General features: G+C 72.7%; 50 protein-coding genes and 1 tRNA gene (2 of these 51 only partly in view). 32 read left to right on the forward strand and 19 right to left on the reverse strand.

Translation table 11 applies throughout. The annotated features are described in order from the left end of the window. Positions 1-487: the 5' portion of a CE1 family esterase gene (locus DEI93_RS04135; protein WP_111119781.1), read on the reverse strand. Its footprint begins 419 nt before the window's first position; 487 of the gene's 906 nt are visible here — the first part of the coding sequence; its start codon is at positions 485-487; its stop codon lies beyond the left edge, outside the window. A gap of 97 nt (positions 488-584) precedes the next feature. On the opposite strand from DEI93_RS04135, the gene DEI93_RS04140 reads away from it, so the two are divergent. Next, the gene (locus tag DEI93_RS04140; RefSeq protein ID WP_111011037.1) at positions 585-929 is read left to right on the forward strand and encodes a MerR family transcriptional regulator; all 345 of its coding nucleotides are present in this window, start codon (positions 585-587) and stop codon (positions 927-929) included. A gap of 117 nt (positions 930-1,046) precedes the next feature. Here the strand turns inward: DEI93_RS04140 and DEI93_RS04145 are convergent, their stop codons facing one another. Genes DEI93_RS04145 through DEI93_RS04160 form a run of 4 tightly spaced genes read right to left on the reverse strand, consistent with a single transcriptional unit; the run spans position 1,047 to position 6,575 of the window. Beyond that, positions 1,047-2,837, reverse strand: coding sequence for an ATP-binding cassette domain-containing protein (locus tag DEI93_RS04145; RefSeq protein ID WP_111119863.1), 1,791 nt, complete (start codon positions 2,835-2,837; stop codon positions 1,047-1,049). Positions 2,838-2,872: 35 nt separating this feature from the next. Further along, on the reverse strand, positions 2,873-3,772 hold the full coding sequence (locus DEI93_RS04150) for an ABC transporter permease (protein ID WP_258372237.1): 900 nt from the start codon (positions 3,770-3,772) through the stop codon (positions 2,873-2,875). Further along, complete coding sequence (locus DEI93_RS04155; RefSeq protein ID WP_349815071.1) at positions 3,769-4,890, reverse strand: ABC transporter permease; 1,122 nt, start codon at positions 4,888-4,890, stop codon at positions 3,769-3,771. The genes DEI93_RS04150 and DEI93_RS04155 overlap by 4 nt, the downstream gene beginning before the upstream one ends. Next, the gene (locus tag DEI93_RS04160) at positions 4,875-6,575 is read right to left on the reverse strand and encodes an ABC transporter substrate-binding protein (RefSeq protein WP_111119780.1); all 1,701 of its coding nucleotides are present in this window, start codon (positions 6,573-6,575) and stop codon (positions 4,875-4,877) included. Before DEI93_RS04160 ends, DEI93_RS04155 begins: the two co-directional genes overlap by 16 nt. 31 nt (positions 6,576-6,606) lie before the next feature. Between DEI93_RS04160 and DEI93_RS04165 the strand changes: the two genes are divergently transcribed. Then, positions 6,607-7,227: a TetR/AcrR family transcriptional regulator gene (locus DEI93_RS04165; RefSeq protein WP_111119779.1), complete on the forward strand. Its 621-nt coding sequence runs from the start codon at positions 6,607-6,609 to the stop codon at positions 7,225-7,227. A gap of 67 nt (positions 7,228-7,294) precedes the next feature. Here the strand turns inward: DEI93_RS04165 and DEI93_RS04170 are convergent, their stop codons facing one another. Beyond that, positions 7,295-8,389, reverse strand: coding sequence for an acyltransferase family protein (locus DEI93_RS04170; protein ID WP_111119778.1), 1,095 nt, complete (start codon positions 8,387-8,389; stop codon positions 7,295-7,297). 84 nt (positions 8,390-8,473) lie between these two features. Beyond that, entirely contained in the window at positions 8,474-9,550 is a 1,077-nt protein-coding gene (locus tag DEI93_RS04175; protein ID WP_111011041.1) for a cation diffusion facilitator family transporter, read from the reverse strand. Positions 9,551-9,855: 305 nt separating this feature from the next. Here DEI93_RS04175 and ileS point away from each other — a divergent pair, with 305 nt between their 5' ends. From ileS to ndk, 4 genes are all read left to right on the forward strand, one after another. Continuing rightward, a complete protein-coding gene (gene ileS / locus DEI93_RS04180; RefSeq protein WP_111119777.1) occupies positions 9,856-13,122 on the forward strand; it encodes an isoleucine--tRNA ligase in 3,267 nt (1,088 codons plus the stop codon). 82 nt (positions 13,123-13,204) lie between these two features. Continuing rightward, positions 13,205-14,623, forward strand: coding sequence for a bifunctional folylpolyglutamate synthase/dihydrofolate synthase (locus tag DEI93_RS04185; protein ID WP_502868547.1), 1,419 nt, complete (start codon positions 13,205-13,207; stop codon positions 14,621-14,623). Then, a complete protein-coding gene (locus DEI93_RS04190; protein WP_111011043.1) occupies positions 14,620-15,063 on the forward strand; it encodes a DUF4233 domain-containing protein in 444 nt (147 codons plus the stop codon). The genes DEI93_RS04185 and DEI93_RS04190 overlap by 4 nt, the downstream gene beginning before the upstream one ends. A 52-nt stretch (positions 15,064-15,115) precedes the next feature. After that, positions 15,116-15,535: a nucleoside-diphosphate kinase gene (ndk, locus tag DEI93_RS04195; protein ID WP_111072347.1), complete on the forward strand. Its 420-nt coding sequence runs from the start codon at positions 15,116-15,118 to the stop codon at positions 15,533-15,535. 285 nt (positions 15,536-15,820) lie between these two features. On the opposite strand, the gene DEI93_RS04200 is transcribed toward ndk, so the two are convergent. Both DEI93_RS04200 and DEI93_RS04205 read right to left on the reverse strand, forming a co-directional pair. Next, on the reverse strand, positions 15,821-16,741 hold the full coding sequence (locus DEI93_RS04200) for a DsbA family protein (protein ID WP_111072346.1): 921 nt from the start codon (positions 16,739-16,741) through the stop codon (positions 15,821-15,823). 143 nt (positions 16,742-16,884) lie between these two features. Continuing rightward, on the reverse strand, positions 16,885-17,487 hold the full coding sequence (locus DEI93_RS04205; protein WP_258372236.1) for a vitamin K epoxide reductase family protein: 603 nt from the start codon (positions 17,485-17,487) through the stop codon (positions 16,885-16,887). 270 nt (positions 17,488-17,757) lie between these two features. On the opposite strand from DEI93_RS04205, the gene DEI93_RS04210 reads away from it, so the two are divergent. Together DEI93_RS04210 and DEI93_RS04215 are read left to right on the forward strand one after the other, a co-directional pair. Continuing rightward, on the forward strand, positions 17,758-20,748 hold the full coding sequence (locus DEI93_RS04210; RefSeq protein WP_111119776.1) for an Rne/Rng family ribonuclease: 2,991 nt from the start codon (positions 17,758-17,760) through the stop codon (positions 20,746-20,748). A 175-nt stretch (positions 20,749-20,923) separates the two neighbouring features. After that, on the forward strand, positions 20,924-21,988 hold the full coding sequence (locus DEI93_RS04215; protein ID WP_146244406.1) for a hypothetical protein: 1,065 nt from the start codon (positions 20,924-20,926) through the stop codon (positions 21,986-21,988). A gap of 17 nt (positions 21,989-22,005) precedes the next feature. On the opposite strand, the gene DEI93_RS04220 is transcribed toward DEI93_RS04215, so the two are convergent. After that, complete coding sequence (locus DEI93_RS04220; protein ID WP_111011048.1) at positions 22,006-22,281, reverse strand: DUF4031 domain-containing protein; 276 nt, start codon at positions 22,279-22,281, stop codon at positions 22,006-22,008. 153 nt (positions 22,282-22,434) lie between these two features. Between DEI93_RS04220 and rplU the strand changes: the two genes are divergently transcribed. The 15 genes from rplU to DEI93_RS04295 all read left to right on the forward strand — a co-directional run bounded on the left by rplU (position 22,435) and on the right by DEI93_RS04295 (position 37,408). Next, positions 22,435-22,743 (forward strand): 50S ribosomal protein L21, encoded by a 309-nt coding sequence (rplU, locus tag DEI93_RS04225; protein ID WP_111011049.1) that lies wholly within the window; start codon positions 22,435-22,437, stop codon positions 22,741-22,743. Positions 22,744-22,755: 12 nt separating this feature from the next. Further along, positions 22,756-23,007 carry a 50S ribosomal protein L27 gene (gene rpmA, locus DEI93_RS04230; protein ID WP_111011050.1) on the forward strand — a complete coding sequence of 84 codons (252 nt, stop codon included), beginning with the start codon at positions 22,756-22,758 and terminating at the stop codon, positions 23,005-23,007. Between the two features lie 116 nt (positions 23,008-23,123). Beyond that, positions 23,124-24,647, forward strand: coding sequence for a GTPase ObgE (gene obgE / locus DEI93_RS04235; RefSeq protein ID WP_111119775.1), 1,524 nt, complete (start codon positions 23,124-23,126; stop codon positions 24,645-24,647). Between the two features lie 64 nt (positions 24,648-24,711). Further along, complete coding sequence (gene proB / locus DEI93_RS04240) at positions 24,712-25,533, forward strand: glutamate 5-kinase (RefSeq protein ID WP_111011052.1); 822 nt, start codon at positions 24,712-24,714, stop codon at positions 25,531-25,533. Between the two features lie 51 nt (positions 25,534-25,584). Next, positions 25,585-26,850 carry a glutamate-5-semialdehyde dehydrogenase gene (locus DEI93_RS04245; protein WP_111119774.1) on the forward strand — a complete coding sequence of 422 codons (1,266 nt, stop codon included), beginning with the start codon at positions 25,585-25,587 and terminating at the stop codon, positions 26,848-26,850. Between the two features lie 48 nt (positions 26,851-26,898). After that, positions 26,899-27,105 (forward strand): hypothetical protein, encoded by a 207-nt coding sequence (locus DEI93_RS04250; protein WP_111011054.1) that lies wholly within the window; start codon positions 26,899-26,901, stop codon positions 27,103-27,105. Between the two features lie 11 nt (positions 27,106-27,116). Next, complete coding sequence (gene nadD / locus DEI93_RS04255; protein ID WP_111011055.1) at positions 27,117-27,716, forward strand: nicotinate-nucleotide adenylyltransferase; 600 nt, start codon at positions 27,117-27,119, stop codon at positions 27,714-27,716. After that, the gene (locus DEI93_RS04260) at positions 27,713-29,311 is read left to right on the forward strand and encodes a hypothetical protein (RefSeq protein ID WP_111119773.1); all 1,599 of its coding nucleotides are present in this window, start codon (positions 27,713-27,715) and stop codon (positions 29,309-29,311) included. Before nadD ends, DEI93_RS04260 begins: the two co-directional genes overlap by 4 nt. 129 nt (positions 29,312-29,440) lie before the next feature. Then, positions 29,441-29,809, forward strand: coding sequence for a ribosome silencing factor (rsfS, locus tag DEI93_RS04265; RefSeq protein ID WP_111011057.1), 369 nt, complete (start codon positions 29,441-29,443; stop codon positions 29,807-29,809). Positions 29,810-29,878: 69 nt separating this feature from the next. Then, a tRNA-Ala gene (locus DEI93_RS04270) sits at positions 29,879-29,954 on the forward strand. 104 nt (positions 29,955-30,058) lie between these two features. Beyond that, positions 30,059-31,018: an aldose 1-epimerase family protein gene (locus DEI93_RS04275; protein ID WP_181436037.1), complete on the forward strand. Its 960-nt coding sequence runs from the start codon at positions 30,059-30,061 to the stop codon at positions 31,016-31,018. A gap of 73 nt (positions 31,019-31,091) precedes the next feature. Then, positions 31,092-31,424 carry a hypothetical protein gene (locus DEI93_RS04280; RefSeq protein ID WP_111011059.1) on the forward strand — a complete coding sequence of 111 codons (333 nt, stop codon included), beginning with the start codon at positions 31,092-31,094 and terminating at the stop codon, positions 31,422-31,424. A 190-nt stretch (positions 31,425-31,614) separates the two neighbouring features. Beyond that, positions 31,615-32,361 (forward strand): DnaE2-dependent mutagenesis accessory factor ImuA', encoded by a 747-nt coding sequence (gene imuA' / locus DEI93_RS04285; RefSeq protein ID WP_181436036.1) that lies wholly within the window; start codon positions 31,615-31,617, stop codon positions 32,359-32,361. Then, positions 32,358-33,971: a DNA polymerase Y family protein gene (locus tag DEI93_RS04290; RefSeq protein ID WP_309146675.1), complete on the forward strand. Its 1,614-nt coding sequence runs from the start codon at positions 32,358-32,360 to the stop codon at positions 33,969-33,971. The genes imuA' and DEI93_RS04290 overlap by 4 nt, the downstream gene beginning before the upstream one ends. Beyond that, positions 33,971-37,408 carry an error-prone DNA polymerase gene (locus DEI93_RS04295; protein WP_111119858.1) on the forward strand — a complete coding sequence of 1,146 codons (3,438 nt, stop codon included), beginning with the start codon at positions 33,971-33,973 and terminating at the stop codon, positions 37,406-37,408. Before DEI93_RS04290 ends, DEI93_RS04295 begins: the two co-directional genes overlap by 1 nt. Before the next feature lie 38 nt (positions 37,409-37,446). Here DEI93_RS04295 and DEI93_RS04300 read toward each other — a convergent pair whose 3' ends face one another. Further along, complete coding sequence (locus DEI93_RS04300; RefSeq protein WP_111011060.1) at positions 37,447-38,874, reverse strand: sensor histidine kinase; 1,428 nt, start codon at positions 38,872-38,874, stop codon at positions 37,447-37,449. Positions 38,875-38,890: 16 nt separating this feature from the next. Continuing rightward, positions 38,891-39,568, reverse strand: coding sequence for a response regulator transcription factor (locus tag DEI93_RS04305; RefSeq protein ID WP_111011061.1), 678 nt, complete (start codon positions 39,566-39,568; stop codon positions 38,891-38,893). 323 nt (positions 39,569-39,891) lie between these two features. On the opposite strand from DEI93_RS04305, the gene DEI93_RS04310 reads away from it, so the two are divergent. Further along, positions 39,892-40,290 carry a hypothetical protein gene (locus DEI93_RS04310; RefSeq protein WP_146244485.1) on the forward strand — a complete coding sequence of 133 codons (399 nt, stop codon included), beginning with the start codon at positions 39,892-39,894 and terminating at the stop codon, positions 40,288-40,290. 21 nt (positions 40,291-40,311) lie between these two features. Here the strand turns inward: DEI93_RS04310 and DEI93_RS04315 are convergent, their stop codons facing one another. After that, on the reverse strand, positions 40,312-41,343 hold the full coding sequence (locus tag DEI93_RS04315; protein WP_111120671.1) for an FUSC family protein: 1,032 nt from the start codon (positions 41,341-41,343) through the stop codon (positions 40,312-40,314). A gap of 82 nt (positions 41,344-41,425) precedes the next feature. Here DEI93_RS04315 and DEI93_RS04320 point away from each other — a divergent pair, with 82 nt between their 5' ends. Next, positions 41,426-42,658, forward strand: coding sequence for a phosphotransferase enzyme family protein (locus DEI93_RS04320; protein ID WP_111120672.1), 1,233 nt, complete (start codon positions 41,426-41,428; stop codon positions 42,656-42,658). Between the two features lie 386 nt (positions 42,659-43,044). Then, a complete protein-coding gene (locus DEI93_RS04325) occupies positions 43,045-45,174 on the forward strand; it encodes a DEAD/DEAH box helicase (RefSeq protein ID WP_111120673.1) in 2,130 nt (709 codons plus the stop codon). Between the two features lie 149 nt (positions 45,175-45,323). Here the strand turns inward: DEI93_RS04325 and DEI93_RS04330 are convergent, their stop codons facing one another. Further along, positions 45,324-45,596: a mycoredoxin gene (locus tag DEI93_RS04330; protein WP_111011066.1), complete on the reverse strand. Its 273-nt coding sequence runs from the start codon at positions 45,594-45,596 to the stop codon at positions 45,324-45,326. Positions 45,597-45,720: 124 nt separating this feature from the next. Here DEI93_RS04330 and DEI93_RS04335 point away from each other — a divergent pair, with 124 nt between their 5' ends. Genes DEI93_RS04335 through DEI93_RS04345 form a run of 3 tightly spaced genes read left to right on the forward strand, consistent with a single transcriptional unit; the run spans position 45,721 to position 48,439 of the window. Continuing rightward, a complete protein-coding gene (locus DEI93_RS04335; RefSeq protein WP_111120674.1) occupies positions 45,721-46,059 on the forward strand; it encodes a PadR family transcriptional regulator in 339 nt (112 codons plus the stop codon). Next, the gene (locus DEI93_RS04340; protein WP_181436140.1) at positions 46,056-46,928 is read left to right on the forward strand and encodes a hypothetical protein; all 873 of its coding nucleotides are present in this window, start codon (positions 46,056-46,058) and stop codon (positions 46,926-46,928) included. Before DEI93_RS04335 ends, DEI93_RS04340 begins: the two co-directional genes overlap by 4 nt. Beyond that, positions 46,925-48,439 (forward strand): CYTH domain-containing protein, encoded by a 1,515-nt coding sequence (locus tag DEI93_RS04345; RefSeq protein WP_146242919.1) that lies wholly within the window; start codon positions 46,925-46,927, stop codon positions 48,437-48,439. The genes DEI93_RS04340 and DEI93_RS04345 overlap by 4 nt, the downstream gene beginning before the upstream one ends. A gap of 99 nt (positions 48,440-48,538) precedes the next feature. Here DEI93_RS04345 and DEI93_RS04350 read toward each other — a convergent pair whose 3' ends face one another. After that, positions 48,539-50,677: a S9 family peptidase gene (locus DEI93_RS04350; protein WP_111120678.1), complete on the reverse strand. Its 2,139-nt coding sequence runs from the start codon at positions 50,675-50,677 to the stop codon at positions 48,539-48,541. A gap of 100 nt (positions 50,678-50,777) precedes the next feature. Here DEI93_RS04350 and DEI93_RS04355 point away from each other — a divergent pair, with 100 nt between their 5' ends. Beyond that, positions 50,778-51,986, forward strand: a complete 1,209-nt coding sequence (locus tag DEI93_RS04355) for an amidohydrolase (RefSeq protein ID WP_111011070.1) — start codon at positions 50,778-50,780, stop codon at positions 51,984-51,986. A gap of 106 nt (positions 51,987-52,092) precedes the next feature. On the opposite strand, the gene DEI93_RS04360 is transcribed toward DEI93_RS04355, so the two are convergent. Further along, positions 52,093-52,983, reverse strand: coding sequence for an aminodeoxychorismate lyase (locus DEI93_RS04360; RefSeq protein WP_111049606.1), 891 nt, complete (start codon positions 52,981-52,983; stop codon positions 52,093-52,095). 73 nt (positions 52,984-53,056) lie between these two features. Further along, positions 53,057-53,407 (reverse strand): tryptophan synthase subunit alpha, encoded by a 351-nt coding sequence (locus DEI93_RS04365; RefSeq protein ID WP_111037288.1) that lies wholly within the window; start codon positions 53,405-53,407, stop codon positions 53,057-53,059. Between the two features lie 97 nt (positions 53,408-53,504). Here DEI93_RS04365 and DEI93_RS04370 point away from each other — a divergent pair, with 97 nt between their 5' ends. Further along, positions 53,505-54,023, forward strand: coding sequence for an 8-oxo-dGTP diphosphatase (locus DEI93_RS04370; protein ID WP_181434915.1), 519 nt, complete (start codon positions 53,505-53,507; stop codon positions 54,021-54,023). Here DEI93_RS04370 and DEI93_RS04375 read toward each other — a convergent pair. Both DEI93_RS04375 and DEI93_RS04380 read right to left on the reverse strand, forming a co-directional pair. After that, complete coding sequence (locus DEI93_RS04375; RefSeq protein WP_146244486.1) at positions 53,989-55,296, reverse strand: ABC transporter permease; 1,308 nt, start codon at positions 55,294-55,296, stop codon at positions 53,989-53,991. The genes DEI93_RS04370 and DEI93_RS04375 overlap by 35 nt on opposite strands. Positions 55,297-55,530: 234 nt before the next feature. Beyond that, on the reverse strand, positions 55,531-57,219 hold the full coding sequence (locus DEI93_RS04380) for a cation:proton antiporter (RefSeq protein WP_111120684.1): 1,689 nt from the start codon (positions 57,217-57,219) through the stop codon (positions 55,531-55,533). A 177-nt stretch (positions 57,220-57,396) separates the two neighbouring features. On the opposite strand from DEI93_RS04380, the gene DEI93_RS04385 reads away from it, so the two are divergent. After that, on the forward strand, positions 57,397-57,671 hold the 5' end (the start) of the coding sequence (locus DEI93_RS04385) for an inorganic phosphate transporter (RefSeq protein ID WP_111011075.1). It continues 982 nt past the right edge of the window; only the first 275 of its 1,257 coding nucleotides appear in the window; it begins with the start codon at positions 57,397-57,399; the stop codon falls past the right edge of the window.

Raw genomic sequence — 57,671 nt, forward strand, 5'->3', positions numbered from 1 at the left:
GGAGCGGCGTCGTGGCAGGTGTCTCGGTGGGGAGCAGGAAATCGTCGCGCGTGGGCATCGTCGCGGCGACGACCGTGACGCCGGCCAGCAGTTCCGGTACCTCGTGCACCAGGCGCATGGCCATTTGGCCGCCGTTCGAGTAGCCGATGACGAACACCCGGTCCGGGTCGATGCCGTGGGTCGCCCCGAGGTCCCGGATCACGGCGCGGACGAACCCGACGTCGTCGATCCCCTCGAGTCGCGCCGGGAACCCGCTCTGCCGTCGGGCGTCGTTCCAGTTCCCGCGGTACCCGTCGAGGTACACGACCACGGCCGTGCCGCTCGCCGCGAACGCGTCGTACATGCCGCCCGTGAAGGCGCGGTGCTTCGCGCCGGTCTGCTTCGACCCGTGCAGGACGAGGACGAGGTCTCGGGCCTGCTGGGCCTCCAGATCGCCCACGATCGTCATCGTCCGCTGCCTGCCGTCCACGTCGATGGTGCTGCGCATGCCCGTCCTCCTCGTGCTCGTGTGCCCTGCTGTGTGCGGTCGGGAACGACGCTAGAGTCTGACATCGTGTCAAGGTCAAGCGAGGTGGGGGCGGCGGATGAACATCGGTGAGCTGAGTGCACGGTCCGGCGTCAGCGCCCGCTCGTTGCGGTACTACGAGCAGCAGGGACTCCTCAGCGCTCGCCGCAGCCCGAACGGCTACCGGACGTACACCGACGACGCCGTCGAGAAGGCGCGGGTCATCCGGACGATGTTCGAGATCGGGTTCTCGCGCGAGGACGTCCGGGCGGTCATCCCCTGCGCGACCGGGCGGCACGACACGGTCGACCGCCGCGCCGTCCGGGGCACGGTCGAGCGGATGCGCGACGACATGTCCGAGCGGATCGACGAGCTCGTCCGGACGCGTGCGGCGTTGACGGAGTTCCTCGAGCGCGGGGTGTGACCGCGCGGCGTGCGACCGCGGGAAGCGACTGCGGGGAGCGACAGCGCGGGGCGCGACAGGGGGGGAGCGACAGCGCGGGCGCGAGATGCGCGCCGGTCCTGACCGCTGACGCCCGACCTACCCCGCCGCCAGCCGCTCCGCCGCCGCCAGGAGCCGCGCCGTGACCGGGTGCGCCGGCCGCCCGAACACCCGATCGGCCGGCCCGGCCTCGACCACCCGCCCGGCGTCGAGCACCAGCACGTCGTCGCTCATCCGCCGCACCGCCGCCAGGTCGTGCGAGACGAAGAGCATCGCCGTCCCGCTCTCGCGCTGCAGCCGCTCGAGCAGCGCGAGCACCGCGTCCTGCACGGTGGCGTCGAGCGCGGTGACGGGTTCGTCGAGGAGCAGCAGGTCCGGTCCGGTCGCCAGGGCCCGGGCGATCGCGAGCCGCTGCCGTTGCCCGCCGGACAGGGTGCGGGGACCGCGGGGCCGGAGCGCGGGGTCGAGGTCGACCCGGCGGAGGGCGGCGTCCACGGCGTCGGCGACGGCACCGGCGGCACGTCGAGCGCGTCCCGCGGTGAGTGCGTCGACGAGCACCCGCTCGACGCTCCATCGCTCGTCGAACGTCGACCCGGGGTCCTGCACGACGGCGGCGATCCGGTGACGACGTGCCCGCCGCGCGGCTTCCGGGAGGGGCGCCCAGGCCGCGCCGTCGAGTCGCACCCGTCCGGTGGCCGGGTCCGTCAGCCCGAGGAGCACCCGGGCGAGTGTCGTCTTGCCCGACCCGGATGCGCCGACGACCCCGAGCGTCCGGCCCCGAGCCAGCGCCAGATCGACGTGCTCGAGCACGCTCCATCCGTCGTACCGAGCGCCGAGGTCCTCACCGACGAGCACCGGCTCACGGGCGGCTGACGGGGCCGGAGGCATGGCGTGCCTGGCAGGACCGGCGCCGACCGCGGGACCGGCGCCGACCGCGGGACCGGCGCCGACCGCGGGACCGGCGCCGACCGCGGGACCGGCGCCGACCGCAGGATCGGCAGGCACCGCGGGATCGGCCGTCGCTGCGGGCGGGGCCGCCATCGCGGAACCGGCGGTCCCACCGACCGGATCGGCAACCTCGGAACCGCAGCGCACCGCGACCCGCGCGTGCTCGGCCGCGGCGACGAGCGCCCGTGTCACGGGATGGCGGGGCGTCCGCAGGACGGAGGCGGTGCGCCCGCTCTCCACGATCCTCCCGTCCGTCATGACGGCGACGCGGTCGGCCCAGCCCGCGACGAGGCCCATGTCGTGCGTGATGAGGAGGAGTCCGGCGCCGGTGTCCCGGACCTGCCGCAGGGTCTCCATGACCGTCACGGCGATCCCCGCGTCGAGTGCGGTGGTGGGCTCGTCGGCGATCACGAGTGTGGGATCACCGACGATCGCGGCGGCGATGAGCGCCCGCTGCCGCATCCCGCCGGACAGGGTGTCGGCGCGCCGTCCGTCGCCGGCGAGCGCGGGGTCGAGACCGACCCGGTCGAGCGTGGCAGCGACCCGGTCCAGCCGCTCGCGCGCAGTGAGTCCGGTGTGGAGGCGGAGGGCGTCGGCGACCTCGCGGCCGACGGGGCGGAGCGGGTCGAGCGCGCCGAGGGCCTCCTGGCCGACGTACCCGACGCGATGGCCGCGGATCCGGCGCCACCGTCGCTCCGACGCGGTCCGCAGGTCCGCGCCGTCGAGTTCGAGCCGTCCCGCGGTGACGCGGGCGCCGGGTGTCGAGAGCCCGAGGAGGGCCCGCGCCGTCACCGACTTGCCCGACCCGGACGGGCCGACGAGCGCGACGCACTCGCCGGGCGCGATGCGGAGGTCCACGCCGCTGACGACGGTCCGGCCGTCGATCGCCACGGCGAGGTCGGTGACGTCGAGGACCGCGAGGACCGCGTCTGGCGTGTCCACGGACGCGCCGCCGGCGACGGGTGACCCGCCCGCGGTCACCGCGGTACCCCGAGTCGGCGGAGGCGACGCCCGAGGACGGTGACCGCGGCCGCGGTGACGACGATCGCGAGCCCCGGGAAGGCGCTCGTCCACGGGGCGGTGTCGAGGTAGGTCCGGCCGTCGGCGAGCATCGCGCCCCACTCCGGCGCCGGCGGCGGGGTCCCGAGGCCGAGGTAGCTCAGGGCCGACGCCCACACGACCGCCTGCCCGACGCCGAGGGTGCCGACGGCGACGATCGGCCACAGCGCGGTCGGCAGCACGTGGTGCACGACGATCCACGTCGGGCGACGACCGAGCAGCACGGCGGTCTCGGCCACGGAGGACGCCCGCGCGGTGCGGACGAGCCCCCGGACGATGCGCCCGTACCCGGGGGCGGTGGCGAACCCGACGGCGATCGTCGCGGGGACCGCACCCGGCCCGGTCACGGTGATGACGACGAGCGCGACGAGCAGGATCGGCAGGGCGAACCCGACCTCGAGCACCCGTCCGACCACGGCGTCGGCGATCCGGCCGCCGAGCCCCGCGACGAGCCCGAGGAGGACCCCGGCGACGCCGCCGACGAGTGTCGCGACGACGCCGACGGTCAGCGAGGCGCGGGTTCCGGCGACCACGCGCGCGAGGACGTCGCGGCCCGACTCATCGGTGCCGAACGGATGGAGCGGGGACGGCGCGAGCAACGCCTGCGCAGGGTGCACCGCCAGCGGGTGGGCGCCGCCGAGTGCGGCCGGCCAGACGGCGGCGAGGACGGCGAGGAGCACCACGACGGCGGCGACGCTCCCGGACGGTCCGAGGGCGCGGACCGTGCGTCGCCATGCGGTACCCGGCGCGCCGACGGTCGCGGGGACGGCATCGTCCACGTCGGCCGCCGGGAGGCCCGGGCCGACGATCCCGGTCACGGAGCGGCCCGCCCCGTGGTCGGCCGGGGAGCACCCGGGCGGGGCCGGCGGGTGCGTCGGACGGACGAGCCGGTCGGTGCCGTGCGGGTCGCCCGCGGGTCGACGACGCGTTCGACGAGGTCCGCGACCGCGAGCACCACGACGTACGCGAGGGCGGACACGAGCGCGATCCCGGCGACCAGGGGCATGTCCCGCTCGGTCACGGCGCCGACGAGACTCCGTCCGATGCCGGGGAGTGCGAACACGGACTCGACGACGACCGCGCCGGACACGAGCGACCCGAAGGCCCAGGCGCTCAGGGCGATCCCCGGCAACGCCGCGTGCCGCAGCAGGTGCCGGGAGAACAGGCCGACGGGGGACTCGCCTCGCGCTCGCGCCGCGAGGGCGAACGCGGACCGCTCGGCGTCGAGCACACCGTCGCGGATCGTCTGCGCCAGGTAGCCGGCCACGGGGACCGCGACCGTGACGGCCGGGAGCACCCATCCACCGACCGTGCCGTCGCTCACCGCGGGGGCCCATCCGAGCCCGGTCGCGAACACGACGATGAGCACGCTGCCGAGCCAGAAGTGCGGCGTCACGCTCGCCGCGACCGCGATCCCCGACGTCAGGGCGGCGGCGATCCGCCCACGACGGGTCGACCACCACGCGGCGACGACGGCCAACGCCCACGCGACGACGAGTCCGGCGAGCGCGAGCGTCAGGGTGACCGGGAGCTCCTGGGCGAGCAGGGCGGCGACCGGTGTGTGGAAGGTGTACGAGTCGCCGAGCCGCCCGGTGGCCAGCCGTCCGAGGAACACCGCGTACTGCACGACGACGGGGCGGTCGAGCCCGTACTCGGCGCGGACGTGCGCGACCGCGGCGGCCGAGGCCTGCGATCCGGGCCCGCCGAGGATCGCCTGCGCGGGGTCGCCGGGGATTGCACGGATCGCGACGAACACGATCGTCGCCACGGCCCAGAGGACGACGACCGCCCCGACGACCCGGCGCGCCAGCCAGGCCGCGGCGGTGCCGAGCCGGACCCGGGGAACGGGGTCGGGCCTCCCGGCCGGAGCGGCCGGACCGGCCGGAGCGGCCGGAGCGGCCGGACCGGTCGCGCCGTCCGTCAGTGGTCGATCCACGCGGTCCCGAAGTCCGGGGTGCTCACCGACGTGGTCGTGATGCCGTGGACGCTCGACCGGTACAGGAACTGGTTCTGCTGGTCGTACAGCGGCAGCACGGTGCGGCTCGTGAGGATCCGGTGCTGCGCCTCGGCGTAGAGCGTGGACCGCGTGGTCGGGTCCGTCGTGCGGGCGGCCTGTTCGAGCTCGGCGTCGAGCTGGGGCTCGGACAGCTGCGCGAGGTTCGCGAAGTACCCGGACGGCGCGGGCGTGATGCTCGCGCTGTCGTACAGGATCCGGAGCACGTCCGGGCCGACCTTCGTGTACGGGGCACTGACCACGTCGTAGTGGTTCGCGGCGAGTGCGGCGTACCAGCTGGACAGGTCGAGCTGTTCGATGCGGACGTCGAAGCCGACGGCCTTCTCGGACGCCTGGATCTGCTGGAAGAGGCTGCGCTCGGCCGGGATCGACTGGTTCGTCGACACCGGGAACGTGACGGTGAGCCGCTGGCCGTCCTTCGTGCGGACGCCGTCCGACCCGACCTTCCAGCCGTCCGCGTCGAGCAGGCGCTTCGCGGTTGCGGGCGAGGAACCGAACAGCCGCTTGTCGCTCACGGCGAGCGGCTCGACGCTCGACAGGACGGAGTACGACCGCTTCGCCGTGCCGAGGAACAGGGAGCGGATGCCCGGATCGATCTGCGCGCCGGCGATGAACGCCTTGCGCACCTGCTCGTCGCGGAACACCCCGTGGCCGGAGTTGAGCTCGAGCCGGTTCGAGGCGCCGGGCCGCGGGGCGTCGAGGTCACGGATGCTCCCCGTCGAGCTCGCCGCGTGCAGCTGGTCGGGCTGGGCGTTGTCGATGACGTCGACCTGGCCGGACTTCAGCGCCGCGTAGCGCGAGGTCGAGTCGGGCAGGAACCGCCAGGTGATCCCGGACAGCCGGGGCTTCGTGCTCGAGTTCCCGAGCGGCGTGAAGTGCGTGTTCCGGGTGAGGCTGACGTGGTCGCCGTGCACCCACTTCGTCACCATGAACGGACCCGTCCCCACCGGGCTGGCGCAGTTGGTCGCCTGCGAGCGGGCCAGCGCCTTCGGCGACTCGATCCCCACCCACGGCTGCGACAGCGACTCGAGCAGGGCGCTGTCCGGGCGGCTGAGGCGCAGCGTCACCGTGTGGGCGTCGGTCGCGGTCGCCGTCGCGATCGCGCCGAGGGCCAGGTACCCGGTGCTCGACGCCGTCGCCGGGTCCTGCACGTGCTCGATGTTCCGGACGACGGCGGCCGCGTCGAACGGCGTCCCGTCGCTGAACGTGACGCCCTCGCGCAGGTGGAAGGTCCAGGTGCGGCCGTCGCTGCTCGTGGTCCAGCTCGTCGCGAGGGCGGGCTGCGCCTTCCGGTCGCTGCCCATGGTGACGAGCTCCTCGATGTACTGCGACGCGAGGAGCGCCTGCGGGTAGTTGCCACCGACGTGCGGATCGAGGCAGGTCGGTTCGGCGTCGCCGGACGCGTACACGAGCGTCCCGCCGTGCGTGGGCGTGCTGCTGGCGCTCGGGCTCCCGCCGGAACACGCGGCGACGGCCAGGAGGACCGCGGTCGCGCCCGCCACGGTCGTCGCGGTGCGCGCGACGCGCTTCGAGCGGGTGCGGATCAGCGGGGGAGCGACCGCGGCGCGAACGGCGGAGGCGATTTTGTGTACCGGGTCCAAGAACATGTCCGGGTGAGTCTAGCGGTTGAATGGGGGCATGGCCGATCCGGAGGACCCACAGGCGGAGCGTGTGCGCCGAGCCGGCCGCCCGCGGCGCTCCTCGGCAGTGGTGCTCGCCGACGCCGCCGCCGAGCTCTTCCTCGAGCAGGGGTACGCCGGCACGACGGTCGACCACATCGCACAGCGTGCCGGGGTGAGCCGCGCCACGTTCTTCAACTACTTCGCCGCGAAGTCCGACGTCATGTGGCTGGAGCTCGACGAGGCCGTGGGCGAGATCCCCGCGCTCCTCCGCGTGTCCGAGGAGCGCTCGCCGGTCCGGGCCGTCGAGGACGCCCTGCTCGCCGCGGCCCGGCGGCACGACCCCCAGCGGGTGCCGTGGTCGATCGCCCAGGCCGAGGTCATGCGGATCGGCCCCGAGCTGGTGCAGAGCGCCGCGGCCCGGATCATGGGGCAGCACAGTGCGGTCGCCGCATTCGTCGCCGACCGCACGGGCGAGCGTCCGAGCGGGTTGTGGCCCCAGACGGTCAGCGGCGCGATGCTCGGCGCGGCGGCCGCGGCGTTCGGGGTGTGGGTCGCCGACGGGGTCGGGCGTGGACCCCTCGTCGAGTACGTGGCCGCGGCGCTGACCCCCGTCGCCGCGGGACTCGACGCGCGGTAGCACGCCCGCTGGACCCGTCCGGCGTCCGCTCGGGATCGTCCGGTGCTCCCTCGCCCCAGGTCGGCGCTCAGACGGCCACGGCGACCGGTCGTCGGTGCCGACGCGCGAGCCCCGCGCCCGCCCAGCGGTCCCCGGCGACCGCGAGCGCGAGGAGCGTCACGGCGGCCACCGCGAACGGTACCGGTCCGGTGTGCGGGAACCCCCACTGCACGAGCAACGGCCAGTGGAACACGTACAGCCCGTACGAGATCGACGCCAGGAACGCGGACGGCGCCGCGACGCGGGCCAGGCCCCGGCCGAGCGCAGCGGCGAGGGCGGGCCGTGCCCGCAGCGTCGGCGCCACGACCGCGACGAGCGTCACCAGGGCCGTGGCCACACCGAAGTGCCGGACCATGAGCAGCGGGTAGGCAGCGAACCCGCCGCCGGTGCCCAGACGGAGTGTCGTGCCCACGGCGAGCGCCGTGAGCGCCGTGAGCCAGAGCAGCTCCGGAGCGAGCGCGCGCGGACCGACCCGGTCCTGGAGGAACGCACGCGCCATCGCCGCGCCGGCCCACCACACGAGCAGGTACGCGAGCACGAGCACGGCGTGCCCGGGGTGCACCCTGTAGGCCGCGAACGCCGCGAGCGACACCGCGCCGACGAGGTGGGGGGTCAGTCGCGGCCACCGGTGCAGTGCCGACGCGAGGAGCGGGAACACCAGGTAGAACGCGATCTCGTACGACAGCGACCACAGGGCGAGGTTGTGGAACGGCGGGTCGACGATGACCCCCGGCTTCAGCGCCCCGTTGTCCTGCAGCGCCACGAGGGTGCCGAGGACCTGCCCGGGGTGGAACTCGGCCACGAGGTCGCGGTCCGCCGCCGCGACCCCGATCGACAGCACCAGTGCGAGCACGAGCGGCGGGTAGATCCGACGGAGACGCCGGAACAGGTACGCGCCGACCCCGCCGCGCCGGTCGAACTCGTTGGCGTACACGACGAATCCGCTGAGCAGGAAGAAGACCATGACGGCCTCCTGCCCGAACGCGAACACGTCGCGCAGGACCACGGGTCCGCCGTAGGCGTTGACCGACACGAGGTGGTGGGCGACGACCTCGAGCGCCGCGAGTCCGCGCACCGCGTCGAGGAACACCCGCAGGCCGCGGGGGAGTGCCGGTCGCGCCATCGGGACCTCCCGTCCGTCGACGCTGATGGTCCTCGGGGGCCGGTGGGGCGGTTCCCAGCCCCTGGGACGGTCGTGGAGGCCCGGTCAGGCGCGGAGGGTGCGCCCGTCGCCCGTGGCGACCTCCTCGAGGGTGCCGTCCTCGACGATCTCCGGCACGTCGCCGTCGTTGTCCGGCACCAGGCTCGCGTCGCCCGGCTGCGAGAGCGTGAGCACGGCCTCCTCGATGTAGGGGCTCGACTCGAGCTGTTCCTCGACCGCACGCAGCCGGAGCGCGACCTGCTCCTCGCGCTCGTTGCCCGCCATGTCGATCGCCGCGACGAGGTACACCCGGCTCGGCCCGACGAACTCGAGGTGCAGGTACGTCACACGCTCCACCTCGGGCTTGCGGAGGATCTCCGCGAGCACCGCGTCCTCGAGCTCGGGCGACGTCGACTCCCCGATGAGGAACCGCCGGTTCCGGTCGATGAGCACCACCGCGACCACGCCGAGCAGCACCCCGACGGCGATCGAGCCGAGCGCGTCCCACACGGCCGACCCGGTCAGCTGGTGCAGGAGCAGGCCGAGGAACGCGAGGACGAGACCGACGAGTGCCGCCGAGTCCTCGGCGAACACCGCGCGGAGCGTCGGGTTCGAGGACTGGAGCACGTGCCGGAGGATCGGCACCCGGCGTCGGGTCGCCGCGCCGTGGGCCTGCCGGAACGCCTGCAGGAAGCTCGTGCCCTCGAGGCACGCGGAGACCGCGAGCACGATGTAGCCGATGAGGACGTCGCGCGGCGGTTCGTCCGAGGTCAGCTCGCTGATCCCGTGGTAGATCGACACGATCGCGCCGGCCGTGAACAGCCCGAACGCCGCGAACATCGACCAGATGTAGGTCTCGCGGCCGTAGCCGAGCGGGTGGTCGGCGTCGCGCTGCTTGGCGCCCCGGCGCTCGGCGATGAGCAGGAAGATCTCGTTGCCGGTGTCCGCCCACGAGTGCGCCGCCTCGGCGACCATCGACGCCGAACCGGTCAACAACGACGCGAACGTCTTGGCGAGGGCCACGAGCAGGTTCGCGGCGAAGGCGATGACGACCGTGAGCAGGCTCTCGGGCTTCGGGGCGCCCGAGGCCGCCGCGTCCGGGTGGTTCGTGCTCTTGCGGTCCTCGGTCGCGTCGCTCACCATGCCCCCAGTCTGCTCCGCGGGCGGTACGATCGTCCCAGCGGCGTCGATCCGGCCATCACCGGGGAGCCTTCGGAAGAACACCATCCGTCCTCCGCGAGCGTCCCCGGGCGCGAGCGGGAGTCGGGCGGCCACTAGAACCGAACGGGTCGGGTCCGTCACAGCCTGAGCAACGAGCGGTGGTCCGCGCGACGGGAGCAGTGCCTCCCGGCCGTGGCCGCAAGCGAGGTGGTACCGCGCCGCCGGGTCGAGTCGACCGGGTGGCGTCCTCGTCGACAGCACGCACACGACCACTCGCCGAGGACCAGATGCGCTACCCCTTGAACGACCCGGACGCCGCCGGCGTCACCCCGTCCCCCTCGTTCCCCGAGGTCGAGCGCGGCGTCCTCGCCTTCTGGCAGCGCGACGACACGTTCCGGGCGTCGGTCGAGCAGCGGCAGGGCTGCGACGAGTGGGTGTTCTACGACGGCCCGCCGTTCGCGAACGGACTCCCGCACTACGGGCACCTGCTCACCGGCTACGCCAAGGACGTCTTCCCGCGGTTCCAGACGATGCGCGGCAAGCAGGTGCACCGCCGCTTCGGGTGGGACACCCACGGGCTGCCGGCCGAACTCGAGGCCATGCGCCAGCTCGGCATCACCGAGAAGCACGAGATCGACGACATGGGCATCGACGTGTTCAACGCGGCGGCGCGTCGGTCCGTGCTCCAGTACACCGACGAATGGCGCGACTACGTCACCCGCCAGGCACGCTGGGTCGACTTCGACGACGACTACAAGACGCTCGACGTCACGTTCATGGAGAGCGTGCTGTGGGCGTTCAGGTCCCTCTGGGACAAGGGCCTGGCGTACGAGGGCTTCCGCGTGCTGCCCTACTGCTGGAACGACCAGACGCCGCTGTCGAACCACGAGCTCCGCATGGACGACGACGTCTACCAGCAGCGCCAGGACCAGTCGGTGACCGTCGCGTTCCCGTTCACCGGCGCCCGCGCCGAGGAGCTGGGGCTCTCGGGCGTCCGCGCGCTCGCGTGGACGACGACGCCGTGGACCCTGCCGACGAACGCGGCGCTCGCCGTGGGACCCGCCATCGAGTACGTGGTCGTGCCGGCCGGTCCGGACGGCGCGGCCGACGGGACCGCGGCAGGCACCGCGTTGTTCCTGCTCGCCGGCGACACGCTCGCCGCGTACGCCAAGGACCTCGGCTACGGCTCCGCCGAGGAGGCCCGTGCCGCGGTCACCCGCACCGTCACCGGTGCCGAGCTCGACGGCGTCGCGTACGAGCGGCTGTGGGACTTCTACGTCGACGTCGAGGGCATGGAGAACGCCTGGCAGGTGCTCGTCGCCGAGTACGTCGCCACGGGCGAGGGCACGGGCATCGTGCACCAGGCACCGGCCTACGGCGAGGACGACCAGGCCGTCTGCTCGGCGGCGGGCATCCCGACGATCCTCTCCCTCGACGACGGCGGGCTGTTCCTGCCGCAGGTGGACCTCGTCGCGGGCCAGCTGTGGTCCGACGCGAACAAGCCGCTGACGCAGGAGCTCCGCGCGATGGGTCGCCTGCTCCGGGTCGCCTCGTACGAGCACAGCTACCCGCACTGCTGGCGCTGCCGGAACCCGCTCATCTACAAGGCCGTGTCGAGCTGGTTCATCCGGGTCACGGATTTCCGGGAGCGCATGGGCGAGCTCAACGAGCAGATCACCTGGGTGCCCGAGAACGTCAAGGACGGCCAGTTCGGCAAGTGGGTCGAGGGCGCTCGTGACTGGTCGATCTCGCGCAACCGGTACTGGGGTTCGCCGATCCCGGTGTGGAAGAGCGACGACCCCGCGTACCCGCGCGTCGACGTGTACGGATCCCTCGCCGACCTCGAACGCGACTTCGGGCGCCTGCCCCTGAACGACGCCGGCGAGCCGGACCTGCACCGCCCGTTCATCGACGAGCTGACGAGGCCGAACCCCGACGACCCGACCGGCCGCTCCACGATGCGCCGGATCACCGACGTGTTCGACGTCTGGTTCGACTCCGGGTCGATGCCGTACGCCCAGGTGCACTACCCCTTCGAGAACCGCGAGTGGTTCGACACCCACAACCCGGCCGACTTCATCGTCGAGTACATCGGACAGACGCGCGGCTGGTTCTACGTCATGCACGCGCTGGCGACGGCCCTGTTCGACCGTCCGGCGTTCTCGAACGTCATCAGCCACGGCATCGTGCTCGGGTCCGACGGCCAGAAGATGTCGAAGAGCCGGCGGAACTACCCCGATGTCAACGAGGTCTTCGACCGCGACGGCGCCGACGCCATGCGGTGGTTCCTCATGTCGTCCTCGGTGATCCGCGGTGGGAACCTCGTCGTCACCGAAGAGGGGATCCGCCAGGGCGTCCGCGAGTTCCTGCTGCCCCTCTGGTCGACGTACTACTTCTTCACCCTCTACGCGAACGCGTCGGGGGACGGCGGGTACCACGCCACCTGGCGCACCGACTCGACGGACGTGCTCGACCGGTACCTGCTCGCGCGCACCCGGCAGCTCGTGCTCGACGTCACGGCGCACCTCGAGGCCCTCGACACCCCGCTGGCCACCCTCGCGGTCCGCGACTTCGCCGACGTCCTCACGAACTGGTACGTCCGGCGGTCCCGTGACAAGTTCTGGGCGGGTGCCGGGTCCTCGGACGCTGCCCGCGATGCCTTCGACACGCTGTACACGGTCCTCGAGACCCTGACGCGCGTCGCTGCGCCGCTCGCGCCGCTCGTCGCGGACGAGGTCTGGAGGGGCCTCACCGGTGGGCGCAGCGTCCACCTCGAGGACTGGCCGGACGCCGAGGCGTTCCCCGCCGACGACGCCCTCGTCGCCGCGATGGACCGCGTCCGCGACGTCGCGTCGAAGGGCCTCGCGCTCCGCAAGGCGACCGGCAAGCGGGTCCGTCTGCCGCTCGCGACCCTGACCGTCGTCACCGCGGATCCCGCCGGGCTCGAGCCGTTCGCCGACATCCTCCGCGACGAGCTGAACGTCAAGCGCGTCGTGCTCGAGCAGCAAGCCGAGCAGTCGCTGGCGCAGTACGGCATCGAGCGGAAGCTCACGGTGAACGCCCGTGCCGCGGGTCCCCGCATCGGCAAGCTCGTGCAGCAGGTGATCCCGGCGGCCAAGCGCGGTGACTGGTCCGCCACCGCCGACGGCGTCACGGTCGGCGGCGTCGACCTGGTCGAGGGGGAGTACACGCTCGACCTCACCGTGGCCGACCCGACGAGCGCGGTGGCGTTCCTCGAGGGCAGTGGCTTCGTCGTGCTCGACACCGTGACGACCCCGGAGCTGGAGGCCGAGGGCCTGGCCCGCGACGTCGTGCGTGCGGTGCAGCAGGCGCGTCGGGACGCCGGGCTCGACGTCAGCGACCGCATCGTCCTGCGCCTCGAGGCCGATGAGGCTGCGAGCAGCGCGATCGAGGCGCACCATGGACTCATCGCGCAGGAGACCTTGAGCAGCCGGCTCGAGCAGGTCGTCTCCGCGCTGGACGACGACGACCCCGGCGTCGAGCACGTCGGCGACGGCGCGCTCGTCCGGGTGGAGGTGACCCGCGTTGGCTGAGATCGGCAACGGTACGAACCCCTACGGCGACGACGACGCGTACGACGAGGACGGCGAGCCCGTCGCCGGGACTCCACGTCCGGTGACGGCGGGCGTCCCCGTGCCGCACGGGCCCGAGGACGACGGCGTCGCCCAGGTCGAGTCGGAGCTGTACGCCCGCATCGGGGAACAAGCCCCCGAGCGTCGGCTGGCCGCGACCCGGCGTGCCGTCGAGCTGCTCGGCGACCCGCAGCACGCGTTCCCGGTCATCCACATCACCGGCACGAACGGCAAGACGTCGACCGCCCGGATGATCGAGAGCATCGTGCGCGCGCACGGGCTCCGCACCGGACTCATGACGAGCCCGCACCTCGTGTCCATCCGAGAGCGCATCGTCATCGACGGCGAGCCCATCCGGCCCGAGTCGTTCGTCGAGAACTGGCGCGACATCCAGCCGTACCTGACCATGACCGACGACGAGCTCCGCGCCGCCGGACAGCAGCCGCTCACGTTCTTCGAGGCGCTCACGGTCCTCGCGATCGCGTGCTTCGCGGACGCGCCGGTCGACGTCGCCGTGATCGAGGTCGGCATGGGCGGGGAATGGGACTCCACGAACGTGGTCGACGGCCAGGTGGCGGTGTTCACCCCGATCGCGATCGACCACGCCAAGCAGCTCGGCAACACCGTGGCCGAGATCGCCCGGACCAAGGCCGGGATCATCAAGCCCTCGGCGGCGGTCGTCAGCGCGCGGCAGACGCCGGAGGCCCTGGGAGAGCTCGAGCGTGCGGCGGCCCTGAGCGAGGCGACGCTCGCCGTCGAGGCGACCTCCGGTCCGAACGGCGGCTTCCGCGTGCTGTCGGACACCCCGGCCGTCGGCGGTCAGCTCGTCAGCGTCCAGGGCGTCGCCGGACGGTACGACGACCTGTTCGTGCCGCTCTTCGGTGCCCACCAGGCCGAGAACGCCGCGGTGGCGATCGCCGCCGTCGAGTCGTTCCTCGGTCGCGGATCGCAGCCCCTCGACGAGGACGTCCTCAGCGAGGGCCTCGCGGCAGCGACGTCGCCCGGCCGTCTCCAGCCGATCGCCCAGCAGCCGACCGTGGTCGTCGACGCCGCACACAACCCGCACGGCGCCCGGGCCCTGGCCGAGGCCCTGCCCGTCGCGTTCCCGTCCGACCACGTGGTCGGCGTGCTCGGCGTCCTCGCCGACAAGGACGCCCGCGGCATCGTTCGCGCGCTCAAGGACGTCGTGGCCACGTTCGTCGTCACGCAACCGCCCGGTCCCAGGGCCCTCGACGCCGACGCGTTCGCCGCGATCGTCGTCGACGAGGTCGGCCCGGATCGGCTGGTCGTCGAGCCCGACGTCGAGGCCGCCCTGGCCGAGGCACGGACCCTCGCCGAGGACGCCGACGCCGAGGCGGACCTGGCCGAGGGGGAGCCGGGCGCCATGGTCCTCGTCGCGGGCTCCATCGTGCTGATCGGCCGGGTCATGGACCTGGTCCACGGCGAAGGCGAGTCGGCATGACGGACGCTCCCCGCACCTCCCCGCCGGCCCGCGGCACACGGATGCGGCGTCCCCGCCCCCCGCGCGGCGCCCGCGAGAGCCTGCTGTCGATCGTCCTCGTGCTCGAGGCCGTCGTGTTCTTCTTCCCGATGCTCGTCGTGTTCGGCAAACACGAGCTCCCGCCGGCCGCGGCGTTCGGCGGCGGTCTCGGCTTCATGGTCGTGCTCGCCATCGCCTCCCGGCTGACCGGTCGCCCCGCCGGTGTAGGGTTCGGATGGCTGCTGCAGGCGGCCATCATCGCCACCGGCTTCGTGGAACCGTTCATGTTCGTCGTGGGCGCCATGTTCCTGGCGTTCTGGATCTACTGCTTCGTCAAGGGTGGTCAGCTCGACCGGACGAATGCGGCCCGCGCGGCGGCCCTCGGCGAGGACCCCGCACCGGGCACCGACGCCGGCGCCTGACCGTCGCCGCCGCACACCGACCACATCCACCCCCGAACCCAGGGAGCAATGCGTGTCCGACCTCGAAGAGACCCTCGTCCTCGTCAAGCCCGACGGCGTCGCCCGACAGCTGACCGGGGAGATCCTCCGCCGCATCGAGGCGAAGGGCTACGAGATCGTCGACCTGAAGATGCTGACGGCGTCCCGTGACCTGCTCAGCGCCCACTACGAGGAGCACCAGGGCAAGCCGTTCTTCGAGCCCCTCGTCGAGTTCATGGAGTCCGGGCCGATCGTCGCCGTCCGCGTCACGGGCAACGGCGTGATCGCCGGCTTCCGCTCGCTCGCGGGCACCACCGATCCGACCTCGGCCGCGCCGGGCACGATCCGCGGCGACCTCGGGCGCGACTGGGGTCTCAAGGTGCAGCAGAACCTCGTGCACGGCAGCGACTCGCCCGAGTCCGCCGCGCGCGAGCTCGGTCTCTGGTTCGCCTGACCCGCTGTTCCGCGTCTTCCCGACAGGCCCGTCGTCGTCCGACAACGGGCCTGTCGCCGTCTCCGCACGCACACGATGCGCGGGCATCTGACGACGTCACCCCTGTCGTCCGACACCCGCGCCGTCGAGACGAGCACCCGCACCGCGCGTGACCGGGAGGCCCGACACCACCCCGGGGAGCGAGCGGACACCCGAGGCGGAACGACGACGGGCCGCCCCCATCGGGACGGCCCGTCGTCGCACGGCTGACGGTCGCCGCGGGGCTGGCCCGCGGCGACCGTGCGATCAGCCCGCCGAGGGCGTGGCGGTCGGCGTCGCGGTCGAGCTGCCCGACGAACCCACGGCCTGTTCGGCGACCTGCTCCACGAACGACGAGAACGCCGACGTGTCGGTCAGCGACCCGGTGTACTGCTGCCCGTTGACGAGGACGAGCGGGGTGCCGGTGAGCTTCTTGACGTCGGAGTTCGGGATCTTGTCGTTGAGCGTCCGGTTCGTGACGTCGGCGACCCACCCCTTGAACGTGCCGTTGTGGATGCAGCTCGGGATGTTCTCGTTCGTCGCGCCAGCGGCCTTGACGAGGCGGACGATCTGGTCGTCGGTCAGGCCCTTGGTCTGCTCGCTCGGTTGCTTCTTGTAGAAGCGCTGGTTCACGGCGAGGAACTTGTTCGGCTCGTAGTTCGCGACACAGGCGGCGGCGTTGGTGGCGCGGGTCGAGTACTTGGTGCCGAGGGAGCTCGCGTCGAGCAGCGCGAACGGATGGAGCTCGAGCGTGGCGTACCCGGCGGTGACCCACTGCTTGATCTGGGTCATGTTCGTCGTCTCGAACTGGTTGCAGTACGGGCACATGTAGTCCTCGTAGATCACGACGTTGATCGTGTCCTTGTGGGCTGCCGTCTTGGTGGCCGTCGGCTCGGCGCCGGCCTTCGTCGCACCCGTGGTGACCGCGGTGATCGACTTGCCGTTGCCGTGCAGGAGGATGCCGTCGCTCGCCATGTTCTTGGGGCCGGGGCCCGCGGGCTGGATCGAGTTCACGACGACGAGCACGACGATCGCGGCGACGGCCAGCACGGCGAGGCCGATGCCGCCCTGCAGGAACAGCCGGTTGCGGCGTCTGCGCTGTTGTTCTCGCTCGCGCATCGCCCGCGCGTGCTCGCGGGCTGCTTCGCGCCGTGCCTTCTTGGAGGAGTTGTCGCCTGCGGTGCTCATCGGCAACAACCGTAACGGGTGCTGGAGGGGGTCGAGCGCGGCTCGGCTGACAAACCTCCCAGAAGTGCGTGACGCGTCATCGACGCCGGTGCGCGGGGCGTCGACATCAGGCCGGCGTCGCGGTGCGGACCGGTCGTACGCGATCAGAAGAGGATGGCCCGCAGCGTCGGGAACATGATGAGGATCACGAGGACGATCACGACGTAGTTGACGAGCACGATGAGCCAGGAGAACGGGAGGACCGCCTGGCCGATCCGATGTCCGCGTTCGCCGAGGTTCCCCCGCGCCAGGTTCCAGCACGTGAACACCCAGAACATCGGGATCGTCATGGACCAGACGAGCATGCACCAGGGGCAGAGCGCACCGATCGACCACACCGTCTGCGTGAAGAGCCACGTCACGAACACCCAGGCCAGGAACACCCCGGCGTTGAACGCCACCCAGAACCAGCGGGCCGCGACGACGCCGGCCAACAGCATCACCGCGACGGCGATCGGTGCCACGAACCCCGAGACGCCGAGGATCGGGTTCGGGAACCCGAACAGATGTGCCTGGTGGCTCGCCATGACGTTCGAGCAGCTGATGAAGGGGTTGACGTCGCATCCCAGTGCCTGCTTGGGGTGTTCCAGCAGTTGGTACTCGTCGACGACGAGCCGGAAGGCGCCGTACAACCCGCCCGCCCCGGTGACGAGGAGGAACACGGCCATGGCCACGGGTGGACGACGGAGGGCTTCGCGGGACGTCACGAGCGCCATCATCGCATGCACGTTCGGCGTTCCCATGGGCGGGCGTGCGATAATCGATGGGTCGACGGTCCCGTACCGCCGATGACGAAGAGCTTTCCGGGCCCGGTGCCCGGACAACGAAGCGCCGTGAGAGGGCGCGCGCGACCGTGGTGCTGCCCCGTACGGAGCGGCACCGGCCGCTTGGAGCGAGCGCGGGGGCGTAGTCGCCGCCCGCCGAGGATTCCCGCCGGTCACATGCTGACCAGGCCGGGCTGAGGAGTGCACCAGTCGATGGTGGAGCAGAACGACAACAACAACGAAGACGGTACGAAGCGCCGCGGGCGCCTGTTCGGCAGCCGCCGGGCACGGTCCCACGGACCGGACGACCACGTCGCCGACCGGGAGGCCCGGGCGACGCCCGTCACGCCGCCCGCGTCCGACGCGGAGGACCCCGGCGAGCTCTCGGCACCGGTGGCGTCGATCGACGCCCCGGACGCCGCGCGCGTCGTCGTCGACGAGGGCGACTCGGTGACCTCCGCGGTCGACGAGGCCGCGCAGGTGACGACGGTGATCGACGAGGCCGCGCAGGTGACGACGGTGGTCGACGAGGCCGTGTCGGTGACGACGATGGTCGACGCGGTCGCGACGGCGACGGAGGCGGTGCCCCTCGGCCTCGCTGAGGACACGGCAGCCGACCTCGCCCCGGAGGCGACGGGGTCGGTTGTCACCGATCTGCCGGATGCGGAGCCCACCGGCGCCGGGCAGCCGGAGGCCGAGCCGTCGACGGCTGAGGAGTCCGCGGGCGAACCCGCCCCGACGTACCCGGTCGCGACGAGCACGACGAGCCTCATCTTCCATGCGCCCGTGCTGCCGGACCTGCCCGAGCGGTTCCAGCCGGACGACGAGCCGGACCGCGACCGCGACCGCGACCGTGACCGCGACCGTGACCGCGACCTCGTCGAGTCGCCGAGCACCCGCCGTCGATCGCGTCGTCGCGGGGCCGCCGCGCAGGACGACCAGCAGGCCGACGACTCGGGCGTGCAGCAGCAGCGGCAGCCCAAGCAGAAGCGCGAGCCGGAGCTCATCACCGAGCCGCAGCGCATCAAGGGGTCGACCCGGCTCGAGGCGAAGAAGCAGCGTCGCCGTGACGGCCGTGACGCCGGTCGCCGCCGTCAGGTCATCACCGAGGACGAGTTCCTCGCCCGCCGCGAGAGCGTCGACCGCCAGATGATCGTCCGCTCGCAGGCGGACCGCATCGAGATCGGCGTGCTCGAGGACGGCGTCCTCGCGGAGCACTACGTCACGAAGAACCACAACGTCTCGCTCATCGGGAACGTCTACCTCGGCAAGGTGCAGAACGTGTTGCCGAGCATGGAGGCCGCGTTCGTGGACATCGGCCGCGGGCGGAACGCGGTGCTGTACTCGGGCGAGGTCGACTGGGACTCCGTCGAGACGGGCAACCAGCCCCGCCGCATCGAGCTCGCGCTCAAGCCCGGCGACAAGGTCCTCGTGCAGGTGACGAAGGACCCGGTCGGCCACAAGGGCGCCCGCCTGACGAGCCAGATCTCGCTCCCGGGGCGCTACCTGGTCTACGTGCCGAACGGCTCGATGAACGGGATCTCGCGCAAGCTGCCCGACACCGAGCGCGCGCGCCTCAAGAAGATCCTCAAGGAGGTCCTGCCGGAGCACGCGGGTGTCATCGTGCGCACCGCGGCCGAGGGAGCGACCGAGGAGCAGCTCACGCGCGACGTCACCCGGCTCACGAGCCAGTGGGAGGTGATCCAGAACAAGGTGCAGAACGGCCAGGCGCCGGTGCTGCTCCACAGCGAGCCCGACCTCCTCGTCAAGATCGTGCGCGACGTCTTCAACGAGGACTTCTCGAAGCTGATCATCGACGGTGATGCCGCCCGCGCCGTCATCGACGAGTACCTCTCCGCGGTGGCGCCGGACCTCAAGGACCGCGTCGAGCTCTACGAGGGCCCCGACTCGTTCGAGGAGCACCGGCTCAACGAGCAGATCGAGAAGGCTCTGGACCGCAAGGTCTGGCTGCCGTCCGGCGGCTCACTGGTGATCGACCGTACCGAGGCGATGACCGTGGTCGACGTCAACACGGGCAAGTTCGTCGGGTCCGGGGGCAACCTCGAGGAGACCGTCACGAAGAACAACCTCGAGGCGGCCGAGGAGATCGTGCGTCAGCTCCGACTGCGCGACATCGGCGGCATCATTGTGGTCGACTTCATCGACATGGTGCTCGAGTCCAACCGCGATCTCGTGCTCCGCCGTCTCGTCGAGTGCCTGAGCCGTGACCGGACGAAGCACCAGGTCGCCGAGGTCACCTCGCTCGGCCTCGTGCAGATGACCCGCAAGAAGATCGGCGTCGGCCTGCAGGAGTCGTTCGCCGAGGTGAACGCCAAGGTCAACGACAACACGAACGAGTCCTCGCCGAAGGGTGGCCGGAGCGGTCGCAAGGGCCGGGGCAACGGCGGTGGCCAGGGCAACGGCAACGGCAGCGGCAACGGCAGCGGCAACGGCCAGCAGTCGTCGCAGCAGGCGCACCAGATCACCGAGGACGTCAAGAACGCACTCTCGCGGATCGCCGCATCGACCATCCCGCACGACGACGCCGCTGCCACGGCCGCGAGCGGCACCGCGCCGACGAGCGCGAGCCAGCTCGAGGAGGCTCTGGACAGCGCCAGCGGAGCCACACCGGGTGAGGCCGACGCCGGTACGGGGACGACGCGATCGCAGCGCCGCTCCCGTCGCGGGGACCGGAACGAGCGCGGCGATCGGAACGAGCGTGCCGACCGGAACGAGCGTGCCGACCGGGAGGAGCGCACCGAGCGCACCGAGCACGCTCCGTCCGCCGACGCGACCGTGGAGCAGCCGACCGAGGTGACACGGCAGCAGCCCGCAGCGCCGCACGAACCGGCGACGCCCGAACCGGTGTCGGCGACCCGTGAGCCGGCGTCGACGGGGTCTCGTCGGGTGAGCACGACGGCGACCGTGTCCCCGACCGAGTCCGTCGCGATCCTCGACATCCCGCTCTCCGCGGCGCCGGTCCGGCAGCCCCGGCCGGTGAGCACCGAGGCGGCCGAGTCCCTCCTGGACTCCGTCCTCCAGGCGCTCCCCGAGCCGAAGCAGCCCGGCCAGGGGCGCAACCGGTCCCGCAGGGTGACGTCGGGGAGCATCAGCGCACCCGCGACGACCAGCGGCGCAACCGACGCCGGCGGTGCTGACGACGCGGGCGACCCCGACGGCGGGCCGGTCATCCTCGGGCGGTGACCGCAGCGCGGGACTGAGCCCGGGCCTCCCGGCAGACGGCCGACGCGGCCGATGACGAACGCGACCTCCCCCCGACGGGGCGGGGTCGCGTTCGTCGTTCCGCGGTAGCGTTTCCTGACCGTCGACCGGTGCCGCGTGCCGCGGCCGCCCACCGCCACCGCAGAGGAGAGCCCGCGTGTCCGATCCGACCGACGACCACCAGCAGCCGGTCGGGGGAGCGCCCGGGTTCCCGAGAGACGGCCGTGCCGCGTCCCAGGGTGACCACCACCGGATGCCGGGCGCGGCCGGCCCCGCGCCGTCGTGGGCGTCCGTACCGGGTCCGTCGGTTCCGGGTCCGTCGGTTCCGCGAGTACCCGGCCCCGGCATCGGGCTCCCGGGCGCCGTTCCCGCATGGCGGAGGAGCAGCCCCACGAGTGTGTTCGCTCGGGAGCGCTCGGGAGCTGGAGTCGCCGCCGCGGCGCTCGCCATCGCGGTGGTCGCGGCGGTCCTGCTCGTGTCGTCCCTGTCCGAGTTCCTCGGCACCCTGTCCTACGCGGGCGCGATGGACTTCGGCGACGAGGGCTTCACCGGCACGCCGCTCGGGTACTTCCTCGTCACGTGGCTGCTCGACCCACTGGCGTTCTACGTCGTCGCGTTCGTCGTCCTCGCGTTCCTGACCCCGGTGACGCGACGGAGTCCACTGCCGACGATCGTGCTCCGGGCGATCGTCGCCGGGGCGGCGGGGACCGTGGGCATCATGGTCGTCGGCGTGTTCGAGGGCTTCGTCCACGCGGTGAGCGAGCTCGACTGGACCTACCTGCTCACCGACATCCTGACGGACCCCGTGTCCCGCGGCGTCGAGTACACGGCGCTCACCGTCACGGCCTGCACGCTCGTCTGGTTGTGGTCCGGACGTCCAGGGCGACGAGGCCGCACCGGCCGTCCGGGGATGCCGGGCATGGTCCCGCCGGCCGACGCCGTGCCGGTGGCCACGATCCCGCCGCAGGCGCCAGCCTGGCATGCGGCTGCTCCGCGCCCGGGTGCGTCGCAGCCGGGAGGCGCGTGGCCGACGGGTGCGTCGCAGCCGGGGAGCGCGTGGCCGACGGGTGCGTCGCAGCCGGGAGGCGCGTGGCCGACGGGCGCAGCGCAGCCGGGAGGCGCGTGGACGGCCGATGCGTCCCGGTCGGGAGGCCCGTGGCCGACGGGGACGTCGGTTCCCGAGGAGTGGCGTGCGACCGACGAGGTCGACCGGGACCGCTGAGGCGCCCGGGCAGCGGGTCAGTGCCCGGAGCGCTTGTCGCGCTGCGGGACCCGGAGTCCGCTCGCGATGAGCCGGAGGACGAGTTCCCGGCCGGACACGGCGAGGGCCCCCAGCGCGACGAGTTCGTCGTGCCGGGCCGCGGGGACGTCGTAGTGGTCGTGGTCGAACGCGCGGCGGGGCAGGCCGGCGCGGGCCGCGAAGGCGTGGAGCTCGTCGTAGGACTCGTCGCTCACCAGGTGCGACCAGACCGTGTCGTGCGCGGGCCAGACGGGAGGGTCGATGAGCACGGTCACCCGGAGGAGCCTACGGCGTGGCGCGCGTTTGACCGGACCGGGAGCCATCGAGTACCCTTGGTTGTTGGTGTCCGCGAGGCCTCATGCCCGCGTCGACCGCGTCGGCGACGGCACCGCAGACTTCCCTCCAGCAGAGTACGTAAGGAATTCCACGTGGTTTACGCAGTTGTGCGCGCCGGCGGCCGTCAGGAAAAGGTCGAGGTCGGCACCGTCCTGAACATCGACCGCATCAAGGGCGACGAGAACGGCACCATCCAGCTCGCGCCGGTGCTCCTCGTGGACGGCGACAAGGTCACCTCCGCGGCGAGTGACCTCGCCGGCGTGACGGTCACCGCCGAGGTCCTGAACGACCTCCGCGGCCCGAAGATCGTCATCCAGAAGTTCAAGAACAAGACCGGGTACAAGAAGCGTCAGGGCCACCGCTCGGAGCTCACCCGCGTCAAGATCACCAAGATCGCGTAAGGCGGAAGAACAATGGCACACAAGAAGGGTGCGAGCTCCACTCGCAACGGTCGTGACTCGAACGCGCAGCGCCTCGGCGTGAAGCGCTTCGGCGGACAGGTCGTCAACGCGGGCGAGATCATCCTCCGCCAGCGTGGCACCCACTTCCACCCGGGCGCCAACGTCGGCCGTGGCGGCGACGACACGCTCTTCGCGCTCACCGCGGGCGCCGTCGAGTTCGGCACCAAGGGCGGCCGCAAGGTCGTCAACATCGTCAACGCCTGATCGCACGACGACACACCCCACGAGAAGGGCGGGCCGAGTGCCCGCCCTTCTTCGCTTTCCCGCCGGGTGCGGCGCCCTCGGTCCGGCGCCCCTGGCACCAGCTCCGTGAGGACACCATGGCCACCTTCGTCGACCACGTCACCCTGCACCTGACCGCGGGCAACGGCGGCAACGGCTGCGTCTCGGTCCGCCGCGAGAAGTTCAAGCCCCTCGCCGGGCCCGACGGCGGCAACGGCGGGAACGGCGGGGACATCGTCCTCGTCAGCGACCCCCAGGTCACGACCCTGCTCGGGTACCACCGGTCGCCCCACCGCTCCAGCCGGAACGGACAGCCCGGCATGGGTGACATGCGCAGCGGCACGAGCGGCGAGGAGCTCGACCTCCCGGTGCCCGTCGGCACCGTCGTGTACGACGAGCGCGGCGAGCAGATCGCCGACATGGACCGCCCGGGGATGCGCGTCGTCGTCGCGCAGGGCGGTCAGGGTGGCCTCGGCAACGCCGCCCTCGCCACACCGAAGCGCAAGGCCCCCGGGTTCGCGCTCCTCGGCACGCTCGGCGAGACCGGGGACGTCCGGCTCGAACTCAAGACCGTGGCCGACGTCGCCCTGGTCGGGTTCCCGTCCGCGGGCAAGTCGAGCCTGATCGCCGCGATCTCCGCCGCCAAGCCGAAGATCGCCGACTACCCCTTCACGACGCTCACCCCGAACCTCGGCGTCGTCGAGTCGGGATCGGTCCGGTTCACCGTCGCCGACGTCCCCGGCCTCATCGAGGGGGCGTCGGAGGGTCGCGGACTCGGCCTCGAGTTCCTCCGGCACGTCGAGCGGTGCAGCGCCCTGCTGCACGTGATCGACTGCGCGACGCTCGACCCCGGCCGTGACCCGATCAGCGACCTCGACGTCATCCTCCGCGAACTCGAGCGGTACCCCGTGCCGGCCGGTCAGACACCGCTGCTCGAGCGTCCCCAGCTCGTCGCCCTCAACAAGATCGACGTCCCCGACGCCCGCGAGCTCGCCGAGTTCGTGCGGCCGGAGCTCGAGTCGCGGGGCTACCGCGTGTTCGAGATCTCGACCGCGTCGCACGCTGGACTCCGTGAGCTGACCTTCGCCCTCGCGGACATCGTCGAACAGGCCCGGGTCACGCAGGCCACCCAGCCCGAGCCTGAGCGGATCGTGCTCCGTCCCCGGGCGGTCGACCAGACCGAGTACACCGTCCGCGCCGAGGGTGGCGAGGAGCACCGGTTCTACCGGATCCGCGGGGCGAAGCCCGAGCGCTGGGTGCAGCAGACGGACTTCGACAACGAGGAAGCCATCGGCTACCTGGCGGACCGACTCGCCAAGCTCGGCGTCGAGGACGACCTCTTCAAGGCCGGCGCGGTGGCCGGTTCGACCGTCGTGATCGGCGGGGACGGCGGCATGGTCTTCGACTGGGAGCCGACACTCACCTCGACCGCCGAGCTCATCACGAGCGCACGCGGCACGGACTCCCGCCTCGACCTCAACCCCCGCCCGACCCGCGGTCAGCGCCGTGCGGAGTACTTCGAGCGCATGGACGCCAAGGCCGAGGCGCGCGCCGAGCTCGAGCGCGAGCGCGTCGCCGGACTCTGGGCGGGCGACGACGACACCGAGCCGGACGCCGACTGACCGACCACGCCCGCCCCGAGCACCCGGCAGGACCACGAACCGACACGACAGGAGTGCCGCAGCGATGACCGACAGCACGACCACGCGCGCGGAGCCGACGCCCGTCCGGACCCGTGCCGACGTCCCGACCGCGCGCCGGATCGTCGTCAAGGTCGGCTCGTCCTCGATCAGCGGGGAGAACGCCGGGCAGATCGAACCCCTCGTCGACGCCCTCGCCGCCGCGCACGGCCGGGGCACCGAGGTCGTGCTCGTGTCGTCCGGGGCGATCGCGACCGGGTTCCCGTACCTGGCGCTCGACGCCCGCCCCGACGACCTCGCGACGCAGCAGGCCGCCGCGGCCGTCGGGCAGAACGTCCTGGTGTACCGGTACCAGCGGAGCCTGCGCCGGTACGAGATCGTCGCCGGTCAGGTGCTCCTGACCGCCGGGGACCTGCAGAACCCCACGCACCGGGTCAACGCGCAGCGGGCGATGGACCGCCTGCTCGCGCTCCGGATCCTGCCGATCGTCAACGAGAACGACACCGTCGCCACGCACGAGATCCGGTTCGGGGACAACGACCGGTTGGCCGCCCTCGTCGCGCGGTTGCTCCGTGCCGACGTCCTCGTCCTCCTCTCGGACGTCGACGCGCTCTACACGAAGCCGCCGGAGCAGCCCGGCGCCGAGCGGATCGCGGAGGTCCCGTTCGGTGACGACCTCGCGGGCGTCACGTTCGGTTCGGTCGGCGTCGCAGGCGTGGGGACGGGGGGCGCGGGGACGAAGGTCGCGGCCGCCCGCCTCGCGGCCGAGGCCGGCACGAGCGTCCTCGTCACCGCGACCGCGCTCGTCGACCGCGCGCTCACGGGTGACGCGATCGGGACCTGGTTCGCCGCCGGACCACAGGCGTAGCGCGGGTCGGTGGCACCGCCTCCCGTCGGCCGCTCCGTCTACAATCCGGGTATGGCAACCACCGCCGTCCGCCCCACGCTCGTCGACAAGCTCGTCGCTGCGCGCGCGGCCTCACCGGCCCTCGTGACGGCGACCGCCGACGTCAAGAACGCCGCGCTCGGCGCGATCGCGGCGGCCGTGCGGTCGGCCACCGACGAGATCGTCGCGGCCAACGCCCACGACCTCGAAGCGGGGGAGCAGGGCGGGCTCGCGCCGGGCCTCCTGGACCGCCTGCGGCTGGACCCCACGCGGATCGAGGCGCTGGCGTCCGCCGTCGAGCACGTCGCCACGCTGACCGACCCCGTCGGGCAGACCGTGCGCGGCTCGACCCTGCCGAACGGACTCCAGCTGACCGAGGTCCGCGTGCCGTTCGGGGTCGTCGGGGCGATCTACGAGGCACGGCCGAACGTCACCGTGGACATCGCCAGCCTCGCGCTCAAGAGCGGCAACGCGGTCGTGCTCCGCGGCGGCTCGGCGGCCGCCCGGACGAACGCCGTGCTCGTCGAGCGCATCCAGGACGCCGTGGCCACGGTGGGGCTGCCCGGCGCGCTCGTGCAGACCATCGACGAGTTCGGCCGCGACGGCGCGACGGAGCTCATGCGGGCGCGGGGGCTGGTCGACGTCCTCGTGCCTCGCGGCAGCGCCGGCCTCATCCAGACCGTCGTCACGGAGTCGCAGGTCCCGGTGATCGAGACCGGTGCGGGCGTCGTCCACGTGTTCCTGGACGCGTCGGCGCCCGAGGACTGGTCGGTCGACATCGTGCTCAACAGCAAGGTGCAGCGTCCGAGCGTCTGCAACGCCCTCGAGACGCTGCTCGTGCACCAGGACGCCGCACCGCGCCTCCTGCCCGTGGTGGCGGCGCGCCTCCTGGAGGCGGGGGTCACCCTGCGCGGTGACGACGCGACCCGCGCGCTCGTCCCGCAGGCGGTCCCCGTGACCGAGGAGGACTGGGGCACCGAATCGATGGCGCTCGACCTGTCCGTCCGGGTCGTGCCCGACCTCGACGCCGCGATCGCGCACATCGCCCGGTGGTCCACCCAGCACACGGAGTCGATCGTCACGAACGACCTCCGCAACGCGGACCGGTTCCTCGCCGAGGTCGATTCCGCAGTCGTCATGGTGAACGCCTCCACGCGGTTCACCGACGGCGGTGAGTTCGGGTTCGGGGCCGAGGTCGGGATCTCGACGCAGAAGCTGCACGCGCGAGGGCCGATGGGGCTGCCGGAGCTCACGAGCACGAAGTGGATCGTGCGCGGACACGGTCAGGTGCGCGGCTAGACTGGGGCGCGGCCACCGCCACACCCCATCGGAATGATCGGAGCGCCCATGATCCACCTGCTGCTCGCTGCCGGAGAACCCACCACGGCCGAGGTGCCCCGGTTCATCTTCCCGCTCGGTGCGGCCGCGGTGTTCACGTTCCTCGGGTTCGTGACCTGGAGCTTCCGCGACGTCGCCTACCGGCACAGCCACAAGTTCGACGCCACCCGGACCGACGAGACCGGCGTCGACGAGTTCGGCCACACGAAGATCTGACCCGCCGCCCGATGCTCGAGAGCACCGGTCGGCCGCGCATCGGTGTGATGGGCGGCACGTTCGACCCGATCCACCATGGTCACCTCGTGGCAGCGAGCGAGGTCGCGTCCTCGTTCGGCCTCGACGAGGTCGTGTTCGTCCCGACCGGCCAGCCGTACATGAAGTCCGACGTGTCGGACGCGGAGCACCGGTACCTCATGACGGTGATCGCCACCGCGTCCAACCCGATGTTCACGGTGAGCCGTGTCGACATCGACCGCCCCGGCCCCACGTACACGATCGACACCCTCCGTGACCTCCGCGACCAACGACCGGACGCCCAGTTCGTGTTCATCTCGGGCGCCGACGCCGTGGCCCAGATCCTCGACTGGAAGGACCACTCCGAACTCTGGGACCTCGCCCACTTCGTTGCTGTGACTCGGCCGGGACATGACCTGACCGTCACCGGATTGCCGGAGCGGGACGTAAGCTTGCTCGAGGTACCGGCACTGGCGATCTCGTCGACCGACTGCCGAAGCCGCGTGGGCCGAGGACATCCCGTGTGGTACTTGGTCCCGGACGGCGTCGTCCAGTACATCACCAAGCACCATCTGTATCGGAGCGTCGCATGAGTTCGTCCGACTCGCAGCCGCCCCTCACGCGGCGTCAGGCCCGAGAGCGCGAGCGTGCCGCCGAGACCGGTGCTCAGCCCGTGACGCCGGAGGCCGCCGTGGCCGCCGGCGTTCCCGCATCCGTCGCGTCTGCGGCCGATGGCCCGCGCAGCGTCGCGGTACCCTCGGCACCGCCCGCCGCCCCGACCGACCTGCCGCGCCGGCGTCCGGGTTCGCACGTCGCTCCCGCCGCGTCGGCACCAGCACAGGCCGCCGCGGTGCCGGTGCGGGGTGGTGTCGCCGATCAGGGCGCCGCGGAGCCCACGCAGCGCGCAGCCGTCCAACCGTCCCGCGCCGCTGACGCCGCCCCGCCCGCATCGGCCCCCGAGATCGTCCCCGGCACCGGCATGACGCGGCGTCAGCTCCGCGCCCTGCGTGAGGCCGAGCAGCACCGTGACCAGGCACCCGTCCCGCTCCGGACGCCGTCACCCCAGTCGTCCGACCGCACCGTGGCGGACGTCCTCGGCGACGTCGCCGCGCTCGAGGGCCAGCGCATCGCCGCGGAGCACGACGAATCCGCGCCGGACGCCGCGATCCTCCACCAGGCGACCGAGGCGGACGGTTCGCCCGACGCCATCGAGCCGCTCTCGGACGCCGTCGCCCACAGCGACGAGCCGCGGGTGCGCCGGTCGACCTGGGCGCCGCCGGCACCGGAGCCCGACGCCCCGCTCCCCGAGGCCGAGCCGATCGTCGACATCGTCCCGGCCGGGGACGCCGGTGCGGTGCATGACGACGAGGCTGCGGGTGGTGACGACGCTGCCCGTGGCGACCGCGCTGAGCGTGGTGCCGGTGACGTCCCGGATGCCCGTGACGCCGGGGCAACGCGCCCGCGGTCCGCGTCCGGGGCCGCCGAGGGCATCGACGCGAGCACCGACGACGTGCTCGACCCGGCCCTCCCGGCGGCCTCGACGCCGAACGTCTTCCCCCTCGACCTCTCGGACGCGGCCGGATCGCCCGCCGCGGCCGACGCTCGTACGGAAGAACGGCGTCCGGCGTCACCCGCTTCGGCGAGTCGGGCCCGTCCCGCTGCCGCGCGTGGAGGAGCGACCCCGGAGCCGCCGGCCACGACCGGCACCATCGCGACGCCGACGGGCCACTGGTCCCGCCAGGCCGAGGCCGCGGACGAGCACCTGCACGATCCCCAGACCGGGCAGTCGCGGGCGACGCAGACGCAGACGAACGCGCTGATCCTGCCGAACTCGGCGCTCAGCGACGTCACGGGTGCCCTCAACGCCACGGGCGAGGTCATCATCACCGGGTCGATCGACCTGCCGAAGACCCTCGCCGCCACCGGGGCGCACACCCCGCACATTGACGGCGTCGAGGTCGATCGACTGCTCGAGCAGCACGACGCCGAGACCGCGACGAACGACGCGGTCCCCGTCCGGGCGAGCCGCGCGGTGTCGAGCCACACGTCGACCCGTGCGGTCGTGCTCGCCGCGGCGAAGCCGAAGCAGTCGCGGATGCCGACCGTGCTCGCGTACTCCGCGGCGAGCGTCGGGGTGGCCGGGGTCATCGCCGTCGTCGTGGCGATGTTCTCGCTCGGCGTCTTCTGAGCCGGGCCACCGGCGGGCGTTCGCTCTCCGCGGGAGCCGAGTCGGGCCTCCAGGCTGGTCCGTGTCGGAGGTGTCGCTTATGATCGACGGCATCGACGCCCACCCGGCGTCGAACGACCGAAGGAATCCGTGACCGCTTCCCCCCGAGCCCTCGAACTCACCCAGATCGCTGCCGCCGCGGCGGACGACAAGCAGGCCGAGGACCTCGTCGCCCTCGACGTGACGGGTCCGCTCCCACTGACCGACGTGTTCCTCCTGGCGAGTGGCCGGAACGAGCGCAACGTCCTCGCCATCGCGGACGAGGTCGAGGACCGCATGCTCCAGGCCGGTGCCAAGCCGCTCCGGCGCGAGGGGCGGAGCGAGGGTCGATGGGTCCTCCTGGACTTCGGCGACGTCGTCGTGCACGTCTTCCACGACGAGGACCGCCAGTACTACTCGCTCGAGCGCCTGTGGTCCGACTGCCCGAGCATCCCGCTCGAGGTCCCCGTCACCCACTGACCGTGGTCTGGCGGCCCTCGCAGATGGTGTAGGCTTGACTGGTTGCTTCCGCACGGGGGCAACCGACCTGGGTCTGTGGCGCAGCTGGTAGCGCACCTGCATGGCATGCAGGGGGTCAGGGGTTCGAGTCCCCTCAGATCCACCATCACGACGAAGGCCCCGCTCCGGTGGGGCCTTCGTCGTCGAGCGGGCCGTCGCTGGTCGCGATCTCGGCCGGCGGTTCGGCGGGACACCGATAGCCTGGTCGGCATGAGCGCATCGCCGCGCACCGCGGACACCTCCAGTCAGCCCCTGTCGGGGACCGAATGCTCGATCAGCGCGGGGCCGTACACGGCCACGATCGCGTCGATCGGGGCGACGCTCCGGAGCCTCCGGTACGACGGCCGTGACCTCGTCGTGCCGTTCGACGCGGACGAGGTCCGTCCGGTGTTCCGCGGCGCCGTGCTCGCGCCGTGGCCCAACCGCGTCGTGGACGGCCGGTACTCGTTCGCGGGGCAGGACCACCTGCTCGCCCTGTCCGAGCCGGAGCGTGGCCACGCGTTGCACGGCCTCGTCGCGTGGGCCGACTTCGCCGTGGCTGAACGGGCCGACGACCGGGTGGTCCTCACCACCACCATCCCCGCGCAGCTCGGGTACCCGTTCCGGGTCGAGGTCGCGGTCACCCACCAGGTCGACGAGCAGGGCCTGCACACGACGATCACGGGGACGAACACCGGCCCCGACGCGGCGCCCTGGGGGACCGGGCCGCACCCGTACCTCGTCGCAGGCCCCGGGCACGTCGACGACTGGACCCTGCACCTGCCGGCGCAGCAGGTGCTCGAGGTGACGCCGGACCGACTGGTCCCGACGGCGTTGTCCCCGGTGGCGGACGTCGACGACGGTGTGTTCGACCTCCGGGTGCCGGAGCGGATCGGCTCGCGGTTCATCGACCATGCCTTCACCGGGTTCGACCGTGACGCGGACGGCACGGCGACCGTGCGGGTGACCGCCGCCGACGGCTCTGGCGTGCGGATGACCTTCGGCCCGGAGTGCCCCTGGGTGCAGGTGCACACCGCGGACCACGTCGTGCCCGAGTACCACCGTGTCGGCCTGGCGGTCGAACCGATGACCTGCGCCCCGGATGCGTTCAATGCCGGAGCCGAGCGGGGCCTCCTGGTCGTCGAACCGGGGGAGTCGGCCACGGCCTCCTGGATGATCACCGCGGTCTGACCGGGCGCGGAGGCGCCACGGCGACTCCGTTGGCGTGTCGTGGACGAGCGACGTACACTGCCGATTCGAACATGTGTTCGATGATCGGGAGGCGGTGGTCGCGGTGCCGGTGCGCGAGGCGCGAGTGGTGCGGGTGGGCACGACGGCGGCTGGCGTGCCCCGAGATCTCCTGTGGGACGGTGTCCGCTACCACGTGACCGACCGGCCGACCCGGTGGCGGGGCCGCCCGGACGAGTGGGACTTCGGACCGGGCGGCGGGGATGACGGTGCCCGCGATGCCCGGAACGACGGGCTTCCCGCGCTGTGGCGGTTCCAGGCCACGCCGCTCGACGCCGACGCGCCGAGCGTCGTCGTCGACGTCATCGGGACTGGTGGGGGCTGGGTGCTCCTCGGCGTCGTCCGGTAGCGGGGCCGTGTCCACCGTCGTGCCGACGACGATCCGGCGTCCACAGCGGATGTCGGACCCGGTTGACATGATCGAACACATGTTCGAACATGGGGCGATGCAGACGGCGGCGGCTCTCCTCGGAGAGCGGGGCGATCGGACACCGGCACCCGGTGCCCATGGTGCACGCGCGGTCCGACAACCGGACCACGTGGCCGAGGCGCGGGCGGCGCTGGAGCGCATCACGAGCCTCCGCTCCCGGATCGCGGACATGGAGGACACGCGGATCGACACCGGTGCGCTCCCGACGTCGCCTGCGCTCGCGCCGCTCCTACCGGGTGGCGCACTCCGGTCGGGGGCGGCCTACAGCGTGCACGAGTCGGTGCTGCTGGCGATGACCATGCTCCAGGCGGCGTCGGCGTCCGGCGCATGGTGCGCCGTGGTCGGTGTGCCGTCCTTCGGGGTCGAGGCCGCCGCGGCCTCCGGGATCGACCTGGAGCGGCTCGTGCTCGTGCCCGACCCGGGCGACCAGTGGCTGACGGTCACCGCGGCGCTGGCCGACGTCGCGACGATCGTGCTGACCCGACCGCTCGGGCGCGTCACCCCGGGCGACGTCGCTCGCCTCGGGGCACGGCTCCGGCAGCGGGGTGCCGCCCTCGTCGCGCTCGGCAGCTGGCCCGGTGCCGAGGCCTCGCTCCGGGTCACCGACTCCTCGTGGCAGGGCATCGGACGCGGGTTCGGGTACCTGTCGGAACGGCGGGCAACGGTCGTGGCGACCACTCGGGCCGGCGCTGGACGCCCACGCAGCGCCGAACTCCTGCTCCCCGCAGCGGACGGGACGGTCCAGCCGTCGGTGTCGGCGACCGCGAGCGGTGATCCGACCGGCACCCGGTCCCCGGTGGTCGTCACGACGGCCGGCGGAGACCGGGGAGCGCGTCCCGTGGCGGTGGCGTCGTGACCGGTGGAACGGTGGCCCTCGGGGCGGGGAGTCCGCCCGTCGAGGCCCCGCCCACCCGCACGATGGTCCTGTGGTGCCCGGACTGGCCCGTCCTCGCCGCTGCGGTGGCGTCCGGGGCGGACCCCGAGCGGCCGATCGCCCTCGTGGCCAAGGGGCTCGTGTACGCCTGTTCCGCGGCCGCTCGTCACGAGGGCGTCCTCCGCGGGCTGCGCATCCGCGAGGCCCAGGCCCGGTGCACGACGCTCGTGGTCCAGCAGTACGACGAGGCCCTCGACCACCGGGCGTTCGAGCCCGTCATCCGTGCGGTCGAGGGTGCCGTGCCCGGCGTGCACGTCCTGCGTCCGGGGACGCTCGCGATCCGCTCCCGGGGGCCGGCCCGCTACTACGGCGGGGAGCACCCGGCAGCGCTGACGCTCGCGGGCATCGCGGCCGACCACGGGGCGCCGGGCGTGCGGGTCGGCATCGCGGACACCCCGTTCGCGGCGGAGCAGGCGGCACGTGCCCGGACACGCGATGTCGAGCGGGTCCGCATCGTCCCCGAGGGTGCGTCGGCGGACTTCCTGGCACCGCTGCCGTTGTCGGTCCTCGGTCGCGACGACCTCGCGATGGTGCTCGGGCGGCTCGGGATCACGACGCTCGGTGCGTTCGCGCAGCTCACGGACGAGCAGGTGCGGGACCGGTTCGGGCCGGAGGGTGCGTTCCTGCACCGGCTCGCCGGAGGCCGTGACCCACGTGCTGTCACCGCCCGCGACGTCCCACCGGACCTGACCGTCGACGCCGCGTTCGAACCCCCGCTCGACCGTGCCGACCAGGTGGCGTTCGCGTTCCGTCGGTCCGCCGACACCTTCGCCGAGCGGCTCCGTGCGGCGGAGCTCGTGGCCACGACGATCCGCATCGAGATCACCGACGACCGTGGCGTCTGCCTCGACCGCACCTGGGCCCATCCGCGGTGGTTCGACCCCGCCGACGTCGTCGACCGCGTGCGGTGGCAGCTGCAGGGCGGTACGGACCCCACCGGGCTCGAGGCCCCCGTCGCCCACGTCCGGCTCGAGGCCGAGGCGGTCGACGCGGTCACGAACCACGAGCGTGGACTCTGGGGTTCCGGGCCGGACGAGCGGGTGCACCACGGCCTCGCCCGGATCCAGGGCATGGTCGGACACGACGGGGTCGTCACGGCACGCATCGCCGGCGGTCGGACCCTGGCGGAGCGCACGCTGTTCGTGCCGTGGGGGGACACCCCGGCAGGGGGCGAGCGCGCGGTCGCGGTCGCCCGTGCACGCCCGTGGCCCGGTCGGTTGCCCGGGCCCGCACCCGCGACGGTCCTCGACCGTCCTCGGCCCGTGGACGTCGTCGCCGCCGACGGCACCCCGGTCGACGTCGACGGGCGCAGCATCCTGACCGGTGAGCCGGACCGGTTCCGCGCCGAGGGGGACCGGGGCGGACGCTTCAGTGCGGTGGTCGCATGGGCGGGGCCATGGCCGCTCGTCGTGCGCTGGTGGGAGGCCGGGGGTCGCCGTCTGCACCGGATGCAGCTCGTCGACGCCGAGGGGCGCGCATGGACCGTCGTCCTGGCGGATGGCCGGTGGTGGGCCGAGGCGGTGGCGACCTGATGGGGTACAACAACCCACCGATCCCGTGGTCGGAGTTCGAGCGTGCGCTGTCGGACAAGCGCAGTCCCGGGGCAGCGCCTCCCGGTGACGGCGGTGACAGCCCGGCGTGGTCGCGCAAACGCGTCCCGTACACACCGGCGCCGGCCTCGATCGTGGACGACGGCCTGACGGTGCCGTACGCGGAGCTGCACGCGCACTCGACCTTCAGCTTCCTCGACGGTGCGAGCCCACCGGAGCACCTGTTCGAGGAAGCCGCACGCCTGCACCTGCACGGCCTCGCACTCACCGACCACGACGGCCTCTACGGGGCGGCGCGGATGGCCGAGGTCGCCGAGACCCACTCCGACATCCGGACGGTGTACGGCGCGGAACTCTCCCTCGGCCTGTCCGAACCGCAGAACGGCGTCGCCGACCCCGAGGGCACACATCTGCTCGTCCTCGCACGCGGGCAAGCGGGCTACCACCGACTGGCCGCCGCCATGACGAGCGCACACCTGTCGCCCGGTGCGGAGAAGGGCCGGCCCCGGTACGACCTCGACGACCTCGCAGAGCGGGCCGGTGACGCCTGGCACGTGCTCACGGGGTGCCGCAAGGGGACCGTCCGCGCCGCCCTCGAGACCGGGGGTGAGGACGCCGCCGAGCGGGCACTGCGGGACCTGCTCGACCGGTTCGGGCGCGAGCACGTCACCGTCGAGCTCATCGACCAGGGCGACCCGATGGACACGGCCCGCAACGACCTCCTGGCCGGACTGGCCGGGCGGTTCCGGTTGCCCGTCGTGGCCACCGGGAACGTGCACTACGCCACCCCGGACCGGTTCCGGGTCGCCACGGCGCTCGCGGCTGTCCGGGCACGCCGCAGCCTCGACGAACTCGACGGCTGGCTCCCCGCCGCCGACACGGCGCACCTGCGGTCCGGGGCCGAGATGAGCCGTCGGTTCGCCCGGTACCCCGGCGCCGTGGCGCGGAGTGTGGAGCTCGCCGACGACCTGTCGTTCCGGTTGCGGAGTGCCGCGCCGGGCCTCCCGGACCTCGACGTGCCCGACGGGCACACGCCCATGTCGTGGCTCCGCGACCTCGTCTGGCAGGGCGCCCGGCGGTTCTACCCGGGCTCGGCCGACGGGGTCGACCCGGTCAAGCGTGACCGCATCGAGCGTGAGCTGCACGTGATACAGGAGAAGGACTTCCCCGGGTACTTCTTGATCGTGCGGGATCTCGTGCAGTACGCGCGCAGTCGGGGGATCCTCTGCCAGGGCCGTGGGTCCGCCGCGAACTCGGCGGTCTGCTACCTGCTCGAGATCACGGCGGTCGACTCGATCCGGTACGGGCTGCCGTTCGAACGGTTCCTCTCGAGCATGCGCGACGAAGAGCCCGACATCGACGTCGACTTCGACTCCGACCGCCGCGAAGAAGTCATCCAGTACGTCTACGCCAAGTACGGCCGGTTCAACGCGGCGCAGGTCGCGAACGTGATCACCTACCGTCCGAAGGCCGCGGTGCGCGACATGGCGAAGGCGCTCGGGCACAGCCCGGGACAGCAGGACGCCTGGTCCAAGCAGGTGGAACGGTGGGGGTCGGTCACCGAGAGCACGGAGCACGACATCCCGGACGAGGTCGTCGGACTCGCGCGCGAGGTCCTCGGGTTCCCCCGGCACCTCGGCATCCACTCGGGCGGCATGGTGCTCACCGACCGACCCGTCGGCGAGGTCGTCCCCATCGAGCACGCCCGCATGGACGGCCGGACGGTCCTGCAGTGGGACAAGGACGACTGCGCCTTCATGGGGCTCGTCAAGTTCGACATGCTCGGCCTCGGCATGCTCGCGGCGCTGCAGTACGCGTTCGACCTCGCGGCCGACCACTGCGGTGAGCGCTGGGACATGCACGACATGCCGAAAGAGGAGCAGGGCGTCTACGACCAGCTGTGCCGGGCCGACACCGTCGGGGTGTTCCAGGTCGAGTCCCGGGCGCAGATGGGCACCCTGCCCCGGTTGTTACCGCGGCGGTTCTACGACCTCGTGATCGAGGTCGCGCTCGTGCGTCCCGGTCCGATCCAGGGCGGCGCCGTCCACCCCTACATCCGGCGGCGGACCGGGGAGGAGCCGATCACCTACCTGCATCCGGCACTCGAACCGGTGCTCGAGCGCACCCTCGGGGTGCCGCTGTTCCAGGAGCAGCTGATGCAGATGGCGATGACCGTGGGCGGGTGCTCGGGCGAGGACGCCGACCAGCTCCGCCGCGCCATGGGGTCGAAGCGGGGGCTGGTCCGGATCGAGGCGCTCCGCGACAAGCTCTACCGCGGCATGGCCTCGAACGGCATCGAGGGCGAGGACGCCGACGCCATCTACGCCAAGATCCAGGCGTTCGCGAACTTCGGCTTCGCGGAGAGCCACTCGATCAGCTTCGCGCTCATCGTCTACGCGAGTGCATGGATGCGGTTGCACTACCCGGGCGCGTTCCTGGCGGCACTGCTCCGGGCGCAGCCGATGGGGTTCTACTCGCCGCAGTCGCTCGTCGCGGACGCCCGACGCCACGGAGTGCAGGTGCGGCGCCCGGACATCCTGCGGTCGGGGGTCGACGCCACGCTCGAGGTCCTCGATCCCGACGCACCGCTCGGCGACGACGGGCTGCCGCCACGGACCGGTTCGGACACCTGCCTGGCCCAGGAACAGGAGCCCGTCCGGCCGTTCGACCGGAGCGCACCGTTCGACACGGACGACCACCGACGCGACGGTGCCTTCGCGGTCCGTCTCGGCCTGGTCGAGGTCACGTCCCTCGGCCGACGCAGTGCGGAGCGGATCGTCGCGGAGCGCGAGGCGAACGGCCCGTTCCGGGACATGTCCGACCTGGCTCGGCGGGTGGGGCTGACCACGGCGCAGCTCGAGGCGCTCGCTGCGGCGGATGCGTTCGCGTCGTTCGACATCGACCGTCGCAGCGGCATGTGGTCGGCTGCGCAGGCCGCGGCGGAACGCCCGGACCAGCTCCCCGACACGCAGGTGGTCGTGCAGCCACCGCTGTTCGGGCAGCTCACCGACGGTGACGCCTTGATCGCGGACATCTGGTCGACGGGGCTGTCACCGGACGACCACCCGATCCGGCACGTGCGGCGGGATCTCGCCCGGCGGCGCGTGCTCAGCGTCGCGGAGCTCATGACGGCCGAGACCGGGCGGCGGATCGAGGTCGGCGGGGTCGTGACGCATCGACAGCGTCCCGCCACGGCGTCCGGGATCACCTTCATGAACGTCGAGGACGAGACCGGCCTCGTGAACGTGATCTGCAGCGTCGGCGTGTGGACACGGTTCCGTCGGGTCGCCCGCGAGGCACCGGCGCTCGTCGTGCGGGGGATCCTCGAGCGGTCACCCGACGGTGTGGTGAACGTCGTCGCGGACCACATGGAACGGTTGCCGCTCGCGGTCCGGACGCGCTCCCGCGACTTCCACTGACCCGGCGGCGAGCAGGGGGAGGGGCGAGCCGGGCGGGGTCAGACCGCGGGGACCCGCACCGTCACCTCGAGGCCGCCGGACCGGACGTTGCGGAGGCTCGCCGTGCCTCCTGCGCGCTCGGCGATGGCGCGGACGATCGCGAGTCCGAGGCCCGAGCCGCCGGGCGAGGGATGCACGGACCGTCGGGCGGCGTCGGGGCGGGTGAAGCGGTCGAACGCGACGGGGACGAACGCGTCCGGGACGCCTGGCCCGTCGTCGGTGACCTGGAGCACGCCCTGCCCTGCCTCCGCACGCCAGGTGACGACGATGCCGCCCCCGGGTTCGAGCGCGGCGACGGCGTTGCCCGCGATGTTCGTGACGAGCTGCGCCATGCCGCTCGTGTCGAGCCGGTAGCGCGGTTCGACGGTGCCGCCGCCGATGCCCGGCCCGGACCCGCCGACGGCGATCGGGGGTTCGAGCTCGAAGTCGACGGTGATGTCCTTGGCACCCGCGATGAGTCGGACGCGGTCGACGGCGGACATGACCTCGTCGCCGAGGTCCGTCCAGCTCGTCGTGCGCGCCACCTCGTCGGCCTGGGCCTCGGTTTCCTCGACGCGGGACAGCGTGAGCAGGTCGTTCGCGAGCCGGGACAGCCGCGCGACGTTCTGCTTGGCGCGGTCGATGTGTCCCGCGAGCGCGTCGGCGTCGCCGGTGTCGAGCGACGCGAGGTCGAGCTGCGTCGTCAGGATCGCCAGCGGGGTCCGGAGTTCGTGGCTCGCGTCCGAGACCATCTGCCGTTCCCGTTCCGTGGCCTGCCGGGTCCGGGCGAGGAACGCGTTGAGCGTCGTCGCGAGCGAGGACAGCTCGTCCTGCGCGGGGCCGACGGGGAGCTCGGCCCGGTCGGTGGTGCCCCGGAGCCGTTCGGCCTCGCGGCGCATCTGGGCGACGGGCCGGAGCGCCACGGTCGCCAGGATCCACGACGCGATCCCGAACGCCACGAGGATCACGAGCCCGAGCACGCCGAGCGTCTCGGTGAGGTCGTCCACGACGATGCGCTCGGACTGCGCGTTGCGGGCGGCGACGACCGTCCACCGGCCGGCGTCGTTCGTGACGTGCTCGACGACAACGCGGTACTCCGAGCGGTCGACGGTGATCGACGAGGTCCGGGCGCTCGCGGTGGACAGGGATCGGATCTCGTGTTCGAAGCTCCGTGGCATGGTCGTCAACTCGAGCTGCCCGGTCGGCGACACGACGGCGACCAGCTGACCGTTGCCGGGACTCCCGAGGTCGGGCGAGCTGTCGACCTCGAGCGCGGCGATGTAGGGGTCCGCGTCGGCGACGAGCAGGGTCGTGGTGGCGCTCGCGACGACGGAGATCACCTGGAGCCGGACGACGACGACGAGCAGGACGATGACGATGGCCGCGATCGCGGTGCTGCCGATGGTGATCCGTGCGCGGAGCGACAGCAGACGGAGCGGCCGGAACACGGCGGGGAGGACCGGTTCAGGCCCCGACGCTGTCGAGGCGGTACCCGCGACCGCGCACGGTCGTGATGGCGACCGACGCGTCGTGCGCGGAGAGCTTCTTGCGGAGGTACGAGATGTACTGCTCGACGACGTTCGGGTCGACGTGCTGGCTGCCGTCCCAGACCTCCTCGAGGATCTTGGGCCGGTCCACCACGCTCCCGGCGGAGCGGGCGAGCAGCCGGAGGAGCGCGAACTCGGTCGGGCTCATCGCCACGCGTTGGCCCTGAACGACGACGCGTCGTGCCTCGGAGTCGATGGCGACGTCGGCGACCTCGATGGTCCGAGGTGCGCCAGCCACCTCGCGCCGGCCGAGGGCCCGCAGGCGCGCGGTGAGCTCGGCGAACGCGAACGGCTTCGTGAGGTAGTCGTCGGCACCGGAGTCGAGGCCGTACACGCGGTCGTCGACGGCGTCCCGCGCGGTGACGAGGAGGATCCGCATCGGGTCCTCGCGCTCGCGGATGCGGCGGCTCAGCTCGAAGCCGGACATGCCGGGCATCATGACGTCGACCACGGCGAGGTCGTACGCCTGCTCGCCGAGCGCGATGAGCGCCTCCACGCCGTTCTCGACGGCGGTGACCCGGTAGCCCTCGGCCGCGAGTCCCCGTTCGAGGAGCGCGCGCATCTCGTCGTCGTCCTCCACCACCAGCAGCCGCATGTCCTGACCTCCTCGGGCCATGGTGGCACTCCGCGCTGCGGGGCGTGCGGCGTTCCCCGTGGTGTCGCTGAATCTCGTCACAGCGTCGGTGCGGGCCGCCGCGCCGGTGGACGGCCGGGAGGCCCGATCCGCGTCCGCCACGTCCACTCCGCGCATCGTCGGGCGACCACTCCGCACATCCTCGGGCACACATCGCGCACGCAGCGTCCGCACGTTGCTACGCTGCGGCGACGACGTGCGCTCGGCGCCGTCGACGTCGCACCCCGGGGTGCGACGGGGGGAGCGGGAGACGGGGGGCCGTGGTGACGGGGGACGAAGCGTCGGTGGGGCCGACGGAGGACGAGCGTGTCGACGACCGGTTCGCCGGCGACCGACTCGTGGACGACGGGTGGGGGGAGCCCCTCCACCCGGCGGTCCGCCGATTACGACTCGAACTGCGCGCGGCGTGGCGGGTGATGACGGGGCTCCAGGAACTCGCGGCGCCGCACCGGGCGCGGGCGCTCGCGGACCTGCGGGCGGGCCTCCCGGACGTCGCGGGCCGAGCGGGGCGCGCCGACGCGGTCGCGGCGCTCGCGGAGATCCGGGTGGCGGCGCGCCATCGCACCGACCCGGTGGCCGACGCGGCCGTCGGGGATGCGTGGGACGAGCTCATCCGCACGGCGCTCGCCGCGGCGACCGCGACGGCGACCTGCTCGGAGCGGTGCGCGGACCCGCTGCGCTGACCGGGCCGTCGCGGCGTCGGGTCAGGCCCCCTCGCCGAGGAGTTCCTCGCGCACGCGGCGGATGTCCTCGAGCAACGACCCGATGAGGATCCTGTGGTCCTCGTTCGGCCGGAGCACGACGACCGGGGCGGTGAGCGTCGGCGAGGCGGGATCCTCGGCGATCGGCCGCTGATCGGCAGCGGCGAAGGCCCGGACCTCGGCGGCGATCCGTGCGACCTCGGTGGCGATGCGGCCGATCGCGCGGTCCTCGACGAGGTCGGGCGCGACGTTGTCCCGGATCGCCCGGGTCATCCCGATCACGCGGGTGACGATCACGGCGAGCTGCCCGGCGATCTCCATGTCGCGCTCGAGGATCGTCCGATGGCGCCCGCCGCGCGGGTTCATCGTCAGGCTCTCCCGCGCGGCGGCCAGCGCGGCGTCGGAGCGGGCCTGCGCCTGCCGCAGCGTCCGCGCGGTGGCGAGGTCGGCCTCCCACCCGGTGCGGTCCCGGCCCTCGGTGAGTCCCACGGCGATGCGCTCGAACGCCGATGCGGTGTCCCGCGCGAGACGGCCGACCGCCAGGTGCGCGGGCTGGAGCAGCACAGGCGGCACGATGAGCGCGTTCACGGCGAGGGCGACGAGGGCGCCGATGACGGTCTCGATGATCCGGTCGACGGCGTAGTGCGGCGTGGTCGCGCCGGTCGACAGGACGAGCATCGCGCTGATCGGGATCTGCGTCGACGAACCGGGCGTGAGCCGGAGCGTCCACGCCAGGAGGATCGCCAGGACGATCACGAGCAGTACGATCCACGTGTTGTCACCGAGCAGCAGGTGGAGCGCGGTGGCGAGCAGCACGCCGAGCACCACTCCGGCGCTGCGTTCCAGGCCGCGGACGAACGACTGGTTGACGCTCGGCTGCACGACGAGCAGCGCGGCGATCGCGGCGAAGATCGGGTACTCCGAGTCGAGCAGCGCCGTGCAGAGCACCCAGGCGGCGATCGTGGCGACCGCGGTCTTGACAACCTGCAGGAACGGCGTCCGCGTCGCCTGACGGAGACGCGCGACGGGGTTCACGGTCCGAGGCTACCGAGCGCCGCTCCCGGCGTATCGATGCGGGACACGGTTGACTGGGCGCGTGTGGCCCGACCATGATCGCGTGCTCCCCGAGGCGTTCGCCGGCTCGGGGACGACGGTGCTGTCCGCGCGCGCACACTCGGTCGAGCCGTCGGGCAACGGCTACCTGTACGGCTACGAGGTCGACACCGTCGACGCCGCCGGGGCACGGGCGACGGTGCTCACCTACGTCGACACGGGCGGCGGCCACGACCAGCACTCGGCCGTCGTGCTCGACCCCGTGACCGGCGACGCCGTGTCGGTGTGGGCCTACCCGAACGACCCGGGCCTCCCGGTGTTGCCGCACGTGACCTACCGGGACGCGGTGGCGGAGCTGTTGGCCGCCGCGGGCATGCCCGTCACCGCACCGACGCTCACGGTCGCGGCGTACCGACCCGGCAAACGCGCGGTGGTCCGCGTCGACTCGCCCCAGGGCACGGTGTTCCTCAAGGTCGTGCGACCACACCGCGTCACCCCGATCGTCCGGACGCACGAGCAGTTCGTGGCGGCCGGACTCCCGGTGCCGCGCGTGCTGTCGTCCCGCGGTGACGGTCTGCTGGTGCTCGAGCGCGTCCGAGGCGTCCCCGCGGGCAGTCGCATCCTCGAGATCGCGGACGATCCCCGGTTCATCGCGTCGCTCGCCGCACTGACCGGCCGGATCGCCACGGTCCGGCTGACGCAGCAGGCGCGTGCGGACGCGATGGACCACGCGGACTGGCACCGGCGCACACTCGTGTCCGCGCTGCCGGGGGAGGCCGAGGAGATCGACCGACTGTACGACGCGATCGGGCGGCGCTCGATCGGGTGGTCGACGTCCGACCGTCAGGTGGTGCACGGTGACCTGCACCTCGAGCAGATCTTCGTCGACGAGCAGGAGCCGTGGCGGATCTCCGGCCTGCTCGACATCGACACCGCCGGGTGGGGGCACCCGGTCCGGGACGTCGGCGCCGTCGTCGCACACCTCGTCGTCACGGGCCTCTGGCACCGGTCGCGCGGGGACGCCGACCGGGGCGCCGCCGCCGAACGGCTCGCCGACGCGATCGCGCGGGACTGGGTGCGACGCAACCCGGACGGCGCCGAGCGCATCGGACCCGCCATCGGCTCGCAACTCCTCGCTCACGCGGGTGGCCAGGCGACGACCGGGTCGGCGAACGGGATCGCGACGGCGGAGCAGCTCCTCGCCGCGACCCGTGCGGCGCTCACCGCACCGGCGGCGACGCTGCCCGCCCCGGGGCCCGGTCTGCGGCCACGGTCCGCACCCGGTCGCGGGTCCTGAGGCGGGGCCTCCCGGGGCTCCCACATGGTGCGCGGGAGGTGCGGTGCACTAGACTGGCTGCGCACGCGCCGTGCGCCGCACGCCGTCCCGATTCCGGGGGCGGCCCACCCGGTTCCGGGGGCGGTCACGTGTCCCGGCCCCCCGGAGTCGGGACGCGACGGCGGTGACCCGACATCCGTGCGGCGTCGCGAGCGTGTGACAGTTCATGGAGGGGCACCCACCCGGTCTCCTGATCGGTACCGGCCCGGCGCGTCGAACAGGCTCGCCCCGGGCCACGTCCGGTCGTGTCGCACGGGTGTCCGGAACGACGGCCGCGCGCGGTCCGTCACGAGACGTACCGGCGGACACCGTCGGGGACTCCCGTCGATCGGGAGACAGGAGGAGCGTTGGCTCGATCAGGCATCAGGCGAGCGGCCGGCGGCGTGCGGTCCGCACCCCGTCGCACGCGACCCGTCGACAACGAGGGGCTCATCCCCGTGCTCGCCCGCGCCGTGCGCGAGGTCGAGGCTGCGGCCCAGCGTGGGGCGCTTCGCCCCTCGAACCGCACGAAGTTCCAGGCCGTCGCACAGCTGATGCGCGAGGAGCGCGCCCGCGTCAAGGCGGACGCCGACCTGACCGACGCGCAGCGCGCCGAACAGCTCAAGCGGCTCGACGGCGTCGCCACCATCCTCGCCAAGACCGCGGCCCGCGACACGAGCGTCATCCAGCTCCTCGCCGAGGACGCCCCCGTCTCCGAGTCGACGCGGACCGTCAAGCGGGACATGATGATCGCCGCGGGCATGGAGCTCGCGCCCGAGGAGCTCGTCATCGCCGCCGAGCCGACCTCGCCGGTCGAGGCCCCGGAGCGGGCCGTCGTGCCGCAGCAGGTCGTCGCCCGGCAGCTGGCGAACCCGTTCCTCCCGCCGGACTTCTCGCTCGCCGAGGCCCCCGTCGCGCACCCGCGGCGCCTCGCGAACTGGGAGCTGTTCGGCCCGCTGTTCAAGTCGTTCGAGTACGGCGCGGGCGGGGGTGTGGCGTCGATGCCGCTCCCGGAGCCCACGACCCTGCGGACCCCCGCGGGTGCCGAGCTCATGAAGCACCAGGCGGAGCTGGTCGCGTCGGCGGCGCAGGGGCACCGCACGTTCCTGCTCGCCGACGAGCCGGGCCTCGGCAAGACGGCGCAGTCGCTTCTCGCCGCGGACGCCGCGAACGCGTTCCCGCTCCTCGTCGTGGTCCCGAACGTCGTCAAGACGAACTGGATGCGCGAGGCCCAGCGGTGGGTGCCGAACCGATCCGTCACGGTGCTGCACGGGGACGGCGAGGACATGGACGGCTTCGCGGACGTCATCGTCGTCAACTACGAGATCCTCGACCGCCACGTGGGCTGGCTCGGCGCGCTCGGGTTCCGGGGCATGGTGGTCGACGAGGCGCACTTCATCAAGAACAAGGAGTCCCAGCGCTCCCGGTTCGTGCTGCAGCTCGCCGAGCGCATCCGCGAGCGCATGGCCCGGCCGCTCCTCATGGCGCTCACCGGCACCCCGCTCATCAACAGCGTCGAGGACTTCCGGACGATCTGGCAGTTCCTCGGCTGGATCGACGACAAGAAGCCCCGCGCCGAACTCATGAACGCCCTCGAGGACATCGGGCTGACCCCGGCCGAGCCCGGCTTCTTCGTGGAGGCCCGTCGCGCCGTCATCGAGATGGGGATCGTCCGACGCCGCAAGGTCGACGTCGCGGCGGACATCCCCGCGCGCCGGATCGCGGACATCCCCGTCGAACTCGACGACGAGGTCGGCCGGTCGATCCGCGACGCCGAGCGCGAGCTGACCGTGAAGCTCGTCGCCCGCTACCACCAGGCGCTCGCCGCCCGCACCGGCCAGGCCCCGGTCGAGGGCATCGACCACAAGCTCGTCCGCCAGGTCGCGCGGTGGGAGCTCGAGGACCAGGACGCCACGACGACCGGCGAGAACGTGTTCTCGATGGTCCGGCGCATCGGTCGGGCCAAGGCCCAGCTCGCGGCGGACTACGCGGCGCAGCTCGCGTCGAACGTCGGCAAGGTCGTGTTCTTCGCCAAGCACCTCGACGTCATGGACCAGGCGGAAGAGGTCTTCGCGCGCCGTGGCCTGCGGACCGCGACCGTCCGCGGCGAGCAGTCGACGGCGCAGCGCACGGCCGAGATCGACGCCTTCGTCAACGACCCGGACGTGGCGGTGATCGTCTGCTCGCTCACCGCGGCCGGCGTCGGCCTCAACCTGCAGGTCGCGTCGAACGTCGTCCTCGCGGAGCTGTCGTGGACGAGCGCCGAGCAGACGCAGGCGATCGACCGCGTGCACCGCATCGGACAAGAGGAGCCCGTCACGGCGTGGCGGATCATCGCGGCCCAGACGATCGACACGAAGATCGCCGAGCTCATCGACAGGAAGGCCGGGCTCGCCGCGCGGGCGCTCGACGGCTCGGACGAGGAGCTCGTCGACTCGGGCGACATCCAGCTCGACGCGATGGCGGCCATGCTCACGGACGCGCTCGAGGGGCGCTGACCCCGTCGCCGGCCGCCCGCGGTCGACGCGCCCGGCGCGCGAACGGCCCCGGTGACCACTGGTCACCGGGGCCGTTCCCGTGGGGATGGATCAGGTCGCGCGTCCCCGCGGCGCACGCGTCCACGCGCGGCCGCCGACGAGGGCGGTGCTCAGATGCGGGACTGCACCTCGGCCAGCGAGGGGTTCGTCGCCGTCGAGCCGTCCGGGAACACGAGGGTCGGGACGGTCTGGTTCCCGCCGTTCACCGCGGCCACGAGCTCGGCCGTGCCGGGGGTCTCCTCGATGTTGACCTCGGTGTACGTGACACCGGCGCGGTCCATCTGGGTCTTCAGTCGCTTGCAGTAGCCGCACCAGCCGGTCGTGAACATCGTGACGGTGCCGGCGGCGGGGACGAACGCGTCCTTCGAGATCGTGTCACTCATGATGCCGACGGTAACCGGCGTGCCTGCGCGGGTATTCCTGCCGGACGCCGCCCGGCCCTCCCGGTCGGCCCGCCGGACAGCAGGACCGGTTGACACACCTATTCGACATAGGTAGGTTCGGTCCATGGAACCACTCCAGCGCGTCACCGCACCGACGCTCGACGTCCTCCAGGCCCTGCTCGCCCAGGAGGAGCCACTCTGGGGCCTCGTGCTCATCAAGACCACGGGGCGCCCGTCCGGCACGGTCTACCCGATCCTGGAGCGGCTCGAGCGCCAGGGCTGGATCACCGGGTCATGGGATGACGACCCGGACCGATCCGGCCCGCGTCGCCGCCGCTACGCGTTCACGGGGGAGGGCCGGGTCGCCGCCCGCGACCTCGTCGCGTCCGCCGACGAGCACCGGGCACGCGCCGCCGCGCGACCGTCACGGCGCACCGCGCCCGGCCGGACGGTGGCCCCGTGAGCGGCCCCCGATCGTCGGCGGCTCGACACAGCGCCGAGGGCGCGTCGACCGCGCCGCACCCGCTCGCGCGAGCGGTCGTCGACCTCGCCGTCGCACTCTCGCCCGCCGACCACCGACCGGTCCGCATGGAGCAGTGGCACGCGGACCTCCGCGACGCCGCCGACCTCGACCTGCCCCGCGCCGGCCTGGCGTTCGGGGCGCTCACCACGGCGCTGTTCCACCGCCGCGCCGTCCACCGATCGACCTGGGGGGAATCCATGTCCGCACTGTCGGGGCGCGCCGCGCCGCGCACCATCCGCACGTCCTCGGCGCTCGTCGCCTTCGCCATCTGCTCGATGCTCGTCGGAGCCGGGCTGTCCGCCATGGGATCGCGCTACGACGGATGGGACTGGATCCGGGTCCTCACGGTCGTCGTCGTGGCCCTCCTCGTCGTCGTCCCGGCGCTCGCGGCCATCGGTGCCCTGCTGCTGACGGACGCGTCGACCCGCGGCCGCCGGCTCGCCGGTGTCGGGTTCGTCGTGCTCGGCGCGGCCGGACTCGCGGCCCTCGTCCTGACGTCGACGCCCGGACCCGCTTGGGCGTGGCTCGGTGGGTCGGCGGTCGCCGTGGCTGCCGGCCGCCTCGTGCTCCGCTGCAGGTCCGCGACGGACTGGTGGCTCCTCGGCATGCCCGTGATCGCGACGGCGCTCGGTTGGACGTTGACCGAGGTCTGGAGCCTCGCGACCGTCGTGCCCTACACGGCGCTGTTCCTCGTCATGCTCCTGGCCTATGTCGTCCCCTTCCTCGGGAGCATCGCGGCGGCCGTCCTCGCCGGCCGTCTCGACGACGCTCGGGCCACCGGCGGCGGGCTGGTAGACAAGGAGGTGTGAGCGACACGCACCTCGAGATCGAACGCACCTACGACCTGGCCCCGGAGGCCGAGTTGCCGGACCTGATCGGGGTCGGCGGGATCCTCCGCACCGAGCGGCAGGAGCCGTTCGAGCTCGACGCCACGTACTGGGACACCGAGCGCTTCGACCTGGTGGCCGCACACGTGACGGTCCGCCGCCGCACGGGAGGCCCCGACGCCGGCTGGCACATCAAACGCGCGGCCTCGGACACGGTCCGGCACGAACAGCACTTCCCGCTCACCGAGGACACCGACACCGTGCCCGACGCGGTGCTCGCGGCGCTGTTCGCCGAGCGCCGGGGGCGGGCGCTGCGCCCCGTGGTGCGGATCCGGACGGAACGGGCCGTGACGCGCCTCCTGGACGAGGACGGCGACCAGGTCGCCGAGCTCGCGGACGACCACGTCAGCGCCTTCCGGCTCGACCCCGACGCGCCGACCGGGCCGCGGACGTGGCGCGAGGTCGAGGTCGAGGCGGTCGAGGGCGTCGACGAGCAGGTGGCGCAGACGCTGTTCGACGGCCTCGACGCGCGGTTCGCCGAGCGTGGTGCGCAGCCGGCGGCCGTCTCCTCGAAGCTCGCCCGTGGCCTCGCGGGCGTCGACGCCCCGCGCCTCCGCACCACGGACAAGCCGGCCAAGGGCTCCGCCGCGCGCGTCCTCCGCAAGCGCGTCGCGCGACTGCGCTCGTCGCTCGCCCGCCGGGAGGCCCGGCTCCGGTCCGGCGACACCGCCGACCTCCGCGGACTGGCCACCACGTCGCTCGGCCTGGCGGCGGTGCTCGGCGCCTACCGCGCCGCCTTCGCCGACGCGGACCTCACCGACCGCGCGGTGGCCGCCGCGGAGACGCTCGCCGACGTCGTGAGCCGTGCGGCGTCGGCCGAGTACCTCGTCGGCGACCTCCACCGGGCCGGGACGCCGGCGCAGGACGCACTCGTCGACACCCTGGCGCGCGAACGGCTCCTCGCGGCGACCCGTGAGCGTCGCGACGAGGCGGTGCGCGACACCCTCCGGTTCCTGCACACGCCGGAGTACCTCGACCTGCTCGACCTGCTCGACGACGCCGTGGAGCGACCCGAGCCGACCGCCTGGGCGCTCCGGACCCCGAAGCGGGTGGCGCAGGACGTCACGGCCGCCGAGAAGCCCGTCGTGCGCGAGCTCGTGCGCGCCGCGGTCGGTGACGACCCGGCGGACGAGACCGGCGACCGCGAGGCGACCGAACGCGCGTGGCTGGCCACGATGCGGATGCGGATCGCGATGGACGTCCTCGGGGACGAGGCCTTCCCGCATGCACTCGGCCGCCGGATCACCGTCGCGGCGGACGTCCTCACCGAGCGGGCGCAGTCCCTGCACGCGCTCGAGGAGCTCCGGCACGTCGCCGGCATCGCGACGCGCGCGGGGGAGGACACCTTCGGCTACGGCGTGCTCGCGGGCGACCGCGTGCGTCGTGCCGAGGAGTCCTACGACGACGCGGTGCAGGCCCTCTCGCGCGTCTGACCCAGCCCGTCACCCTCTCCCGCGGAATCGCAGTCGTTGCCGCTCAGGACGCTCCCGGAACGGCAACGACTGCGATCTCGCGGGTCGGGGATCGCGCCGTCAGGACCGCGGTCCGGCCTCGGCCAGACCGAGCACGTCGAGCAGCCACGCCAGCTCGAAGGCCCGCTCGCGCCAGGAGTCGTAGCGCCCGCTCACCCCGCCGTGTCCCGCCGCCATCTCGGTCTTGAGCAGCACCGGCGCACCGACCTCGCGCAGGCGCGCCGTCCACTTGGCGGGCTCGACGTACAGCACCCGGGTGTCGTTGATCGACGTGACCGCCAGGATCCGCGGGTAGGTGACGTCGTCGCGGACGTTCTCGTACGGCGTGTACTCGCTCATGTACCGGTAGACCTCGGGGTCGTGCAGGGGATCGCCCCACTCGTCCCACTCGATCACCGTGAGCGGCAGGTCCGGGTCGAGGATGCTCGTCAGCGCGTCGACGAACGGGACCGCCGCCAGGATCCCCGCGAACCGGTCCGGTGCGATGTTCGCGACGGCGCCCATGAGCAGCCCGCCGGCGCTGCCGCCTTCGGCGACGATGCGGTCCGGCGTGGTGCGGCCGGTCGCGATCAGGTGGTCGGCGACCGCCACGAAGTCGGTGAACGTGTTCTTCTTGGTCAGGGTCTTGCCCTGCTCGTACCAGTGCCGGCCCATCTCGCCGCCCCCGCGGACGTGCGCGACCGCGAACACGACGCCGCGGTCGAGCAGCGACAGCCGCATGACGCTGAAACCGGGGTCGATGCTGTGCTCGTACGAGCCGTAGCCGTACAGGTGGACGGGAGCGGGCCTCCCGGCCGCCACCGCGTCGCGGCGCCACACGAGCGAGACGGGCACGCGCGTGCCGTCCGGTGCGGTCGCCCACTGGCGTTCCTGCACGTAGTCCTCGGAGCGGTAGCCGCCGAGCACCGGCTGGCGCTTCCGCACCGTGATCGCGCCCGACGCGAGGTCGAGGTCGCCGACCGTCGACGGGGTCACGAACGACGTGAACGTCAGGCGCAGGGTGGGCTGGTCCCACTCGGGGTTGCCGCCGAAGCCCGCCGAGAACAGCTCCTCGTCGAACGGGACCTCGTGCGCGTCGCCGTACCCGTCGCCCTCGATCGGCACGATCGCGACGCGGGGGAGCGCCTCGGACCGGTACTCGACCGCGAGGTGGTGGGCGAACGCGTCCACCGACTCGATGCGGCGCTCCGGGTCGTGCGCGATGACCACGCGGCGGTCGCTCGTCGACGTCGGGTCGTCCGCGGGCACGTCGACGAGCTCGAAGTTCTCGGCGCCGTCGTTGTGCAGGACGAGCAGCCGGTCACTCCCGCCGACGACCGCGTGCTCGACGTCGTACTCGACGCCCTCGCGACGCGGCCAGACGACGTGGAACTCGCCCGTCGGGTCCGCCGCGTCGAGCAGGTGGACCTCGGACGTGATCTTCGACCCGAGCTCGATCACGATGTACTGCGACGACCGGGTGACGCCGACGCCGACCCAGTAGCGGTCGTCGGGCTCCTGGAACACGGCGACGTCCTCGCCGGTCCCGCCGACCTCGTGCCGCCAGATGGTGTCCGGACGCCACGACTCGTCGACGGTGGGGTAGAACACGTACCGGCCCGACGGGTCGAACGCGGCACCGGCACCCGTGCCCTCGATGACGTCCGGCAGGTCCGCACCGCTCGTGAGGTCGCGCACGTGCAGCGTGTACCGCTCGTCGCCGGCCGTGTCGATGCCGTAGACCAGGCGCTCGCCGTCGTCGCTGACGTCGTACGTGCCGAGCGCGAAGAAGTCGTGCCCCGCGGCGAGCAGGTTGCCGTCGAGCACCACCTGCTCGCCCGGCACCTCGGCGCCCGCCTCGACCTCGGGCGGGGTCCAGTCGTCCTCGTCGGTGATCGGCGCGCGGCAGTGGACGCCGTACTGGCTGCCCTCGCTCGTGCGCGTGAAGTACCAGAACCGGCCCATCCGCACCGGCACGCTGAGGTCGGTCTCCTGCACCCGGGCACGGATCTCGTCGAACAGCCGGTCGCGCAGCGGGGCGAGGTGCGCGGTCGCCGCGTCGGTGTACGCGTTCTCGGCTTCGAGGTACGCGAGCGTCTCCGGGGACTCCTTGTCACGGAGCCACTCGTAGTCGTCCACGAACCGGACCCCGTGGTGGGTCCGGGTGACCGGGTGCTTCGCGGCGATGGGAGGGGTGGTCGAGGACGCGTCGGAGCTCACCGGCCCAGCCTAGGACGCGCTCCGGCGGTGCACCTGGACGGTCCGGGAGGCCCGGTGCTGGTGACCGAGATCGCATCCGCCGGTCGGTAGCGTGGTCCGCATGAGCAAACGATCCTTCGTCATCACCGGTGCCCACGTCGTCCCCGTCGTCGGGGACGAGTTCGACGGCGGCGCGGTCGTCGTCGAGGACGGACGCATCACCGCGGCGGGCCCGGACGTCGCCGTGCCCGAGGGACTGCCGGTCGTCGACGCGGCGGGCACGTGGCTCGTGCCGGGCTTCGTCGAGGCGCACGGCCACGTCGGCATCCACGAGGAGGCCAACGGCGTCGCGGGCAACGACACGAACGAGATGACCGGCCCGAACATGGCCGCCGTCCGCGCGATCGACGCGATCGACATCGACGACGAGGGCTTCCGGGACGCGCTGTCCGGCGGCGTCACCGCGATCGTGGTCAAGCCGGGCTCGGGCAACCCCATCGGTGGCCAGACCGTCGCGATCAAGAGCTGGGGCGGCCGGACGATCGACGAGCAGCTCATCTCGGACAGTGTCAGCGTCAAGAGCGCGCTCGGCGAGAACCCGAAGCGCGTGTACGGGGCGAAGGACCAGACACCGTCGACCCGCCTCGGGGTCGCGAAGGTGATCCGCGAGGCCTTCGTCGCCGCCGACCACTACCGCACCGCCCGTGCGGCCGCCGCGGGGAAGGGCGAGCCGTTCGAACGCGACCTCACCAAGGAGACGCTCGCGCGCGTCCTCGACGGGGAGCTCGCCTGGGACCAGCACACGCACCGCCACGACGACATCGCCACCGCGATCCGCCTGTCCGAGGAGTTCGGTTACCGGCTCGTCGTCAACCACGGCACCGAGGGGCACAAGCTCGCGGGTCTCCTCGCCGAGAAGGACATTCCCGTCGTGTACGGCCCGCTGTTCACGAGTCGCTCGAAGGTGGAGCTCCGGGACCGCGCGATCACGAACCTCGCCGAGATCGCGGCGGCCGGGGTCCGGGTCGCGATCACGACGGACGCGCCCGTCGTGCCGATCAACATGCTCGTGCTGCAGGCGACGATGGCGGTCAAGGAAGGCCTGCCCCGGCAGACGGCGCTCGAGGCGCTGACGACGAACCCGGCGACGTTCCTCGGCTTCGGCGACCGCGTCGGTCAGATCACACCCGGCTACGACGCCGACCTCGTGCTCTGGTCGGGCGACCCGCTCGACGCGACCTCGCGGGCGCTCCGCGTCTTCATCGACGGCGCCGAGGTCTACACGTGGGACGCGGAGGCGCACCGCGGGGTGACCGTGCCGCGGTTCTGACCCCCGACCGCCCGCCGCGGCGCCGGTCGGGAGGCCCGGATCGCGACCGCCGGGCCGGGCGCGGCTCGGGCCTCCCGGCCGTCCGCCGGGTCACGGCGTCCGGCGCCTACGCGGTGCGGTCGAGCAGGAACGTGTTCATCGCGGCGGTGAGCTCGAGGTCCATGTCGCGCACGTCGCCGTTGACGGAACGGATCGGGGCAGCGAGCCGGGAGCTCGACACGAGCCACAGTGCGTCGGCGGCACGGAGGTCGTCGAGCGTCACGAGCTCGTACGAGGTCGCGATCCCGCGGTCCTCGGCGAAGGTGAAGACGTCCGCCTGCGTCGTCCCCGCGAGGATGCCGATGTCGGTCCGGGGCGTGACGAGGTCGTCGCCGCGTCGGAGCAGGAGCGTCGAGCGCGGGCCCTCGAGGACGTAGCCGTCGGTCGAGACGAACAGGGCGTCGTCGGCCCCGCGGCGAGCCGCCTCACGCAGGGCGGCCATGTTCACGGCGTACGACAGGGTCTTGGCGCCCTGGAGCAGCCAGGGACTCGTGCGGGCGACGTCGTGGCGGTACCCGCGGTCGAGCGTGACGACGGCGATGCCCTGCTCGCGGGGCATGGTGTACTCCTCGGCCGGGGCCGCGTACACGTAGCCCGTCGGTCGGCCGTCGCCCTCGACGCCGCGGGACATCACGGTCTTGCAGTAGGCCTCGCGGACCGGATCGAGCTCCGCGACGACGGCCTCGACCGCGCGGCGCCAGACGTCGAGGTCGGGTGCGGGCAGGTCGAGCATCGCGGCCGAGCGGGCGAGACGGTCGAGGTGTGCCTCGAGTGCCTGCGGTCGACCGTCCGTGACGTTCAGGGTCTCGAACACGCCGTCACCGCGGACCAAGCCGAGGTCGAGCACCTGGACGTGCGGCTCGATCGGACCCTCGAAGGTGAACGCGTCGGCGCCGGGGTCGTGCGCCTCGGCGTGCTGGGAGGGACGGTTCAGGATCGCGAGGACGGTTTCGGTCATGCGGTCAGTCAAGCGCATCCGCTGCCGGTCCCCGGGCCTGGTCCGCGGGTGTCCGCGGATGCGCCGGACCGGGTCAGCGGCCCTCGGGGATCGCGCCCATGAGCTTCCAGACCGCGCTCGACAGCTCCGGGTGCGCGAGCGCGATGCGCCGGAGGCGGTGGTACTCCTCGCCGTGCGCCGTACCCGACCCCGACGACGGGTGCTGGGTGCGTCCGCCGGCACGGTGCTCGATGCGGGAGTCGACCTCGATGGCCTCGGCGCGGAGGATCAGCACGACCTGCTCGTCGACCGTCGGGATCAGGTGCATGAACTCCCACGGGTCGTCACCCTGGCGACAGCGGTGTTCGACGATGACGGCGATCTCCTCCGCCGCCTCGGCACGGAGCACCTCGAGGCTCCGCCCCGCGTTCCGGGACTCAGCCACGGTGTGCCCGTACCTGCGCTGCCATGGAGCGAGCCTACGCCACGCCTTCGGGGACATCGACGCCGCGCTCCCCGGCGTGCTCGGGCAGACTCGGAGCGTGCCGCACGTCGCGTCGAAGGACCAGCACCCGCGGGTGTGTGTCGTCTACCTGCTCCGATCCGGGCCCGCCGGGGTCGAGGTCCTGCTCGGACGGAAGCGGCGGGGGCTCGGGGTCGGACGGCTCGTCGGCCCCGGCGGCAAGCTCGAGCCCGGCGAGGACGCCCGCTCGGCCGCGGTGCGTGAGGTCGCGGAGGAGGTCGGGCTCGAGGTCCGTGCCGAGGACCTCGAGCCGCGGGGGACGCTCGACTACCGCTTCCCGTTCCGGCCGTCGTGGAGTCAGGTCTCGGACGTGTTCGTCGCCGAGCGGTGGGACGGCGAGCCGCGCGGTGGCGACGAGCTCGAACCGGGCTGGGTCCCCGTCGACGCCGTGCCCTACGACGCCATGTGGGACGACGCCCGCTACTGGCTGCCGGGGGTCCTGCGCGGTGGGAGCGTCCGTGCGCGGTTCACCTTCGGCGAGGACTGTGCCACCGTGTCCGGGTTCACCGGGTCCGGCGTCCGTGCGGCGGTCGACTGATCGCGACGGCGCCGGTGCGGGGTGCGGCGGTGCCCTCGAGGCCCTCGAGCCCGCCCGTGAAGACGTCACCCGTCATCCGGGCGTCCTGGAACCCCGCGTCGTGGTGGTCGTCACCGTCGCCTCGGCCGGGGCGGATGGTGCTCAGCGTGCCCGTCTCGGTCGACTGGAGTCCGTGCCGCGCGAGTTCCTCGTCGCGCTGCTGGCCCAGGAAATCGCGGTTCGCGGTCTGCGCGTCCCCGAACATCGTCGTGCGACCGGTGACGATCATCCGGATGCGGCGGTGCTCCCACCACATCTTGCCGACGACCATGAGCACGATCCCGGCCGCGGCGTAGGAGGCCATCGTGACCAGCCCGCGCTCGTACGAGGGTCCGACCCCGTACACCGTGTGCTTGATCATCTCGACCATGCTCGAGCCCACCACGACGTGGTTCAGCCAGGCGAACGGCTCCGGCATGAACCACTTCGGGTAGGCGCCACCCGACGACGGCATCGACAGGAAGACGAAACAGATCATGGCGGGTGCGGCGATGAACCGCCCGGCGAAGTAGCTCAGGCCGTTCACGGTCAGTCCGATGGCGACGATCCAGCCCCAGGCGATGAGCACGAGCGCGGCGAAGTGTCCGTGGATGGCGCCGACGACCGGGCCGGCCAGGGTGTTCGTGATGAGGGAGATGACGATCCCGCCCACCACGATGACCGCGACGCGCGTGCGGTGGCGCAGCGGGCCGCCCATGATGCCGATGAACATCGCCACCATGTACCCGCCGATGCACCACGCGAGCATGACGTACATGGCGACGGTGCCGTACTCGTCCCAGCGTGGCAACGGGGCGAGTTCGGTGATCGTCGGTGCCGGACCCCCACCGGCCGTGATCACCGACGACAGGGTCGCGGGGACGAGGCTCGCCACCTGGAACTGGTGCGCGCTCGCCTTGAACACCGTGTTCGACGACGGGTCGTAGGCGACCGCCATGAGTCCGCTCACCACGTCGTGCTTCGCGCGGGTGAGCGAGTCGACCGTGTGGAACACGTACTCGCCGGGCAGGGCCTTGTGCACGGCCGCGACGAGTGCCGGGTCCGACCCGACCAGCGCGATCGGGACGTCGTGCGGATGGGGTGCGTGGAACGCCGCGATGTAGCACAGGCAGAACCCGACGATGAAGAACAGGGGCATCCAGAGCTGCAGGCCGATGAGTTGCAGCGAGGGGTGGAGGGTTCCGTACCAGCGGCGGTAGCGACTGATGCGCTGGGGCTCGGGCGCACGGGTCACGGTCCGTCCCCGCCCGGCGATGCGGGTACCCCGACGCGGCGACGATCCCCGGGTCGCCGGCCTCGTGGTGCGGGCCGTCGGTGTGCTGCGGTGCACTCCGGCACGGTCCGGGACGTCGTTGTTGCGCGGTGTGCTCACGCGGGCTGGGCCACCTCTCTGGGCTTCGGACGAAGGCTTCCAGGGTACGCCGCCGCCGCTTCGAGCCCACATGGCCGGGAGGTGCGGGCCGCGCGGTCAGGACCGGCTGCGGCCCGCCTGGGACGAGTCCATCGCGAGCTCCTCGGCGTCCAGGCTGATGAGGACGCGGCGCATGACCTCTTCGTCCAGGGCGCCGTGCTCGCGCTCGCGCAGCACGACCTCGCGCCGGCGGGCGAGGAGCTCGCGCCGGACCGCCTGGACCTCGGCGGCGGTGAGCCGGGACGGGGCCTCGCGGGCGTCGAGGCGCTCGTCCTCGGCGTCGTGCTGGAAGTCCTCGGCCTGCCGCTCCAAGCGCCGCCGCAGCCGGCCCACGGTCGCGTCCACGGCCTCCCGTCCGTACCGCTCCGCCCAGACGTCCTGCCGCTCGCGGATCAGGTCGATCGCCGCCTCGGTCGTGCGGTGGGACAACAGGAGCTCGGCCGCGGTGTCGCGCTCGTGCTCGCCCGGGTCGTGGACGTGCAGACGGCGGATGACGATCGGCAGGGTGAGCCCCTGCAGCAGGAGGGTCCCCACGGTGACGACGAACGCGATGAGGAAGATGGTGTCCTGCGCGGGGATGTGCGTCGGCGAGGACACGACGGCGACGGCGGCGGCCAGGGTGACCACGCCGCGCATCCCCGTCCACGAGATCACCGTGAGCTCCTGCCAGGTCATCCGTGGCTCGGCCGCGCCGCGGAGCCACCGGAGGCGCGGCCTGCCCCGGGTCGCGCGGACGACGAGCGGTCGGAGCCAGCGCCCGTTCAGGCGTCGCCGCCAGTACGACAGGAACACGAACGCGGGACGGACCAGCACGACGACGCCGAGCACCACGAAGGCCACCCCGACGCTCTCGAGCAGGCTGCGGTGGCTGGCGAGCGTCTCGCGCACGACCGTGTTGAGCTGCAGCCCGATGAGCGCGAACACGAAGCCCTCGAGGATGACGTCGGCGCTCGTCCACAGGGGGCGCTCCTGGAGACGGGTCTCGTAGCCCTCCTTCGGCGAGTTGTACCCGATGTACAGGCCGGCCGTGACGACCGCGATCACGCCCGAGCCGCCGAGTTCCTCGGCGAGGACGTAGGCCACGAACGGGAGCAGGATGCTCATGATGGTCGCGATCACCGGGTCGCCCAGCCGCATCCGGAGCCAGTGCACGAGCACGCCGAGGACCCCGCCGACCAGGAGTCCCACGACGATCGCCAGGGCGAAGATCCCGGCGTCCTCCCACAGGGTCAGCGACTCGCCCGCGATGATGAGCGTGAAGACGCGGACGAGGGTCAGGGACGCCGCGTCGTTGATGAGGCTCTCGCCCGACAGCACGGTCATCACGCGGCGGGGGAGCCCGAGCTTCCGGCCGATCGCCGCGGCCGACACGGCGTCGGGCGGGGCGACGATCGCGCCGACGAGGATCGCGGCGGGCAGGGTCATGTCCGGTACGAGCAGGTAGGCGACGGCGCCGACGACGATCGCGGTCACGATCACGAGCACGATCCCGAGCCGACGGATCTGCCGGAGCGACTGCCGGAAGCTCTGCCACGTCACGTCGAGCGCCGCGGAGTACAGCAGCGGCGGCAGCACCACGGTGAGGATGACGTCGGAGTCGATCTCGATGTGCGGCAGCCCGGGGACGAACGAGGCGGCGAGCGCGGCGGCGGTGACGAGGAGCGGCGCGGGCAGGCCCTTGGCGCGGGCCAACGCGGTGAGCGCGAGGGACACCACGAGGACCACGAGCAGTTCGGCGATGTCCATCGGGCGGGAGTCCTCTCGTCGTCGGCCTGTCCATCTTCTCAGAGAGCGCCTGGTGCGGGCTGGACGGGCCCTGAGCGCGACGACAGCGGACGAGGACGGCGGTGCTCGCCCACGGAGTGGACGGGGGATGGACATCAGGTTGCCCCGCGGTGCCCGGAACTGGGAGACTCGTCGGCGGTGGATCTCACACTCATAGTCGTCCTGGTCATCGCGTTGGCCCTCTTCTTCGACTTCACGAACGGTTTTCACGACACCGCCAACGCGATGGCGACCCCGATCGCGACCGGCGCGATGAAGCCGACGGTCGCGGTGTCCGTCGCGGCGGTGCTCAACCTCGTCGGGGCGTTCCTCAGCACCGAGGTGGCGACATCGATCTCGCACGGCCTCATCAACGAGGGGCCGGGTGGCGTCGCGATCACCCCGGCGATGATCTTCGCGGGGCTCATCGGTGC

This window comes from Curtobacterium sp. MCBD17_035 (assembly GCF_003234815.2).
Classification (GTDB): domain Bacteria; phylum Actinomycetota; class Actinomycetes; order Actinomycetales; family Microbacteriaceae; genus Curtobacterium.

Bases quoted from the DNA above. Each gene is read 5' to 3' on its own strand.
- DEI93_RS04170 (WP_111119778.1), bottom strand. From the start codon at position 8,389: ATGGCGCGACCGGCACTCCCCCGCGGCCTGCGGGTGTTCCTCGACGCG.
- ileS (WP_111119777.1), top strand. From the start codon at position 9,856: ATGCGCTACCCCTTGAACGACCCGGACGCCGCCGGCGTCACCCCGTCC.
- DEI93_RS04380 (WP_111120684.1), bottom strand. From the start codon at position 57,219: ATGGACATCGCCGAACTGCTCGTGGTCCTCGTGGTGTCCCTCGCGCTC.
- DEI93_RS04335 (WP_111120674.1), top strand. From the start codon at position 45,721: ATGGAACCACTCCAGCGCGTCACCGCACCGACGCTCGACGTCCTCCAG.
- DEI93_RS04295 (WP_111119858.1), top strand. From the start codon at position 33,971: ATGGGGTACAACAACCCACCGATCCCGTGGTCGGAGTTCGAGCGTGCG.
- DEI93_RS04160 (WP_111119780.1), bottom strand. From the start codon at position 6,575: ATGTTCTTGGACCCGGTACACAAAATCGCCTCCGCCGTTCGCGCCGCG.
- obgE (WP_111119775.1), top strand. From the start codon at position 23,124: ATGGCCACCTTCGTCGACCACGTCACCCTGCACCTGACCGCGGGCAAC.
- DEI93_RS04245 (WP_111119774.1), top strand. From the start codon at position 25,585: ATGGCAACCACCGCCGTCCGCCCCACGCTCGTCGACAAGCTCGTCGCT.
- proB (WP_111011052.1), top strand. From the start codon at position 24,712: ATGACCGACAGCACGACCACGCGCGCGGAGCCGACGCCCGTCCGGACC.
- DEI93_RS04140 (WP_111011037.1), top strand. From the start codon at position 585: ATGAACATCGGTGAGCTGAGTGCACGGTCCGGCGTCAGCGCCCGCTCG.
- rpmA (WP_111011050.1), top strand. From the start codon at position 22,756: ATGGCACACAAGAAGGGTGCGAGCTCCACTCGCAACGGTCGTGACTCG.
- DEI93_RS04355 (WP_111011070.1), top strand. From the start codon at position 50,778: ATGAGCAAACGATCCTTCGTCATCACCGGTGCCCACGTCGTCCCCGTC.
- DEI93_RS04175 (WP_111011041.1), bottom strand. From the start codon at position 9,550: ATGGTGAGCGACGCGACCGAGGACCGCAAGAGCACGAACCACCCGGAC.
- DEI93_RS04260 (WP_111119773.1), top strand. From the start codon at position 27,713: ATGAGTTCGTCCGACTCGCAGCCGCCCCTCACGCGGCGTCAGGCCCGA.
- DEI93_RS04360 (WP_111049606.1), bottom strand. From the start codon at position 52,983: ATGACCGAAACCGTCCTCGCGATCCTGAACCGTCCCTCCCAGCACGCC.
- DEI93_RS04275 (WP_181436037.1), top strand. From the start codon at position 30,059: ATGAGCGCATCGCCGCGCACCGCGGACACCTCCAGTCAGCCCCTGTCG.
- DEI93_RS04200 (WP_111072346.1), bottom strand. From the start codon at position 16,741: ATGAGCACCGCAGGCGACAACTCCTCCAAGAAGGCACGGCGCGAAGCA.
- DEI93_RS04165 (WP_111119779.1), top strand. From the start codon at position 6,607: ATGGCCGATCCGGAGGACCCACAGGCGGAGCGTGTGCGCCGAGCCGGC.
- DEI93_RS04330 (WP_111011066.1), bottom strand. From the start codon at position 45,596: ATGAGTGACACGATCTCGAAGGACGCGTTCGTCCCCGCCGCCGGCACC.
- DEI93_RS04190 (WP_111011043.1), top strand. From the start codon at position 14,620: ATGACGGACGCTCCCCGCACCTCCCCGCCGGCCCGCGGCACACGGATG.
- DEI93_RS04250 (WP_111011054.1), top strand. From the start codon at position 26,899: ATGATCCACCTGCTGCTCGCTGCCGGAGAACCCACCACGGCCGAGGTG.
- DEI93_RS04210 (WP_111119776.1), top strand. From the start codon at position 17,758: ATGGTGGAGCAGAACGACAACAACAACGAAGACGGTACGAAGCGCCGC.
- nadD (WP_111011055.1), top strand. From the start codon at position 27,117: ATGCTCGAGAGCACCGGTCGGCCGCGCATCGGTGTGATGGGCGGCACG.
- DEI93_RS04305 (WP_111011061.1), bottom strand. From the start codon at position 39,568: ATGCGGCTGCTGGTGGTGGAGGACGACGACGAGATGCGCGCGCTCCTC.